Raw genomic sequence first — 57671 nt, 5'->3', positions numbered from 1 at the left:
CGGCGACGAACGGGCCGATGTGGTTGTCCAGCACCTGGATCCGGTCGCCGCGGTCGACGCCGCCGGAATTGCCGTGGCAGGCCCAGTTCGAGTTGGCCGAGCCGAGGTAGACGCCTTCGCCGTAGCCCGGCTGCACCAGGCCCGTGTAGGTGATCGTGGAATTCTTCAGCACGCTGTCGGCCGACGAGCGGCGGAAGTGCACCGCCTCCTCGTCGATGTGGTGGACCGTGACGCCGTCGATCGTGGTGTGCGGTGAATTGTCCGCGACGATGCCCTTTTTGGACTCCTGCACGGTGAACCCGCTCAGCGTCCAGTAGGGCGCGCCGAAGAGCCACAGGCCGTAGCCGGAGTCCCAGCCGGCCGTCGGCACCGGGCAGTCCGGGGCGTCGCCGGCCGGGCCGTCGTTGATCAGCACGGCGTTCGCCGGGCCGGACAGGCGGATCGGCCGGGCCGCCGTGCCGGCCTTCGTCGTGACGAACGAGCCGCGGTAGGTGCCGGCCGCCAGCCGGATCGCCTGCCCCGGTGCCGCGTTCGCCAGCGCGGCCTGCAGCTGGGCCGCCGTCGAGACGTCGACGACGTCACCGGCGGGCGGGGGTGTGGAGGTGGTCGTCGGGGGCGCCGGTGTCGTCGTCACCTGGCCGCTGCCGTCACACGGGACGCCGTTGACCGTGCACACGGCCGGCAGGCTGGTGCCGGAAACGTTGAAGCCGAAGGTCGCGGTGCCGCCGGGGGCGATCGTGCTGTTGAAGCCCGCGCCGGTGAACCGGTAGTGCTGCCCGGCCTGCGTCCGCACCGAGCTCCACGAGCTGCTCACCGCCGAGCCGGCGGGCAGGTCGAACTCGACGGCCCAGCCGGTCGCGGCCGCGTCGCCGCGGTTGGTGATCGTGTAGCCGCCGCCGTAGCCACCGGTCCAGACCGACGAGCGGGCGAACGCGGCGGAGAGGTCCGCCGCGGCGGCCCGCGCGGTGCCGGGTCCGCCCAGGGCGAGGACGGCAGCAACGGCGGAAATGGTTGTGACACCGAGGAAAGCGGATTTTCGCAGGGACACCGACGGCCTCCGGGAACGGGAACTGCGGAGGTGCGCGGCGGACACCCGGACGTTTTCCTTTATAGGTGACCACCCCCGAAACCGTCAACAGGATGAACGTCGATCACGTACGTGAACAGTGAGCGACCGTGACACTTTACGGTGACCCCGCGCTGGGCGCCGGCCGGACGGGGAATTCTTCCCGGTGAACCCCTTGACAGCAGGGGAAAGCTTGCGGAAGGAGAGCACGATGAAGACCCGAATCGCTTCCTTGGCGGCGGCCGCGGCGCTCACGGTTTCCGCGGTGGCCGTCACGGCGGCGCCGGCGTCGGCGGACATGGTCCCGGGCAGCACGACGCAGTTCTACGCCTACTGCTCGGTCGACATCCTCGGCGTGCCGGTCGCCTGCACGCAGACCGACCTGGCGCATTCGTCGCACGTCTGCCAGTACGTCGTCACCTCGCTGGGCGTGGGCCTGGCCTGCGTCCAGCGGTCGACGTGACCGGTTCCGGGACACAACCGGGACATTTCTGAACCAGACCTGTCGAACAACCCCGACGGGCCGGCGATCTTCTCCGGACACAGTGACCGGTGTGCGCTTCCCCGAGCGCACCCGGCACCCGGAGGAGACCGATGGCCCGAACCCGCATCCCACCCGTCGCCGGCGGCCTCGCCGCCGCCGTGGCCGTGGTGCTCGCCGCCGCCTGCTGGGTCGTGTTCCCGCCCGAAACCGCGGGCCACGCGATCGCCGCCCGCCCGGCCGTCGACCTGCCGCTGCCGTGGCCCGCGGAGGGCCAGGCGAGCGCCGAGGTGCAGAACCTGGGTTCGCTCGGCAGCCGTGGTGAGCAGGGGCCGGTGCCGATCGCCAGCGTCACGAAGGTGATGACCGCGCACGTCGTGCTGAAGGACCACCCGCTCCGCCCGGGCGAAGCCGGCCCGCAGATCACCGTGGACGAGCAGGCCGCGGCCGAGGCGAACTCGGCCGAGGAGTCGAGCGCGCCGGTCCGGGCCGGCCGTGGGATCGGCGAGCGGGACCTGCTCGCCCTGATGCTCGTCCCGTCCGGCAACAACGTCGCCCGCCTGCTGGCCCGCTGGGACGCGGGCAGCCAGGAGGCGTTCGTCGCGAAGATGAACCGCGAGGCCGCGGTGCTCGGCATGACCAGCACCACCTACACCGGCGCGAGCGGTGTCGAGGACTCGACCACGAGCACCGCCACCGACCAGCTGCGGCTGGCGCGCGAGGTGATGCGGAACCCGGTGATCCGGGAGATCGTCGCGACCGCGGACCTGCGGGTCGACGGCGTGCCGGGGCCGATCGCCAACACGAACACCCTGCTCGGTCGCGACGGCGTGATCGGGCTGAAGACCGGCTCGTCGACCGCCGCCGGCGGCGCCCTGATGTGGGCGGCGCGGGCGCGCGACGGCGCGTTGATCCTCGGCGTGGTCCTGCACCAGAACCCGGGCGGGACCCCGGCGGCCGGGCTGCGGGCCGCGCTGGACAACAGCGGCAAGCTCATCGCCGCGATCCAGCGGGAACTGCCGGCGGCCACCCGGTGACCGCCACCGCCGGACTACCGGTGGCCCCTCCGGTGCGCCGCAAGCGGTGGACGTGGCGCCGGGGCCGCGTCATCGCCGCCTTCGCCGTCCTGACCGCGGTGCTGCTGCTCGCGCACCCGCTGGTGCCCAACGCGGTGGGCAACGCCGGCAGCCTGCTGGAGACGTTCCTGCCGTGGACCGGCCTGCTCGTCGTGCCGTTGCTCGTCGCGGCGCTGGTCCGCCGCTCGGCGCTCGCGCTCGTGGCCCTCCTGCTTCCGGCGCTGGCCTGGGGTGGCTGCTTCGGCGGCCGGCTGACGGACAAGCGGGAGCCCGGCGGCGACTTCACGATCGTGTCGCACAACGTCAACGACGAGAACCCGGACCCGGCGGGCACCGCGCGGGCCCTGGCCGCCACCGGCGCCCGGGTCATCGCGCTCGAGGAGCTGAAGAAGTCCGAGGTCCCGAAGTACGAAGACGCCTTGGCCGCGGCATACCCGTACCACTCCGTCCAGGGCACCGTCGGGGTCTGGAGCACTTTCCCGCTGCGCGACACGCAGCCGGTGGCGATCATGCCGTGGACCCGCGCGCTGCGGACCACAGTGGACACTCCGAAGGGACCGGTCGCGGTGTTCGTGGCGCACCTGCCGTCGGTGCGGGTGCGCCTCGAAGCGGGCTTCACCGCGGGCGGCCGGGACGCCGCGATGGGCCTGCTGGCCGACGCGATCGCCCAGGAATCCGCGGCCCGGACCGTGCTCGTCGGCGACTTCAACGGCACGGCCGACGACCGCGCGCTCGCGCCGATCACCCGCCGGATGCGGGCCGCGCAGGACGAGGCGGGCGACGGCTTCGGCTTCACCTGGCCCGCCGCGCTGCCGCTGGCCCGGATCGACCAGATCTTCGTCGCCGGGGTGCGGCCGGTCGCGGCCTGGACGCTGCCCGCGACCGCCAGCGACCACCGGCCCGTCGCCGCCACCCTGGCGTTCTGACCCAGCGGCCTCGCGTACCTGGAGGGACGACTCGCGTACCTGGACGGACGACACGGCGGGGCGTTGTGTCGTCCCTCCGGGTGCGCGAGTCGTCCGTTGTGGTAGGGGCGAACATGCGCTTGAACACCGGGCCGTGCTGACGGGCGGTGAATTTCAAACGACGCTCCGCGCAGGTCGGGCCGTCGAACGCCGGGTCAGGGGCGTGTGAAGGCCACGTGACTAGACCGTTACGCGACCCGGTCTTGACCGCGTGGGTGTTATCGCTAACACTAACTCCTCGTCGTCACCGGAACAGGTGACGCAGACCATGTCGGAGCGGACAGGAAGGGGACGCCGGTGGCCGAACGACCCCGCTCCGGCGGTCCCCTGAAGGCGACCGCGGCCGGGACGCGGCAGCCGAGCCTGACCGACGTCGCGGGGGTCGCGGGCGTGTCCCACATGACCGTGTCCCGGGTGATCAACGGGACCGGCCCGGTGCGCCCCGAGACCCGGGCCCGGGTGCTCGCAGCCATCGAAGAACTGGGCTACCGGCCCAATTCCGCGGCTCGCGCGCTGGTCACCGGGCGGACCGGCACGCTCGGTGTCGTCGCGCTCGAGTCCAATCTGTACGGTCCGGCCAGCACGCTGTACGGCATCGAGAACGCCGCCCGGGAAGCCGGGTACGCGATCACGATCTCGAGTGTCAGCCGGCCGGGGCGGTCGTCGATCGCCGACGCGGTGGAAAACCTCCGCCGCCAGGCGGTCGAGGGCATCATCGTGATCGCCCCGCACGTCACCGCGGGCCGGGCCCTGGAGGCCGCGCCCGCGGACTTCCCGGTCGTCGCGGTCGGCGGCGGGGAGGCGGCACCGGTGCCGGTCATCTCGGTCGACCAGCGCGACGGCGCCCGCCGGGCCACCGAACACCTCCTGGCGCTGGGTCACCGGACCGTGTGGCACATCGCCGGTCCGGAGGACTGGCTGGAGGCCCGCGACCGCGAACTCGGCTGGCGGGAAACCCTGGAACGCCACGGGGTCGGCGTGCCACGGGTGATCCGCGGCGACTGGAGCTCGCGGTCGGGGTACGAGGCGGGGCGATCCCTCGCCGGGGAAAAGGATCTGGACGCCGTCTTCGCCGGCAACGACCAGATGGCACTCGGTCTGCTGCGCGCGTTCGCCGAAGCGGGCATCTCGGTGCCGCGGGACGTGCGCGTGGCGGGCTTCGACGACGTCCCCGAGGCGGCGTACTTCACGCCGCCGCTGACGACGGTGCGCCAGGACTTCATCGAAGTCGGACGGCGTACGTTCGGCCTGCTGGCCGGGCGGATGGACGGAGGCGACCGGCACGCGCGCGCCCTGGTCGTCCCCGAGCTGATCGTGCGCGAGAGCACCGGACCGCGGTAGCGCGGCGGCCGGGCGGACCGGTGGTTCCGCAGGGATTGTTAGCGCTAACACGCAAGTGTGCCACAGAGTTCCACCCAGGTTTTCCCCACTGATCATCGTCGATCGAGGAGTGAACGTGCTGAAGAAGCGATGGGCCGCCGCGGCGGCCGCGGCGGCCGGACTCGTGCTGCTCACCGCCTGCGGGAGTGGCGGTTCGTCCGGTGGTTCGGGCGGGGCCGTCACGCTCGGCTTCGCCCAGGTGGGCGCCGAGAGCGGCTGGCGGACGGCGAACACGAAGTCGATCCAGGAGTCGGCCAAGACCGCCGGGATCGAGCTGAAGTTCTCCGACGCGCAGCAGAAGCAGGAGAACCAGATCTCCGCGATCCGCTCGTACATCCAGCAGAAGGTCAAGGTCATCGCCTTCTCGCCGGTCGTCGAGTCCGGCTGGGACACCGTGCTCAAGGAGGCGAAGAACGCCAACATCCCGGTCATCCTGACCGACCGCGCGATCGACTCGCCGGACAAGTCGCTCTACAAGACCTTCCTGGGCTCGGACTTCGTCGCCGAGGGCAAGAAGGCGGGGGAGTGGCTGACCAAGGAGTTCGGCAGCGCCACCGGCCAGGTGAACATCGTCGAGCTGCAGGGCACCACCGGCTCGGCCCCGGCGAACGACCGCAAGAAGGGCTTCGGCGACGTCATCGCGGCGGACCCGAAGTACAAGATCGTCGCCTCGCAGACCGGTGAGTTCACCCGCGCCAAGGGCAAGGAGGTCATGGAGGCCTTCCTGAAGTCCCAGCCCAAGATCGACGTCCTCTACGCCCACAACGACGACATGGCCCTCGGCGCCATCGAGGCCATCGAAGCCGCGGGCAAGGTCCCGGGCAAGGACATCAAGATCGTCTCGGTGGACGCGGTCAAGGACGGCATGCAGGCGCTGGCCGACGGCAAGATCAACCACATCGTCGAGTGCAACCCGCTGCTCGGCCCGCAGCTGATGGACCTGGTCAAGAAGGTCGCCGCCGGCGAGCAGGTGCCCGCCCGCATCGAGACCCAGGAGACCGAGTTCGACTCGGCCGCCGCCAAGGCCGCCCTCCCGCAGCGCCAGTACTGACACTCGCCCGCCGGTCGTGAGTGGTAAGGCGGGTTAGAACCCTCCTTACCACTCACGACCCCCGCCTCCTCCCCGGAGCACACCAATGCCTGAACCGCAGCCCATGGTGCGGATGAGCGGTATCCGCAAGGAGTTCCCCGGCGTCCTCGCCCTGGACGGGGTCGCCTTCCGGATGTACCCCGGCGAAGTCCACGCCCTGATGGGCGAGAACGGCGCCGGCAAGTCCACCCTCATCAAGGTGCTGACCGGGGTGTACGGGGTGGACGCGGGCACGATCGAGCTGAACGGCGGCGAAGTCGCCTTCAGCGGGCCCGGCGAGGCCCAGCAGGCCGGCATCAGCACGGTCTACCAGGAGGTCAACCTCTGCCCGAACCTGTCGGTGGCGGAAAACGTCTGCCTCGGCCGGGAACCCCGCCGCTTCGGCCGCATCCAGTGGGGCGCGATGCGGCGGCGGGCCGAGGAACTCCTGGCCCGGCTGGACGTCCACGTCGACGTCTCGGCCGAGCTCTCCACCTGCTCCATCGCGGTGCAGCAGCTCGTGGCGATCGCCCGCGCGCTCGACGTCGACGCGCGGGTGCTCGTCCTCGACGAGCCGACGTCCAGTTTGGACGCCGGCGAGGTCGACCAGCTGCTGAAGGTCGTCCGGTCCCTGCGCGAGCAGGGACTGGCGATCCTGTTCGTGTCCCACTTCATCGACCAGGTCTTCGCCATCGCCGACCGGATGACCGTGCTGCGCAACGGAAAACTCATCGGCGAGTACAAGACCGCGGACATCACGCCGGTCGAGCTGGTCACCCGGATGATCGGCAAGGAACTCCAGGTCCTCGAGGACCTGGAGGACTCCGGCCCCAGCCGCGCCGAGGTCGCCGGCGCGCCGGTGCTGCTGGCCGCCGAGGGCCTCGGCCGCAAGGGCGGCGTCGCCCCCTTCGACCTCACCATCCACGCCGGCGAGGTCGTCGGGCTGGCCGGCCTGCTCGGCTCCGGCCGCACCGAGCTGGCCCGGCTGCTCTTCGGCGCCGACCACGCCGACAGCGGCACCGTGCGGGTCGACGGCGAACCCACCGCGCTGCGCACCCCGCGCGCCGGGCTCGACCACAAGATCGCGTTCCTCTCCGAGAACCGCAAGGCCGAGGGCCTGGTGGAGGAACTGACGGTCCGCGAGAACATCGTGCTGGCGCTGCAGGCCTCCCGCGGCTGGGCGCGGCCGCTGTCGCGCCGCCGCCAGGACGAAATCGCCGAGAAGTACGTCAAGGCGCTCGACATCCGGCCCGCCAACCCCGAAGCGCTGGTGGGCAACCTTTCCGGCGGCAACCAGCAGAAGGTCCTGCTGGCCCGCTGGCTCATCACCGAACCGCGGCTGCTGATCCTCGACGAGCCCACGCGCGGCATCGACATCGGCGCCAAGACGGAGATCCAGCGGCTGGTCACCCAGCTCTCGGGCGACGGCATGGCCGTCGTCTACATCTCCGCCGAACTCGAAGAGGTCCTGCGGCTGAGCCACCGGGTCGTGGTGCTGCGGGACCGCAAGGTCGTGGCGGAGCGGGAAAACCAGGCGCTCACCGCGGACGACGTCATGGCCACGATGGCCGAGGGGGTGCAGGCGTGACTGCCTTGAAAGGCTTGACGAAACAGCGGCTCTTCTGGCCCGTGGTGGCGCTGCTGGTGCTGCTGCTGGGCGACTTGATCGCCAGCCCGTCGTTCTTCAAGATCGAGCTGCGCGACGGGCACCTCTACGGGAACCTCGTCGACATCCTCAAGAACGGCGCCCCGCTGATCCTCATCGCGATCGGCATGACGCTGGTCATCGCCACCCGCGGCATCGACCTCTCGGTCGGCGCGGTGGTGGCGATCAGCGGCTCGCTCGCCTGCCTGTGGATCAGCGACAACCCGGACGGCGTGGGCACGACGCTGGTCGCGTTCGGCCTGGCGCTCGGCCTCTCGCTGGTGCTCGGGGTGTGGAACGGCTGGCTCGTCGCGGCGCTGGGGATCCAGCCGATCATCGCCACCCTGATCCTCATGGTCGCCGGCCGGGGCATCGCCCAGCTGATCAGCGGCGGGCAGATCATCACCGTCAACTCCCACTCGTTCGAGTGGATCGGCAGCGGGTTCCTGTTCACCCTGCCCAGCGCCATCCTCGTCGCGCTCGCCGTGTTCGTGCTGGCGTCGGTGCTCGTCCGCCGCTCCGCGCTCGGCCTGCTCGTCGAGGCCGTCGGCGGCAACCCCGAAGCCAGCCGGCTGGCCGGCCTGCGCTCGGCGCGGCTGACCTGGCTCGTCTACGTCTTCTGCGCGCTGTGCGCGGGCATCGCCGGGCTGATGATCAGCGCGAACGTGCACAGCGCCGACGCCAACCACGCGGGGCTGTTCATCGAGCTCGACGCGATCCTCGCCGTCGTCGTCGGCGGCACCCAGCTGACCGGCGGCCGGTTCTCCCTCGGCGGTGCGGTGATCGGCGCGCTGCTCATCCAGACGCTCACCACCACCGTCTACGCCCTGGGCATCCCGCCGGAGTCGATCATGCTGTTCAAGGCCATCGTCGTGCTGGTGGTGTGCCTCCTGCAGTCGCCCGCGTTCCGCCGCAGGTTCCGCCGGCGGGGAGCTCGCCCGGTCGCCCCGGCGCCCACACCCGCTCCGGAGAAGGTGGAGGTCACCGCATGACCACCCTCGCCCGTGTCAAGGGCTACCGGCCGCAGCAGCGGCACGTGCCGATCCTGGCGACGCTGGCGCTGCTGATCGCCGCGTACGTGTTCGGCGCGGTCCAGTACGAGGCGTTCGGCTCCGGGCAGGTCGTCCTCGACCTGTTCATCAACAATGCCTTCCTGCTCGTGGTCGCCGTCGGCATGACGTTCGTGATCCTCACCGGCGGCATCGACCTGTCCGTCGGCTCGGTCGTCGCACTGTCCACAGTGGTCTCCGGCGACCTGCTGCAGAAGCACGGCTGGCCGGCGTACGCCGCGATCGCGGTGGTGCTGGTGATCGGGGCCCTGCTCGGCGCCGGGATGGGCGCGCTGATCCACTTCTTCGAGATCCAGCCGTTCATCGCCACGCTGATCGGCATGTTCTTCGCCCGCGGCCTCTGCTACACGATCACCACCGAGGCGTACTCGATCGACAACGCCACCATCGCCACCCTGGCCCAGACGCAGATCCCGCTCGGCGGCGAACTGCACATCTCGATCAGCGTGGTGGTCGCGCTGGTGGTCGTCGCCGCCGCGGCCTACGTCCTGGCCTTCACCCGGTTCGGGCGCACGGTCTACTCGATCGGCGGCAACGCGCAGTCGGCGATGCTAATGGGCCTCAAGACCGGCCGCACCAAGATCGCGGTGTACACGATCAGCGGCGTCTGCTCGGCCCTCGGCGGGCTGCTGCTGGTGCTCTACAAGTCCTCGGGCGACCCGCTCAACGGCGTCGGCCTGGAGCTGACCGCGATCGCCGCGGTCGTCATCGGCGGCACCATCCTCACCGGCGGCTCCGGCTACGTGCTCGGGACCGTCCTCGGGATCATGGTGCTGGGCATCATCCAGACCCTGATCACCTTCGACGGCACCCTCAACTCCTGGTGGACCTCGATCATCACCGGGGCGCTCCTGTTCGTCTTCATCGTCCTGCAACGCCTCGTCACCCGACGCACCCGCTGAGTGTGAGCGTGAACGCTCAAAGGAGAGCCATGCCCCGCAGATTCCGGCGCCCCCTGGCCGTGCTCGCGGCCCTGACGCTGTTCTCCGCGCTGCCCGTGACGGCGGCCGCGGCGGACCCCGAGCCGGGTCTGTCCGGGCACTGGACGTTCGACGACGGCAGCGGGACGACCGCCGCCGACACCGCGGGGTCCCACCCGGCCACGCTGACCGGCGGCGCGGGCTGGGGGCCGGGCATCCGCGGCGGCGCCCTCACGACCGACGGGGCCAACGGGTTCGCCGACGCCGGCGCGCCGGTGCTCGACACGACCAAGAGCTTCTCGGTGAGCAGCTGGGTGAAGCTGGACAAGACGTCCGGCTACCAGACGTTCGTCAGCGTCGACGGCGCCCAGGTCAGCAACTTCTTCCTGCAGTTCCGCGACGACTCCCGCCGGTTCGCCTTCACCCGGCTGGCCGGCGACGCCCCGACCGACGGCGTCGTGGCGGGCGCGAACTTCGACCCGGTCGCCGGCCAGTGGTACCAGCTGACCGGCGTGTACGACTCGGCCGCGTCGACGCTGTCGCTGTACGTCGACGGCACCCGCCAGGCCACCGTCGCCGCGCCCACCGCGTGGGCGGGCACCGGCCACCTGGTGATCGGCCGCGGCAAGTACGGCGGCAACCCGGTGGACTTCGTCGACGGCACGATCGACGACGTCCGCGCCTACTCGGGCGCGCTGACCGCCGCCGACGCCGCGCGCCTGGCCATCGCCGGGCACTGGGGCCTCGACGAGGGCACCGGCACGACGACGGCGGACGACTCCCTCGACGCGCGTACCGCCACCCTGACCGGCGGCGCGGCTTGGGGCGACGGCGTCGTCGGCCCGCACGGCGTCGCGCTGAACGGCACCGACGCCGCGGTCGACGTCCCGGCCCCGGTCGTGGACACCGCGCAGAGCTTCTCGGTGTCGGCTTGGGTCAAGCCCACCGCGGCGGGCGGGTTCCGCACCGCGGTGAGCGTGGACGGCAGCACCATCAGCGGCTTCTACCTCCAGCGCGCCGCCGACGGCCGGTTCGCCTTCACCCGGCGCGCGAGCGACGGCGATTCGGCTTCCTCCTCGGCCGTGTCGACGCTGCCCGCACAGGCCGGCCAGTGGCAGCACGTCGTCGGCGTCTACAACCGGGCCGCGGGCACGCTTTCCCTGTACGTCAACGGCACGCTGCAGCAGAGCGTCCCGTTCACCACGCCGTGGACCGCGGCCGGGCACCTGGAGATCGGCCGCGGCAAGTGGGCGGGCAGCCCCGCCGACTGGTTCGACGGCGGCGTCGACGACGTCCGCGCGTACCCGACGCCGCTGACCGCGTCGGCCGTCGCCGCGCTGGCCGCCAGCGGCTCGTGGCACTTCGACGAAGGCACCGGCACGATCGCCCATGACTCCTCGGCCAACGCGGCCGACGGCACCCTTCGCGGAGCGACGTGGACCGCGGGGGCGGCCGGCAAGGCCGTCCAGTTCGACGGCAAGTCCACTGTGGACATGGGCAGCTCGCCCGCGTTCGACACCGGCACCGGCTCGCTCTCGCTGGCCGCGTGGTTCCGCACCACCGCGTCCGGCACGCTGGTCGGCCACGGCGACGGCTACGCGCTCGGCGTCACCGGCGGCAAGCTAACCGCCCGCGTCGGCACCATCCAGGTGACCACGAACGGCGGCGGCCTCGCCGACGGCACCTGGCACCACGCCGCCCTCGTCCTCGACCGCGCCGCCCAGCGGCTCACCGTCTACGCCGACGGCGACGCCTCCGCGGTCACCAGCACCTGCGGGACGCCCACCGGCACGACCCTGGACGTCTCCGTGTGCCCGGCCTCGGGCACCGCGGCGGCGCCCTTCACCGTCGGCTCCGGCTTCACCGGCGCCGTCGACGAAGTCGAGCTGCGCCGCTTCCCGCTCACCGCGGCCCAGATCGGCACCCTCGCCGGGGCCAACCAGCTCGCGGTGGACGCCAACGTCGTCCGGGCCAACACCCGGCCGACCACCTACGGCTCGATCCTCGAAGACATCAGCCACTCGGTCGAAGGCGGCCTCTACGCCGAGCTCGTCCGCAACCGCACGTTCAAGGAGGGCCACCAGCCCGGCAGCGGCGCGGGCAACACGCCGGTGCCGTACTGGTCGCTGCTCACCTCGGCGGGCGCGACCGGCGCCTACTCGGTCGACACCGCCAGCCCGCTCAACACCGCGCTCGACCGCTCGCTCAAGCTGCACGCGGACACCGTCCCGGCCGCGGGCCGGGTGGCCGCCGCGAACGTCGGCTTCTACGGCGTCGCCGCCAAGCCGTCGACCAAGTACACCGGCAGCTTCTTCGCCAAGGGCAGCTGGACCGGCGCGGTCCGGGTCAGCCTGGAGAAGCCGGACGGCACGGTCCTGGCGAGCAAGGACGTCCAGCCGGTCGGGGCGAGCTGGGCGCAGCAGACCTTCAGCTTCACCACGCCGTCGACGGTCGCCGCGTCCACCGACAACCGGATCGTCGTCTCCCTGGTCAACAAGGGGAAGAAGGCCCTGAGCGGGGACGCCTGGTTCCAGCAGGTGTCGCTGTTCCCGCCGACCTTCAAGAACCGGCCCAACGGCGTCCGCGCCGACCTCGGGCAGAAGCTCGCCGCGATGAAGCTCGGCCTGTTCCGCGTCCCCGGCGGCAACTACCTCGAAGGCAACACCCTCGACACCCGGTTCGCGTGGAAGAACACGATCGGCCCGCTGGAGCAGCGGCCCGGCCACCAGAACACCGCGTGGGGCTACTGGTCCACCGACGGCTTCGGCATCCTCGACTACCTGAAGCTCGCCGAGGACATCGGCGCCCAGCCGCTGCTCGCGCTGTTCGCCGGGTACACGCTCAACGGCCAGCACGTCGACCAGGCCGACTACCCGGCCTACGTCCAGGAAGCCCTCGACGAGATCGAGTACGCCATCGGCGACAGCACCACGACGTGGGGCGCCAAGCGGATCGTCGACGGGCACCCGGCGCCGTTCGACCTGCACTACGTCGAGGTCGGCAACGAGGACTGGTTCGACGGCTCGGGCAGCTACGCCTGGCGCTACACGGACATGTACAACGCCATCAAGGCGAAGTACCCGCAGCTGACGGTCGTCGCCACCACCGGCGGCCTGCAGGGCGGGGCCGCGTCGACCACGCCGGGCATCCGCCCGGACGCCGCGGACGACCACTACTACCAGTCGCCGCAGTGGTTCACCGACAACTCCACCCGCTACGACACCGCCGACCGCTCCGGCCCGGACATCCTGGTCGGCGAGTACGGCGCCCAGGACGGCCGGCCCACCGGCACCCTGGCCGCCGCCATCGGCGAAGCCGCGTTCCTCACCGGCCTCGAACGCAACAGCGACGTCGTCATCGGCTCGATGTACGCGCCGGTGCTGGTGCAGGAGAACCAGTCCAACTGGCCGGTCAACCTGATCGGCTTCGACGCCGGGACGAGCTACGCCTCGCCGTCGTACTGGGTGCAGCAGATGTTCTCCAGCACCCTCGGCAAGCAGATCGTCACCAGCCGCCTCAACCAGGGCAGCCCCCTGCGCCAGGTGGTCAACGTGACCACGAAGAGCGGAAGGAAGACCTTCACGGTCAAACTCGTCAACCCGACCCAGCAGGTGCAGACCGCCCGGCTGTCGCTGACCGGCGTCACCGCCGTCGACGGCACCGGCACGCTCACCACGCTCACCGGCGACCCGGCGGGGCGCAACAGCCTCGCCGCGCCGTCCGCCATCGTGCCGCAGACCAGGGAGATCACCGGGCTCGCCGCGACGTCGAAGCTGACGCTGCCGGCCAACTCCGTGACGACGCTGGTCCTCACCGGCCGCTAAGACCCCGGGACGCGGCGCGTTCACCGCCGCCCGCGCCGCGTCCCGGTCACCAATCCAGGAGGGAGGACACGTGGGAGAACCACTCACCGTCGGCGTGGACTTCGGCACGTTGTCGGGCCGCGCGGTGGTCGTGCGGGTCCGTGACGGAGCGGAGCTCGGCTCCGCCGTCTTCGAGTACCCGCACGGGGTGCTCGACGAGACGCTGCCCGCCACGGGCCGCGCGCTGCCACCGGAATGGGCGCTGCAGGTGCCCGGGGACTACGTCGGAGTGCTCCGCAACGCCGTACCGGCGGCGCTGCGGGACGCCGGCGTCGACGCGGGCGACGTCGTCGGCATCGCCACCGACTTCACCGCGTGCACGATGGTGCCGGCAACCGCGGACGGCACCCCGCTGTGCGAACTGCCCGAGTTCGAGAGCAACCCGCACGCGTACGTGAAGCTCTGGAAGCACCACTCGGCGCAGCCGCAGGCCGTGCGGATCAACGAGCTGGCCCGCGCCCGCGGCGAGAAGTGGCTCCCGCGCTACGGCGGGCTGATCTCCTCGGAGTGGGAGTTCGCCAAGGGCCTCGAGGTCTTCGAAGAGGCACCCGAGGTCTACGCCGCCATGCGGCACTGGGTGGAGGCGGCCGACTGGATCGTCTGGCAGCTCACCGGCAGCTACGTCCGCAACGCCTGCACCGCCGGCTACAAGGGCATCCTGCAGGACGGCCAGTACCCGAGCCGCGACTTCCTCCGCGAGCTCGCCCCCGGCTTCGAGTCCTTCGTGGCCGAAAAGCTGGAGCACCCCCTGGGCGAACTGGGCTCCCGGGCCGGTTCGCTGTCGGCCGAAGCCGCGTCGTGGACCGGGCTGCCCGAAGGCATCGCCGTGGCCGTTGGCAACGTTGACGCCCACGTCACCGCGCCCGCCGCCCAGGCCGTCGAACCGGGGCAGATGGTGGCGATCATGGGCACCTCGACGTGCCACGTGATGAACGGTGCCGAACTGCACGAGGTCCCCGGCATGTGCGGGGTCGTCGAAGGCGGGATCGTGCCCGGGCTGTGGGGGTACGAGGCCGGTCAGAGCGGCGTCGGCGACATCTTCGGGTGGTTCGTCGAGCACTTCGCCGGTGCCTCGCACGAGGAGCTGACCCGCCTCGCCGCCCGGCAGGAGATCGGCGAGCACGGCCTGATCGCCCTGGACTGGCACAGCGGCAACCGGTCGGTGCTGGTCGACCACGAGCTGTCCGGTGTGATCGTCGGGCAGACGCTGGCCACCCGCGCCGAGGACGTCTACCGCGCGCTGCTGGAGGCGACCGCCTTCGGCACCCGGAAGATCATCGAGACGTTCAGCGCCGCCGGCGTCCCGGTCACCGAGCTGATCATCGCGGGCGGCCTGGCGAAGAACGCGCTGCTCATGCAGATCTACGCCGACGTCACCAACCTCCCGCTGTCGGTGATCGGCTCGGCGCAGGGGCCCGCGCTCGGGTCGGCCATCCACGCGGCCGTCGCCGCCGGGGCGCACGCGGACATCCGGGTGGCCGCCGCCGCGATGGGCTCGGTCGAGCGCGCGGTGTACCGGCCGGTGCCCGCGCACGTCACCGCCTACGACGAGCTGTACGCCGAATACACCGAGCTCCACGACTACTTCGGCCGTGGCGGCAACGATGTCATGCACCGGCTGGCCGCCCGCAAGCGCGCCGTCGCGAAAGGACAGTCCTGATGTCGCTGACCGGTGAAGTGCTCGACACCGTCGCCGAACTGCGGGACACGGTGGCGAAGCTGCACGGCGAGCTGACCCGCAACGAGCTGGTCATCTGGACCGCGGGCAACGTCTCGGCGCGGGTCCCCGGCCGGGACCTGCTGGTCATCAAGCCCTCGGGCGTGTCCTACGACAACCTGTCCGCGGACACGATGGTGGTCACCGACCTGCACGGCGAACTCGTCGAAGGCGAGCTGGCGCCGTCGTCGGACACCGCCGCGCACGCCTACGTTTACCGGCACATGCCGGAGATCGGCGGGGTGGTGCACACGCACTCGACCTACGCCACGGCGTGGGCGGCCCGCGGCGAGCCGATCCCGTGCGTGCTGACGATGATCGCCGACGAGTTCGGCGGGGAGATCCCGGTCGGGCCGTTCGCCCTGATCGGCGACGACTCCATCGGCCGCGGCATCGTCGAAACGCTTCGCGCCAGCCGCTCGCCCGCGGTGCTGATGCGCAACCACGGCCCGTTCACCGTCGGCCGCACCGCGCGCGACGCGGTCAAGGCCGCGGTGATGGTCGAGGACGTGGCCCGCACCGTCCACAAGGCCTTCGAGCTCGGCACGCCCGAACCCCTCCCGCCCGAGGACGTCGACCGGCTCTACGCCCGGTACCAGAACGTCTACGGCCAGCACTGACTTCCCAAGGAGAACGATGACTTCGGCATCGAAACCCCAGCTCTGGTTCCTCACCGGGAGCCAGGCCCTCTACGGCGAGGAGACCCTCGAGCAGGTCGCCGGCCAGTCGCTGCGCATCCAGCAGCTGCTCACCGCCTCCGGCGCGCTCTCGGCCGAGATCGTCGGCAAGCCGGTGCTGACCGAGGCCGCGTCGATCCGCCGGGTGCTGCAGGAGGCCAACGCCGACGCCGCCTGCGTCGGCGTGATCGCGTGGATGCACACCTTCTCGCCCGCGAAGATGTGGATCACCGGGCTCGACGCGCTGCGCAAGCCGCTGCTGCACCTGCACACGCAGCTCAACGAAGCCCTGCCGTGGTCGACCATCGACATGGACTTCATGAACCTCAACCAGGCCGCGCACGGCGACCGCGAGTTCGGGTTCATCCAGACCCGCCTCGGCGTGCCGCGCAAGACCGTCGCCGGGCACGTGTCCGACCCCGCCGTCGTCGCGCGGATCGACGCGTGGGCGCGGGCCGCGATCGGCGCCGACCACCTGCGCAACCTGCGGCTGGCCCGGTTCGGCGACAACATGCGCGACGTCGCGGTGACCGAAGGCGACAAGGTCGAGGCCGAGCTGCGGTTCGGCGTCTCGGTCAACACCTACGGCGTCAACGACCTGGTCGAGCTGGTCGACGCGGTGTCCGATGTGGACGAACTGGTCGCGGCCTACGCGGCGGACTACGACGTGGTCCCGGATCTGGCGGCCGGGGGAGCGCGGCACGAGTCGCTGCGCTACGCCGCACGCATCGAGGCCGGGCTGCGGAAGTTCCTCACCGACGGCGGCTTCGGCGCGTTCACCACGAACTTCGAGGACCTCGGCGGGCTGCGGCAGCTGCCCGGCCTCGCGGTGCAGCGGCTGATGGCCGACGGCTACGGCTTCGGCGGCGAGGGCGACTGGAAGACCTCGGCGCTGCTCGCCGCGGTCAAGGCGATGGGTGTCGGCAAGACCCGCGGCACGTCGTTCATGGAGGACTACACCTACCACTTCGGGCCGGGCAAGCCGAAGATCCTCGGCGCGCACATGCTCGAGGTTTGCCCGAGCATCGCCGCCGCCAAGCCATCGTGCGAGATCCACGCGCTGGGCATCGGCAACCGCGAAGACCCGGTCCGGCTCGTGTTCGACGCCGCCCCCGGACCCGGTGTCGTCCTCGGCCTGGTCGACCTGGGCGACCGCTTCCGGCTGGTGGCCAACGAGATCGACGTCGTCGCGCCGGACGAGCCGCTGCCGAACCTGCCGGTCGCCCGGGCGGTCTGGGAGCCGGCGCCGTCCCTGTCGACGTCCGCGGAGTCCTGGATCACCGCGGGCGGCCCGCACCACACCGTGCTCACCCAGGCCGTGGGCACGGAAACCCTTCGCGACTTCGCGAACCTGCTCGGCGTCGAACTGCTGGTGATCGACTCCGGCACCACCCCGCACGACTTCGCCGACCGCATCCGCTGGAACCAGGCGTACCACCGGCTCGCTCAGGGCTTCTGAGAAAGGAAGAAGGAACGATGAAGTTCACCAGAGGAATCGCGGCCCTCGCCGCCGCGGGGCTCGCGCTCACGCTGTCGGCGTGCGGTTCGAGCCAGAAGACCGCGGACCAGACGGCGGCGCCCGGCGCCGGTGCCGAGGGCAGCCTCGTCGGCGTCACCATGCCGACGAAGTCGTCGGAACGCTGGATCCACGACGGCGACAACATCAAGGCCGCCCTGGAGAAGCTCGGCTACAAGGTCGACCTGCAGTACGCCGAGAACGACATCCCCACCCAGGTCAACCAGATCGAGAACCAGATCACCAAGGGCGCCAAGCTCCTGGTCATCGCCTCGATCGACGGCACCGCCATCACCACCCAGCTGCAGGAGGCGGCCGACAAGAAGATCCCGGTCATCGCCTACGACCGGCTGATCCGCAACTCGCCGAACGTCGACTACTACGCCACCTTCGACAACTTCAAGGTCGGCGTCGAGCAGGCGAACTCGCTGGTCAAGGGCCTGGGCACGGGCGCGGGGCCGTTCAATGTCGAGCTGTTCGCCGGTTCGCCGGACGACAACAACGCGACCTTCTTCTTCAACGGCGCGATGTCGGTCCTCAAGCCCCTGATGGACAGCGGCAAGCTGGTCGTCAAGAGCGGCCAGACCGACTTCGCCCGCGCGGCCATCCTGCGCTGGGACCCGGCCACCGCGCAGCGCCGCATGGAGGACCTGCTCACCAAGACCTACACCGGTGGCGCGAAGGTCCAGGGCGTGCTCTCGCCGTACGACGGCCTGTCCATCGGCATCCTCTCGGCCCTGAAGAGCAACGGCTACGGCACCGCCGGCCAGCCGTACCCGGTCGTCACCGGCCAGGACGCCGAGGTCGCCTCGGTCAAGTCCATCATCGCCGGTGAGCAGTACTCGACGATCTTCAAGGACACCCGCAAGCTCGCCGACACCACCGTCAAGATGGCCGACGCGGTGCTCAAGGGCGGCAAGCCCGAGGTCAACAACACCAAGGACTACGACAACGGCAAGAAGGTCGTCCCGTCCTACCTGCTGCAGCCGGTCACCGTGGACAAGGCCAACTACGAGAAGGAACTCGTCGAGTCGGGCTACTACACGGCAGGTCAGCTGAAATGACCGAACTGCTCGGCATGCGCGGGATCACCAAGACCTTCCCCGGGGTCAAGGCGCTGTCGGACGTCACCCTTTCCGTGCGCCGCGGGGAAATCCACGCGATCTGCGGGGAGAACGGCGCCGGGAAGTCCACCCTGATGAAGGTGCTCTCGGGTGTCTACCCGCACGGGAGCTACGACGGCGAGATCACCTTCGACGGGCAGCGGTGCGAGTTCGGGTCGGTGCGCGACAGCGAACGGCGCGGGATCGTGATCATCCACCAGGAACTCGCGCTGTGCGGCCAGTTGTCGATCGCGGAGAACATCTTCCTCGGCAACGAACAGCAGAAGCGGGGCTGGATCGACTGGAACCGCACCAACCACGAGGCCGGCGCGCTGCTCAAGCGCGTCGGCCTCGCCGAAAACGCCACGCGGGCGGTGCAGGAACTCGGTGTCGGCAAGCAGCAGCTGGTCGAGATCGCCAAGGCACTGTCCAAAGAGGTCAAGCTGCTGATCCTCGACGAGCCCACCGCGGCGCTCAACGACGACGACTCGGCCCACCTGCTCGAGCTGCTGCGCGGGCTGCGGGACGAGGGCGTCACGTGCGTGATCATCTCGCACAAGCTCGGCGAGGTGACGGCGATCGCCGACACCGTCACGATCCTGCGTGACGGCAGGACGATCGAAACGCTCGACGCGGCGGGGCTGACGGAAGAGCGGATCATCACCGGGATGGTCGGCCGCGACCTCGAGCACCGGTTCCCGCCCCGGGAGCCGGAGATCGGCGAAGAGGTGCTGCGGATCGAGGACTGGACGGTCCACAGCCCCACCCAGGCCGGGCGGGTCGTCGTCGACCGCGCGTCGCTTTCACTGCGGCGCGGGGAGATCGTCGGCCTGGCCGGGCTGATGGGAGCCGGCCGCACCGAGCTCGCGATGAGCGTGTTCGGCCGGTCGTGGGGCAAGGACATCTCCGGGAAGATCTTCAAGCACGGCGAGGAGATCGAGGTCCGCTCGGTGCAGGAGGCCGTCCGCCACGGCATCGCCTACGCCACCGAGGACCGGAAGCGCTACGGGCTCAACCTGATCGAGGACATCCAGCGCAACGTGTCCGCGGCCGGGCTGGGCAAGCTGGCCCGGCGTGGCTGGGTCAACGAGCACGCCGAGCACGACACCGCCAACTCCTACCGCCGCGATCTGCGGATCAAGGCACCGAGCGTGCAGAGCGTGACCGGGAAGCTCTCCGGCGGCAACCAGCAGAAGGTCGTGCTGGCCAAGTGGATCTTCACCGATCCGGACGTGCTGATCCTGGACGAGCCGACCCGCGGCATCGACGTGGGCGCCAAGTTCGAGATCTACACGATCATCAACGAGCTGGCCGCCCAGGGGAAGGCCGTCCTGGTCATCTCCTCCGAGCTGCCGGAGCTGCTCGGGCTCTGCGACCGGATCTACGCGCTGTCGGCGGGGCGGATCACCGGCGAGGCGCAGCGCGAAGAAGCCACCCAGGAACTGCTGATGCAGTACATGACTAAGGAACGGGAATGACCACGACCGAAGCGCGGCCCGCCGTGCCCCCGGTTGAGCGCTCCAAGCGGAGGATCTCGATCAACCCGCGCCAGAGCGGCATCTACGTCGCGTTCGCGCTGATCGTGGTGCTGTTCGAGGTGCTCACCGGCGGCGCGCTGCTGGAACCGCAGAACATCTCCAACATCATCGTGCAGAACAGCTACGTGCTGATCCTCGCGATCGGGATGATCCTGGTGATCATCTCCGGGCACATCGACCTGTCCGCCGGGTCGGTGGTCGCGATGACCGGCGCGGTGTCGGCGGTGCTGATGGTGAACTCGCACGTGCCGTGGTTCCTCGCGGTGCTGATCACCCTCGTCGTCGGCGCGGCGATCGGCGCGTGGCAGGGCTACTGGGTCGCCTACTTCGGCATCCCGGCGTTCATCGTGACGCTGGCCGGCATGCTGGCGTTCCGGGCGCTGACCCTGACGGTGCTGGGCAACCAGGGCATCGGCCCGTTCCCGGACGCGATCCGCACGCTGTCCAACGGCTTCACCGACGGCTACCTGGGCAACATCGGCCTCGGCCCGCTGGGCGGCGCCGACCTGGTGTCGCTGCTGGCCGGCGTCGCCGCGGTGGCGGGGATCGTGTTCACGCAGTGGCGCAAGCGGATGGGCCGGCTGGGCTACGGCCAGGACGTCGACCCGTTCGGGGTGTTCGTGCTCAAGCTCGCCGGGATCGCGGTGCTGGTGCTGGCGCTGGTCGTGCAGCTGGCCCGGTTCAAGAACCTGCCGTGGGTGCTGATCCTGCTGGCGGCGCTGGTGCTCGGCTACTCGCTGGTGGCCGGGAAGTCGGTGTTCGGCAGGCACATCTACGCCGTGGGCGGCAACCTGCAGGCCGCGACGCTCTCGGGCGTCAAGGTCAAGCAGGTGACGTTCTGGATCTTCGTCAACATGGGCGTGCTGGCCGCGCTGGCCGGGATCATCTTCGCCGGCCGCCTGAACCAGGCGGGCCCGACGGCGGGCGTCAACTTCGAGCTGGACGCGATCGCGGCGGCCTTCATCGGCGGCGCGGCGGTCCAGGGCGGCGTCGGCAAGGTGGTCGGCGCGATCACGGGCGGCCTGATCATGGCGGTGATCAACAACGGCATGTCCCTGATCGGCGCCCCGAGCGAGCGCGTGATGCTGGTCAAGGGCGTGGTCCTGCTGGCGGCGGTGGCCTACGACATCTGGACAAAACGCCGCGCGGCCTCCTGACCCAGGGTCTGCCGCGGCTGGGTCGTGAGTGGTAAGGAGGGTTAGAACCCGCCTTACCACTCACGACCGCCGGGCTACTGGCTGCAGCGCTTGCCGGTGTTGATGCAGTTGACGACCTGGTTCATCAGGCGCTGGCCCATGACGTTCGCGAAGTCGTCGTGGTCCGAACGCGGGTTGTGCTTCTCCTGGGCGAAGGCGTCCACTTTGTACTGGCCCTTGACCTGGATGTCGTGCGGGATGTTGTAGACCAGCTTGATCACCAGCTGCGGCACGTTCTTGAAGCCCTGCGGGCACTTGCCCTGCTGGTCGGCGAACACGATGTGCGTGCGGTGGTTGGTGCTGTCGATGTTCTTGCCGTCCCAGCAGTTCGGGAAGGCGTGGATGCGCTCGACCTTGCTGTTCGGTGGGCAGATCGGGTAGTGGTCGGTGAGCCGGTCCTCGAAGCCGGTGCACGTCCAGCTCGGCCGGGCGTTGGCCGGCCCGTTGGTGCTCTGCTTGGCGTCGCCGTAGAGGATGCGGAGGAACTGCGGCATCGCGACGACCTTCTGCGCGCCGCCGCTGGTGAAGGTGATCGTCGCCGACTGGACGCGCTGGATCTCGCCGTCGTTGTCGCCGACCTCGTTCTTGTCGTTGACCCCGGGCAGTTCCGCCGGCTGGCCATTGCTGTTCTGGCCGCCGTTGTCGAGGCCGCCCTGGCCGTTCTGCTTGAGCACGCACTGCGCGAGCCCGCCGAGGTTCGTCGGCTTCGCGGCGCGGCGGCCGATCGCGATGGCGATCCGGTCGATGGTGGCCGCGCGCTTGTCCTTGAGCGGGCCGACGACGGCGTTCTGGATGTCCTGCGGGGTCTTGAGGTCGCCGTTCGCGATCCGCTTGTTGGCCTCGTCGATCTGCTTGTCGAGCAGGTCGAGGTTGCGGTTGACCTCGTCCATCGCCTGGTCCGGCACGTCGGGCAGCTTGCTCGCGACGTCCGGGCAGTCGACCTGCGCGCTCGCCTTGTCCTTGGCGCTGCCGGCGCGGTCGGGCTGCGTGGCGGGCGGGTTCTTCTCGGCGTCGCCGGTGTCGATGCGGACGACGGGCCAGAAGTAGGCGGACTTGTCGCCGTTCTTGCAGGTCGTGCCGGCCTTCACCAGGCTCTTGTTGTTGGAGTCGGCGTTGGTCGAGAGGTTGCCGACGTAGTCGTGCAGGTGCTGGGCACCGTTCTTGATCCCCGGCTGGGCGATGAAGTTGTCCGGGTTGAAGTGCTGGTTCTCGTTGCGGCCGCAGTCCACGGTGAACGTGCCGCGGGCGCCCTTCCGCTGCAGCGCCTTGTTCACGTTCACACCGGACGGCACCTTCGCGATGTCGATGAAGAACGACTTGTCGGCGGGATCGGCACTGGCCTCGCCGGTGCGCCCGGCGGTGGTCGCGACGACGATGCCGCCGACCGCGAGCGCGAGGGCCAGACCACCGGTCGCGATCTTCGTGCGGCGGGTGATGCGATGTCTGCCCGTGGCGGGGGTGCGGGTGGTATTCCGGGCCATGGTCACCTCGTTCGGTTTTCCGGGCACGCCGAAGAAAGCCTGCGTGCCCGGGCTGGAGACGCGCGGAACCCGGGGAGCGGCACCGGGTCGCGGGTATCGGGGGACGCGCCCGGTGTCACTGGTTCCGGCATTGGGGGGAACGGATGCGGGCGGAGACCGGTTCAGGCCGTTATCTGTTCGTTATTTATGGAAGGTGAAGAAAGTTCACGTCCCACTCTGTGATCGCTAACATCGACGCATGTCCGTGGACGACGCAGGTCCGGCCGGTCCGCTCGGTGCGCGGATGCGCGGGCGGGGCACGCTCGGCGTGATCGCGACCGGGGCGTCGGCGTCGGGACCGGTCCTGCACGGCCTCCGCGCGGCCGCGCGCGAGCAGGACTACGCGCTGAGTGTGTTCAGCGTGTCCGGCCAAAGCGGCCCGGCGGTGCTGGCGGCGGTCGCCGGCCTCCGGCTGCAGGGGGTGACGGGCATCGTGATGCTCGACGGGCACCTCCTGGCGGAACTCGCGCCGGTGACGGGGATCCCGCTCGTGCCCGCGGCGTCGACCGACCAGTACGCGGGTGCGCGCCGGGCCACCGAGCACCTCCTGGAGCTCGGCCACCCGACGGTCTGGCACCTCGGCGGCCCGGAGGACGGCCCGGCGGCCCGCACCCGCGAGCGCGGCTGGCGCGAGACCCTGGAGCGCCACGGAGCCGAGGTCCCCCCGGTGGTCCGCGGCGACTGGTCGGCCCGCTCCGGCTACCGCGCCGGCCAGTCACTGGCGGTCGAATCCGGTGTGGGCGCGGTGTTCTCGGCCAATGACCACATGGCTTTGGGTCTCCTGGCGGCGTTCGCGGAAGCGGGCATGCGGGTCCCGCGCGACGCGCACGTGGTGGGCTTCGACGACGTCCCGGAGGCGGCCTACTTCGCGCCCCCGTTGACGACGGTCCGCCAGGACTTCGTGGCGGCGGGCCGCCAGACCCTGGCCACCCTGGCGGCGCGCATCGACGGGATTCCGGCACCGGCGCGTGACACGGCGGAGGTCGAGCTCGTGGTCCGGGAGAGCAGCCGCTGCCTCAGGGGCTCGTAGCGGCGGCGGCTCACCGGGTCAGCGGCAGGGCCGCCATCCCGCGCAGCGCCGGGTTGGCGCGCCGCTCCACCTCGCCGCCGGCCTGCAGCGACGGAAACCGCTTTCCCACCTGCTCGAGCAGCACAGTCATTTCGAGCCGCGCCAGCGCCGCACCGAGGCACAGGTGCAGGCCGTGCCCGAAGAACAGCCCACGGCCGCCGTCGCGGGTGATGTCGAAGCGGTCCGGGTCCGCGAAGCGCGCGGGGTCGCGGTTCGCCGCTCCGGCGAGGATCACGACCACGTCGTCCGCGGCGATCTCCCGGCCGTCGAGCACGGCCGGGCGGGCGGCCGCGCGCTGGCTCATCTGTGCGGCCCCGTCCCACCGCAGGATCTCCTCGGTCGCGCCGGCCGCCAGCCCCGGGTCGCCGGTGAGCAGGGCGAACTGGTCCGGGTGGGTCAGCAGCGCGTGGATCCCGTTGCCCAGCGCGCCCGCGGTGGTCTCGTAGCCGCCGCCGAACAGCACGAGGAGCGAGTTGAGCACCTCCTCTTCGGACATCGGTTCCTCGCCGGTGGCGGGCCGGGCCAGCAGCGCGGACGTCAGGTCGCCGGCCGGTTCCGCCCGCCGCAGCGCGATCAGGTCCGTGAAGTAGTCGCGGTATTCGACGGCGGCCGCGTCGACTTCGGCACGCAGGTCCGGTGACATCGCGGGGTCGACCTGCTTGCCGATCAGGTCGGTGACGCGGCGAAGCCGGTCGTGGTCGGTGTGGGGCACGCCGACCAGGTCGCCGATCACGGCCATCCCGAGCGGGTAGAGGACCGTGCCGACGAACTCCGCCGCGGTCCCGTCCGCCGTGGCGTCGGCGAAGCGGTCCAGCACCAGGTCGACGGCCTGGCGGACGGCGGGCTCCAATGCCTGGACGCGCCGGACGGTGAAGTCGCGGACGAGCAGGCGGCGCTCGCGCGTGTGTTCCGGCGGGTTCTTCCACGGCAGGAGGTTGGTGAGCATCGCCATCGCGGGGTTGTCACGCCAGCCTGGCCGGTGCCGGTCGCGCCACTCGGCGTCGAGGACCCGGAAGGTGTCGCCGTCGGCGAGCACCTGCTGGCAGTCCGCGAACCGGCTGAGCACCCACCCGCCGTAGACTTCGCTGCGGAAGATCGGCGTCTCTTCGCGGAGCTTGGCGAAGACGGGGTATGGATCGGCGAGCCCGGCCGGGCTGGACAGGGACAGCAAGGCTTCGTCGGCGGCTGCGGACACGAGTGCTCCCTCCGTTGGCGAGAAACGGTGCCCGCAGTCTTCTCCCCGGCGCCGCGGCCGGGGCAGGGGTCCGGACCCGGCTTCACCCGGATGGCCGGGCGGTCGCGCCGGACGGGGCCAGCGCGAGCAGGGCCAGACCGGCCACCGGGGCGAGCGCGAAGGCTGCGGAAGCGCCCGCTGCGTCGGCGAGGTGCCCGGCGAGGAACGCGGCGAGCGCGGACCCGGCCGCACTGGCGGAGTTGTTCCAGGTGAACGCCTGCGTGCGGACCGCCGGGTCGACGGCCTGCTCGGTGCGGACGTTCAGCAGGACCAGGGTGGGCGGGATGGCCGCCTCGGTCACCACCACCGCGACGCCGAGCCAGAACGGGGACGGCGCAAGCGGAAGCAGCACCGCCGTGCCCGTCAGGTAGGCGGCGACGGGCCGGAGATGCGCCGGGGCGCGGTGCAGGCCGCAGAGCCAGCCGGAAACCAGCCCGCCGAGGCTCGCGGCGGCGACGATCGGTGCGGCCGCGCCGGGCACGCCGTGCTCCGTGGCGAACGCGCTCACCGAGACGCCCATGGTCCCGAAGTACAGCCCGACAGCCAGGTTGAGCAGCGCGAGGCGAACGAATCGCGCCCGGAAAAGGGTGCGTTCCGGGCGGCCCGGTGGCGGCGCGGTCCGGCGCTGGAAGGCCAAGGCCGTACCGCCGCCGACGACCAGGGCCGCGGCGAGGGCGCTGGCGAGCGGTGCGTGTCCGGCCGCCCCGAGCGCGGTGACCAGGACCGGTCCGAGGAGGAACGCCGTGGCATTGGCCAACGACTCCAGCGAGAAGGCGGTCGGCAGGTTCCCGGTCCGCCGCAGCAGGTGCGCCCAGCGGGCCGCGGAGAGGGCGCCGAGCTGCGGGACGGCCGCGCCGGCGCAAGCCGCGAAGGCGATCATCGCCGGAGCGGGCGCAGTGAGCACGCCGGCGATGGCGATGCCGTGCGCGGCAACGGAAAACGGCAGGACGCGCGGCTGGCCGTATCGGTCGATCAGGCGGGCCAGTTGCGGGCCGAGCGCGGCCTCGGCGAGGGCGAACCCGGCCGTGGCGAGACCCGCCGTGCCGTAGGCGCCGGTGCGGGCGTGGACCAGCCAGAGCAGGCCGAGGCCGGTCATGGCGATGCCGACGCGTCCCACGGCGGCGGTGAAGAAGAAGGCGGCGGCGCCGGGACGGCGCAACACCGGACGATAGCCGGACGACATGGGGGAGTCCTCGTGGCCGCCGGGAAAGTCCGGGCGGCGGGACACGGCCCGGCCAAGGCGGGTCCGGACGACTGAAGCCACCCTGACCCACCGGACGCCGGTGGGGCAAGGGCTTTTCCGCGCTAGAGCTTCAGGCGGTCGCCGAGGCCGCGGATGTGGCCCACGCCGCCGCAGCCGAGGTCGAGCTGGCGGCGGCGTTCCGCGACGAACGCGCGGCCCAGTCCGGTCCGGTCCGAAGTGGACATCGTCCGGCGCAGGTCGTTCAGTAGCCCGCGTTCCTCGCCGCGGACGTGGGCGTCCACGACGTTTTCCAGCCGCAGCAACGCCTTTTCGAAGTCGTCGCCGTCGAGGACGGCCAGCAGGTCGTCGGCGAACGGCTCGGCCGCCGCCTCCGGGCGGACGATCCGCTCGGTCGCCGTCGCGTGGGCGACCAGCAACGCCGCCAGCTCCGCCACCAGGGCCGGGCGGTCGGCTTCGGCGTTGCGCAGGTCGCGCAGGAGCTGCTCGAACCGGCGGTGGTCGGCCAGCAGCACCTCCACCAGGTCCGAGCCGGGGGCCGCGGCGGCCGGGGCCGGGCGCATCCAGCCGAACGTCAGCTCGACCGCCTGGCGCCAGTGCGCGTACTCGGTGTCGCGGCGGGCCGGGTCCATCGCCGGCAGCCACTGGCCGGCCCGGTGCCAGTTGCGCCGCAGCCCCTCCAGGTCCGGCCAGTACCCGACGGACAGCCCGGCCGCGTAAGCCGCGCCGAGCGACACCGTCTCCGCCACCATCGGGCGCACCACCGGCACGTCCAGCACGTCGGCGACGAACTGCATCAGCAGGTTGTCCGCGGTCATCCCGCCGTCGACCTTCAACGTCGACAGCGCCAGCCCGGAGTCGGCGTTCATCGCGTCGACGACCTCGCGGGTCTGCCAGCCGGTCGCCTCCAGCACCGCCCGCGCCAGGTGGCCCTTCGTGATGTACGACGTCAGCCCGGCGATCACGCCGCGGGCCTCGCTGTGCCAGTGCGGCGCGAACAGGCCCGAGAACGCGGGCACGATGTAGCAGCCGCCGTTGTCCTCGACCGTGCGCGCCAGGGTCTCGATCTCCGGCGCGCTGCCGATCAGCTCCAGGCCGTCGCGGAACCACTGCACCAGCGACCCGGTGACGGCGATCGAGCCTTCCAGGGCGTACACCGCGGGCTCGTCGCCGATCTTGAAGCCGACCGTGGTGAGCATCCCGTGGGTGGACAGCACCGGCGTCGGGCCGGTGTTGAGCAGCAGGAAGCTGCCGGTGCCGTAGGTGCACTTCGCCTCGCCGGGCGCGAAGCAGGTCTGGCCGAACAGCGCGGCCTGCTGGTCGCCCAGCGCGGCCGCGATCCGGATGCCGGGCACGACGCGGCTGGTGGTGCCGTAAACCTCCGTCGACGACCGGATCTCCGGCAGCATCGCGCGCGGCACGTCGAAGAAGTCCAGGAGCTCGTCGTCCCAGTTCAGGGTGCGCAGGTTCATCAGCATCGTGCGTGAGGCGTTGGTGACGTCGGTGACGTGCACGCCGCCCTCGGCGCCGCCGGTGAGGTTCCAGATCAGCCAGCTCTCGATGGTCCCGAACAGGACGTCCCCGCGTTCGGCGCGCTCGCGCAGGCCCGGCGTGCGTTCGAGCAGCCAGCGGATCCGGGGCGCGGAGAAGTAGGTCGCCAGCGGCAGGCCGCAGAGCTGCCGCACGCGGTCGGCACCCGGTTCGCGGGCGAGCTGTTCGAGCATGGCGTCGGTCCGGGTGTCCTGCCAGACGATCGCCCGCCCGACCGGGTTGCCGGTGCGCCGGTCCCACAGGACGGTCGTCTCCCGCTGGTTGGCGATGCCCAGCCCGACGACCTGGTCCGCGGTCGCCCCGGCGTCGGCCAGCGCCTGGGGGACGATCCGGGAGAGGTTCCGCCAGATCTCGGTCGCGTCGTGCTCGACCCAGCCGGGCCGCGGGAAGTGCTGCTGGTGTTCGCGCTGCACGACGGAGACGAGCCGCCCGCGCGCGTCGAACAGGATGCACCGGGTGGAGGTGGTGCCCTGGTCGATGGACATCACGTACCGCTGGACCATCGTCCTCCCTTCACCATGGGGACGCACCCGTTCGGATGTCGCGAATGACTCATTCGGGACCTCCGGTGTCCCGAATGAGTCATTCGCGACATCGGCGCGGCGCCGGGCGGGGTGGCCGGGCAGCGGCGAGAGGGGGGCACCGGCATCTCCTTCACCATCGGGACGCGCCGAGGTCGCGGGACACCGCACGCGCCGCGTCGCGGACCTGGGTCAGCAGCCGCGGGCTCGGGGCGCCGTCGGGCTCGCAGATCCGCTCGGCCGCGCCCGACACCCCGATCGCGCCGACCACGATGCCGCCGTGGCCGCGGATCGGCGCGGCGATGCCGGCCTCGCCCGAGATCATCTCGCCGTTCTCGGCCGCCCAGCCCGCCTCCCGTACCTTCGCACACGCCCGCTTGATCGCCGTCTGGGTGACCAGGGTGCGGCGCGTGTACGGCTCCGGGGTCGCCTTCAGCGTCGTGTCGTAGGCCAGCAGGACCTTCCCCAGCGCGGTCGCGTGCAGGGGCAGCAGCGTGCCGACGTCGAGGGTCTGCAGGCTGTCGTCGGGGCGGAAGACGTGGTGCACGACGAGCACCCGGCCCTCCAGGGGCGCGCCGATCCGGACCGCCTCGCCGCTGCGGGCGGCCAGCGCGTCCGCCCAGTTGATCGCCCGGGACCGCAGCTCGTTGACGTCGAGGTAGCTCGTGCCCAGGTGCAGCAGGGCGGCGCCGAGCTGGTACTTGCCCGTGTCGCGGTCCTGTTCGACGAACCCGACGCCCTGCAGCGTGCGCAGGATCCCGTGCGCGGTGCCCTTGGCCAGCTCCAGCGATTCGGCGATCTCGCCGACACCGAGGCGCCCCGAACCGCGCGCCAGCAACCGCAGGATCGCGGCGGCGCGCTCGATGGACTGGATCGGACCCGGCACGCCGCGACCCTAACCCGACCGGCCCCGATTCGACAATGTCGAACATCCACTCGGGGCGTTCGACAATGCCGACCGGCGTCCGTTGACCGGCCTGACACGCGAACTTAACTTTCATCCACCAATAGGGGGACAAGGTCCTTTGTGGAGGAAAGCAATGGTGCGAAGCCTCAAGGCCCGTGGACTCGCCGGCGAAATGGCCGCCGAGTTCGTGGGGACGATGATCCTCATCCTGTTCGGGTGTGGCGTGGTGGCGCAGGTCGTCGCCGCGGGCATCGGGGACCACGACAGCATCGCCTGGGCCTGGGGCCTCGGCGTCACCCTGGGTGTCTACGTCGCTTCGCGGATCAGCGGCGCGCACCTGAACCCGGCCGTGACCATCGCGCTCGCGGTGTTCAAGGGCTTCGAATGGCGCAAGGTCGCCCCCTACGCACTGGCCCAGACCGCCGGCGCGTTCCTCGCCGCGCTGCTGGTGCGCTGGAACTACACCGAGGTGCTCAACGCCAAGGACCCCGGCCTGACGATCAAGACCCAGGGCGTGTTCTCCACCCTTCCGGGTAACGGCACGCTGCCCGTGGGTGACTGGGGTGCCTTCCGCGACCAGATCATCGGCACCGCGATCCTGCTGATCGTCCTGTTCGCCATCACCGACCTCCGCAACACCTCGCCGGGCGCGAACCTGGCCCCGGTCGTCGTCGGCTTCCTGGTCGTGGCCATCGGCATGGCCTGGGGCACCGACGCCGGCTACGCGATCAACCCCGCCCGCGACTTCGGCCCGCGCCTGGCCTCCTGGCTGACCGGCTACGACACGGCGTTCACCGACCAGTACGGCTTCCCCTACTGGTGGATCCCGATCGTGGCCCCGGTGCTCGGCGCGCTGATCGGCGGCGCGATCTACAAGTACCTGATCGAACGGTTCCTGCCCGCGGGCGAACCGCTGGACGCCATGCCCGCCAAGGACCTCGAGCCCGCCAACTGAGTAGGAGCCAGACCATGCCGGACTTCGTCGGTGCCGTGGACCAGGGCACGACCAGCACCCGCTTCATGATCTTCGACCACGGCGGCAACGAGATCGCCCGACACCAGCTCGAGCACGAGCAGATCCTGCCCAAGCCGGGCTGGGTCGAGCACGACGCCACCGAGATCTGGGAACGCACCCGCTCGGTCATCGCGACCGCGCTCAACAAGGCCAACCTGACGGTGACCGACCTCGCCGCGCTCGGCATCACCAACCAGCGCGAGACCACGGTCGTCTGGAACCGCCGCACCGGCCGCCCGTACGGCAACGCGATCGTCTGGCAGGACACCCGCACCGACCGGATCGCCTCCGCGCTCGAGCGCGAGGGCAAGGGCGACATCATCCGCCGCAAGGCCGGCCTGCCGCCCGCCACCTACTTCTCCGGCGGCAAGCTGCAGTGGATCCTGGAGAACATCCCGGGCGTACGCGAGGACGCCGAGAAGGGTGACGCCCTCTTCGGCACCACCGACTCGTGGCTCATCTGGAACCTCACCGGCGGCCCGGACGGCGGCGTGCACGTCACCGACCCGACCAACGCCTCCCGCACCATGCTGATGGACCTCGAAACCCTCGACTGGGACGACGAGCTGCTGTCGTTCTTCAACGTCCCGCGGCAGATGCTCCCGGCGATCCGGCCGTCGTCGAACCCGGGCTTCGGCACCACCCGCGCGGACGGCCCGCTCGGCGGCGAGGTCGCCATCACCGGCGTCCTCGGCGACCAGCAGGCCGCCACCGTCGGCCAGGTCTGCTTCCGGCCCGGCGAGGCCAAGAACACCTACGGCACCGGCAACTTCCTGCTCCTCAACACCGGCCAGGAGCTGGTGCGCTCCCAGCACGGCCTGCTGACGACGCTGTGCTACCAGTTCGGCGACGACAAGCCGGTCTACGCGCTCGAAGGCTCGATCGCCGTCACCGGCTCGGCGGTGCAGTGGCTGCGCGACCAGCTGGGCATCATCAGCGGCGCGGCGCAGAGCGAGAGCCTGGCCCGCCAGGTCGAGGACAACGGCGGCGTCTACTTCGTCCCGGCGTTCTCCGGCCTGTTCGCCCCCTACTGGCGCTCCGACGCCCGCGGCGCGATCGTCGGCCTCACCCGCGCCACGACGAACGCCCACATCGCGCGGGCCACCCTCGAAGCGATCTGCTACCAGACCCGCGACGTCGTCGAGGCGATGCAGAACGACTCCGGCGTGACCCTCGACGTGCTGCGGGTGGACGGTGGCGTCACCGCCAACGAGCTGTGCATGCAGCTGCAGGCGGACATCCTCGGCGTGCCGGTGTCGAAGCCGGTCGTCGCCGAGACCACCGCGCTGGGTGCGGCCTACGCGGCCGGGCTCGCGGTCGGGTTCTGGAAGTCGACCGACGAGCTCGAGCAGAACTGGAACGAGGACAAGCGCTGGACGCCGTCGTGGAGCGACGAGCAGCGCGCGGAGGGCTACGCGGGCTGGCAGAAGGCCGTCGGCCGCACGCTCGACTGGGTCGACGTGCAGTGAGTACAAGGAGGAACACCGTGACCCCGCTTTCCCCGCAGTACCGGGCGGAGACACTGCGGAAGCTGGTCGATGAAGAGGTCGACGTGCTCGTCGTCGGCGGGGGAGTGACCGGGGCCGGCGTCGCGCTCGACGCCGCCTCCCGGGGGCTGTCGACCGCGCTGGTCGAGGCCCGCGACTTCGCCGCCGGCACGTCCAGCCGGTCGTCCAAGCTGATCCACGGCGGCCTGCGCTACCTGGAGCAGCTGGACTTCAAGCTGGTGCGCGAAGCCCTCAAGGAACGCGGCCTGCTGCTGCAGAAGCTGGCCCCGCACCTGGTGCGGCCGGTGAAGTTCCTGGTCCCGCTGCAGCACCGGGTGTGGGAGCGCGGCTACATCGGCGCCGGCGTCACGCTGTACGACACCCTCGGCGGCGCCCGCGCGCTGCCGCGGCACCGGCACCTGTCCAAGCGGGGCGCGGCCAAGGTGGCCCCGGGCCTGGCGGACGACGCGCTGATCGGGGCGATCCAGTACTACGACGCCCAGGTCGACGACGCCCGCCACACGATGACCATCGCGCGGACCGCCGCCGAGCAGGGCGCTTCGGTGCTCACGCGGACTCGCGTCACGTCGCTGCTTCGCGAGGGTGAGCGGGTCGTCGGGGCCAAGGCGATCGACCGCGAGAGCGGGATCGAGTTCGAGATCCGTGCCCGCACGGTCGTCGCGGCCACGGGTGTCTGGAGCGACGACATGGCGGAAGCGGCCGGGATCCCCGCGCCGTTCACCGTCCGCGCGTCGAAGGGCATCCACCTCGTGGTGCCGCGGGAGAAGATCGACCTCGACACCGGGCTGATCCTGCGCACCGAGAAGAGCGTGCTGTTCGTCATCCCGTGGGGACGGCACTGGATCGTCGGCACCACCGACACCGAGTGGGACCTCGACCGCGAACACCCGGCGGCCAGCCGGGCGGACGTCGACTACGTGCTCGAGCACCTCAACGCCGTCCTGCGTACCCCCGTGACGCACGACGACATCGAGGGCGTCTACGCGGGCCTGCGCCCGCTGCTGGCGGCGAAGGCGACCGCGACCACGAAGCTGTCGCGGGAGCACGCGGTGGCGCGCCCGGTGCCGGGCCTGGTCATCGTGGCCGGCGGCAAGTACACGACGTACCGGGTGATGGCCGCGGACGCGGTCGACGCCGCCGTCGAGGAGGTCGGCCGCCCGGCCCCGCCGTCGTGGACCGACCGGCTGCCGATCGTCGGCGCCGAGGGCTACCACGAGCTGTGGGAGGACCGGTTCGGCGTGGCCGCGAAGTCGGGGCTGCCGCTGACCCGCGTGGAGCACCTGCTGCAGCGGTACGGCACGCGGATCTGGAACCTCGTCGCGCTGATCGAGGAGGACCCATCGCTGCGGGAACCGATCACGGAGACCTCGGAGTACCTCCGCGTGGAGGCCGTCTACGCGGTGTCCCACGAAGGTGCGCTGCACCTCGAGGACGTGCTTACCCGGCGGACGCGGATCTCCATCGAGGAACGCGACCGCGGGGTGGCGGCGGCGCCGGTCGTCGCCGCGCTGATGGCGCCGCTGCTGGGCTGGGACGCCCACCGCACGGACCGTGAGGTGGCGAACTACCTGGCCCGCGTCGAAGCGGAGCGCTCGGCACAGGAAGCACCGGACGACGCGGCGGCGAACGCCACCCGCCTCGCGGCGCCGGCGCTCCTGCCGAGCTGATCCGGCGTGCTCACGGAGCTGGGACGCACTCCAGCTCCGTGAGCACGTAACGGGCGTTGGCCGAGATGACCGGGTTCGTGTGCCGGTGGTACGGCAGCTGGATGACGGCCATCGACAGCGCCCAGCCACGCGCGCGGGCCCAGGTCGCGTCGTCGGCGGCCACGAGCTCGCGGAAGTCTTGCCGGGTCTTCGCGGTGAGCAGGTTCCACGCGGGGATCAGGTCGGCCGCCGGGTCGCCCAGCCCCGCGGTCGCCCAATCGAGGACCCCGGTCAGGCGGCCGTCGCGCAGCAGCAGGTTGCTCGGCATCAGGTCCGAGTGCAGCCAGCACGGCGGCCCGGTCCACTGTGGAGCATCGAGCGCTTCGGCCCAGGCCGCTCGTGCTTTGCCTGCGTCGAACGGCTCGTCGGTGCCGCTCAGCTCCTCGATCGCCTGCAGGGTCGCGCCGTCGACCGTGGACAGCGCCTTCCCGCGGTAGGCCCGGGGACCGTCCACAGTGTTCGCCCGCAGTGCGAGGACGAATTCCGCCAGCTCGCGAGCCGCCGGTCCGGCACGGCCTTCGACCGCCGGGGAGCCGTCGAGCCAGCCGTGCACCGCCCACGGCCACGGATACCCCTCACCCGGCTCGCCCAGCGCCACGACGGCGGGGACCGCCACCGGCAGCCCGTCGAGCGCCCCCAGGATCCGCGCCTCTCCGGCGACGTCCTCGGCGGTGCGGGGCAGCCGGACCGTCAGGTCGTCCCCGAGGCGGAACACGGCGTTGACCGTGCCGCCGGAAGCCAGGGGAGTGACCGGCAGGTCCGCCCACCGCGGGAACTGCGCGCGCAGCAGGCGCCGGACGAGCGCGGGGTCGACGGCGGGCACGTGATCACCGAACCACGCACGTCAACGGGGTTTCGGTGACCCACCACACCCCGGATTGCACGACGATGCATAGCCGTGCATAATCATTCGCATGTCCAAGGTGCTCACTTCCCTGCCCGTCGGCGAGCGTGTCGGTATCGCCTTCTCCGGTGGCCTCGACACTTCCGTAGCGGTCGCGTGGATGCGCGACAAAGGCGCGGTCCCCTGCACCTACACCGCCGACATCGGCCAGTACGACGAGCCCGACATCGAGTCGGTGCCCGGCCGGGCCGGGCAGTACGGCGCCGAGATCGCGCGGCTGGTCGACTGCCGGGAAGCCCTGGTCGAAGAGGGGCTCGCGGCGCTGACGTGCGGCGCGTTCCACATCCGCACCGGCGGCCGCAGCTACTTCAACACCACCCCGCTCGGCCGCGCGGTCACCGGCACCCTGCTGGTGCGCGCCATGCTCGAGGACGACGTCCAGATCTGGGGCGACGGCTCCACCTACAAGGGCAACGACATCGAGCGGTTCTACCGCTACGGCCTGCTGGCCAACCCCTCCCTGCGGATCTACAAGCCGTGGCTCGACGCCGACTTCGTCACCGAGCTCGGCGGCCGCAAGGAGATGTCGGAGTGGCTGGCCGCCCACGACCTGCCCTACCGCGACAGCACCGAGAAGGCGTACTCGACCGACGCCAACATCTGGGGCGCCACCCACGAGGCGAAGTCCCTGGAGCACCTGGACACCGGCATCGAGCTCGTCAAGCCGATCATGGGCGTGGCGTTCTGGGACCCCGAGGTCGAGATCCCGGCCGAGGACGTCACCGTCGGCTTCGAGCAGGGCCGGCCGGTGACGATCAACGGCAAGGAGTTCGCCTCCGCCGTCGACCTGGTCCTCGAAGCCAACGCGATCGGCGGCCGGCACGGCCTCGGCATGTCCGACCAGATCGAGAACCGGATCATCGAGGCCAAGAGCCGCGGCATCTACGAAGCTCCCGGCATGGCGCTGCTGCACGCCGCCTACGAGCGGCTCGTCAACGCCATCCACAACGAGGACACCCTGGCCAGCTACCACAACGAGGGCCGCCGCCTCGGCCGCCTGATGTACGAGGGCCGCTGGCTGGACCCGCAGGCGATGATGCTGCGCGAGTCGCTGCAGCGCTGGGTCGGCACCGCGGTCACCGGCGAGGTGACGCTGCGGCTGCGCCGCGGCGAGGACTACTCGATCCTCGACACCACCGGCCCGGCGTTCAGCTACCACCCGGACAAGCTGTCGATGGAACGCACCGAGGACTCGGCGTTCGGCCCGGTCGACCGGATCGGCCAGCTCACCATGCGCAACCTCGACATCGCGGACTCGCGGGCGAAGCTGGAGCAGTACGCGAGCCTCGGCATGGTCGGCGGCCAGCACCCGAAGCTGATCGGGGCCGCCCAGGCCGCGGCGACCGGCCTGATCGGCGCGATGCCCGAGGGCGGCGCCGAGGTGATCGCCTCGCGCGGCAAGACCGACGACGTCGAGCTGCTCGACAGCGCCGCGATGGAGTTCGGCACGGACTGACCTCGAAGGCCACCACGGTGCCCGTGGTGGCCTTCCGCGCGGTCAGGGGACGAGCACGACCTTGCCGGTGACCGTGCCGGATTCCGCCAGCGCCAACGCCTTTCCGGCTTCGGCCAGCGGGATCCGGGCCGCCACCTGCGGCGTCAGCGTGCCGACGGCGGCCAGCTCGAAGACGGCCGTCAGGTCGTCGGCGAGGCGCGCCCGGAACCGCGCGAGGTTCCGCTTGCCGCCCCAGACGTTGTAGAAGTGCGTCCGGCGCCGGTTCGGCAGGGCGTTCCACCACAGCAGCCGCGCGAACAGCTTGAGCACCGGCAGCCGGGAGTTGCCCGGGTTGTCCTTTGTGGACGCACTGCCGTAGGCGACCAGCGTGCCGCCGGGAGCCAGCAGCCGGAAGGAATCGGCGATGCCGGGCCCGCCGACGTGGTCGAACACCGCGTCGACGCCGCCGGGCGCCAGCCTGCGGACCGCGGCCGGCACGTCGCCGCGGTAGTCGACGGCGGTCGCGCCGAGCGCGGTGACGACGCCGGCGTTGCGGGCCGAGGCGGTCCCGATGACCTCGATCCCGGCCGCGCGGGCCAGCTGCACCAGCGTCGTGCCGACGCCGCCGCTCGCGCCGTGCACCAGGATCTTCGCCCCGGTCCGGACGCGGGCGATCCGGTGCAGCATCTGCCAGGCGGTGATCCCGTTGACCACGAACGTCTCGGCTTCGGCGGCGTCGAGCCCGTCCGGCACTCCGACCAGGTCGGCGGCGGGGAGGACGACGTGGCTGCGCCACCCGCCGGTCTTCGTCAGCGCGGCCACGCGGCGGCCGACCAGGGCCGGGTCGGCGGCTTCGAGGACCGTGCCGACCACGTCGTAGCCGGGCACGAAGGGGAAGGGCGGCTGGTCGTAGTACTTGCCCCGCCGCATCTGCTGCTCGGCGAAGGACACGCCGGTCGCTTCGACGCGGACCAGCGCCTCGCCGGCGCCGGGGCGGGGCAGCTCGCGGTGTTCCACGCGCAGGCCGTCCGGCTCGACGAGGCCGGGGAGGACGATCTCGGTGACGTTCATGGCTTTCCTTTCGGTGTGAGTGACTGGTCAATCACTCGACGGTCGAGAAAAGGCCCCGCGGCGGGGCCGGTTTTCAGTGCTTGCCGGGATGGCGGATGCCGGCGGCGAGCACGGCGGCCCAGTCGCCGGTGTGCTCGTCGAGGTCGAGCGTGGCGATCAGGTGGCAGAGCTGGCCGTAGGCGATGAACCGCTGCACCTGGCCGTCCTCGGCGCCGGAGCGGTCCCGGGCGAGCTCGGTCACCTTGGCCAGCCCGCGGCGGACGGCGTCGGCGATCTCCGGCGTGTCCGCGGCCGACTGGGCGTGCACCTGCAGCATCAGCAGGTCCCGGTCGGCGATCAGGTCCGCGTACGCGCCACCCATCTCGTACAGGACCTTCTCCGGGTCGGCGTCCCCGGCCCGCGCGGCGCCGTTCGAGAGGGCGTGCGCGACGAGTTCGTAGCAGCGGTCGAGGGCGGCGACGAACAGGGAAACCTTGCCGGGGAACAACTTGAAGACGTAGGCGGGGGAGATGTCGGCCCGGGCGGCCACGGCGCTGATCGGCGTGCTGTGGTACCCGCCGCGGGCGAACTCGGCGATGGCCGCGTCGACGACGACGTCCCGCCGGGCGTCGGAGGTGGAGAGGGTGGCACCGCGCTTCGTCATGTGAGTGACTGTACACTCACTCTTGCTCCGAGGGCAACCGCGGGTGCGGCAAACGAGTGACATGCCCGCCCGCACTGTCTCGGATGTGGGCGATTTCCCCACGGGCCGCGTCGCCGTCCGGTTACAGTCCGGCTGCCGGGTTCCGCCTGGGGGCGGCCGCCGGGGAACGGGGTGCACGATGGGGCCGGAAGTGCGGTTTCACCTGCTCGGACCGCTGACCGTGACGGCCGGCGGCCGCCCGCTGGCCCTCGGCGGGGCGAAGCAGCGGGTGCTGCTGGCGCACCTGCTGCTCAACGCGAACCGGCTGGTCACACCCGGGCAGCTGGTCGAGGTCATCTGGCCGGGCGGACCGCCGACGTCGGCCACCGCGAACCTGCAGACCTACGTGTGGCGCCTGCGCCGGCTGCTGCCGGACGGCGCCGAGCTGCGCACCCGCGGCCCGGGGTACTCGCTGGCCGTCGACCCGGGCGAGGTGGACGCGCACCGGTTCACCCGGCTCGTCGCCGAGGCCGCCCGCGCGGCGAAGGACGGCGCGCCCGAGGCGGCCCTGACGCTGCTGGCCGAGGCCGAAGGGCTGTGGCGCGGCGACCCCCTGGAGGATCTGCCCGCCGCGCCGGCCTGGGACGCCGAGCTCGGCCGGCTCGGGGAGAACCGGCTCGCCGCCGTCGAGGAGCGGCTGGCGCTGCAGGTGCGGCTGGGGCGGCACGACCCGGCGATCGCCGAACTCACCGTCCTGCTGGCCGAACACCCGTACCGGGAACGGCTCTGGCAGCAGTACCTGCTCGCGCTGGCCGGCGCCGGCCGCCGGGCGGAGGCGCTGCAGGCGTACGCGACCGCGCGGGAGCGGCTGGTCACCGAACTCGGCGTCGAACCCGGGCCGCAGCTGCGGGCCCTGCAGACCGCGATCCTGGCCGGCGAGCCGCTGCCCGGGCCGTCGAGGACGGCCGTCCCGGTGCGGCAGCTCCCCGCCGACCTGCCCGACTTCACCGGGCGCGAGGACTACGTCGAGGAGCTCTCCGCGGCGCTCGGCCCGGCGCCGGTCGTGCTGACCGGCGCGCCCGGCACCGGCAAGACGGCACTCGCCATGCACGTCGCCCACCGCCTGGCCGGCCGCTTCCCGGACGGCCAGCTCTACGTCGACCTCGCGGGCACCGGCGCGCCGTGCGACCCGGCCGAGGTGCTCGCCGACTTCCTGCACGCACTCGGCGTCACCGGCAACACCGTCCCGGCCGGGCTCGGGAGGAGGGCCGCGCTGTTCCGGTCCCGCCTGGCCGGCCGCCGGATGCTGCTGGTGCTCGACGACGCGGCGACCGCCGCCCAGGTCCGGCCGCTGCTGCCGGCCGACGCCGGGTGCGCGGTGCTCGTGACGACCCGCGGGCGGCTGCCCGAGCTGGCCGGCGCGAAGCACGTCGAGCTGCCGGTGTTCGGCGAGCGGGAGGCCACGCGGCTGCTGTCCGAACTGGCGGGCGCGGACCGGATCGCCGCCGAACCGGCCGAAGCCGCGGCGATCGTCCGGTGCTGCGGCTACCTGCCGCTGGCGATCCGCATCGCCGGCGCACGGCTGGCCGGACGGCAGGCGTGGAGCCTGCGCACGGTGCACGACCGGCTGGCCGACGAGTCGAGCCGGCTGAGCGAGCTGCGCGTCGGCGACCTCGGCGTCCGGCCGAGCTTCGAACTCAGCCTGCGCCAGCTGCCGCCGTCCGCGCGCACGGCGTTCGGCCGGACCGCGGTGCTGGGCGCGCAGGACTTCCCGAGCTGGGTGGTGGACGCGCTGCTGGACCGCGAGGGCAGCCACGAGGTCCTCGACGTGCTCGTCGACGCGAACCTGGTTTCACTGGCCGGGCGCGATTCCGGCGGCCACCCGCGGTACCGGCTGCACGACCTGCTGCGGTGCTACGCGGCGGAACTCCTGGCGGCCGAACCGGCCGCGGTGCGGCGGGAGACCCTGTCCCGGGTGCTGTCGGTGCTGCTGGCACTGGCGAAAACGGCGGCGGCGGGCCTGCCACCGGCGTTCGGCGCGATGACCGGCCGCGCGCTGGCGGCGTCACCGGTGCCGGTGCGGCTGGTGGCGGACCCGCTGTCCTGGTTCACGGCGGAGCGCAAGCTGCTGGCGGCCGCGGTCCAGCTGGCGGCCGACGCGGGCCTGGACGAGCCGGCCTGGCAGCTGACGGCGGCGGCCGTCCCGTTCTACGACCTGCGCGGCGCCTACGACGACTGGCGCCGCAGCCACCTGACGGCCCTGGCGGCCGCCGAGGCCGCGGGCAACCTGACGGGGGCGGCGGTGCTGAGCCGCGGTCTCGGCCAGGTCCGCCTGTACCACGACGAGTACGAAGCGGCGGCCCGCGACATGAAGCGATCGGCGGCCCTGTTCGCGGAGCTGGGCGACGTCCGCGGCGAGGCACTGGCGGTGGCGGGCCTGGGCACGGTGGCCCGCGTCCGCGACCGGCCCCGCGAGGCGCTGGACTGCTACCGCCGGGCGCTGGCGGGCCTGGAGCGCGCGGAGGACACCAGCGGCGTCGCGCAGATGCGGAACTCGATCGGCTCGACGTACGCGTTGCTGGGGGAGTTCGCGGAGGCGGAGGAGTGGTTGCGCCGGGCCCGTTCGCTGGCCCGGGAGATCGAGGACCCGCACCGCGAGGCGAAGGTCCTGACGGAGCTGGGCACGCTGCACCGGGAGACGGGCCGGCTGCCGGAGTCGCTGACGTGCCTGCGGCTGGCGTTGAGCATCCTGGAGGAGCTGGACGACGAGAGGTGCAGCGCGTACGCGTTGCTGGGCATCGGCCAGAGCTTGCTGGCGGCGGGCGAGCCGGCACAGGCGCGCGGGGTGGGCGAGCGGGCGCTGCGCGTGTTCCGCGAGACGGGCAACCACCAGGGCGAGACGACGAGCCTGGCGTTGCTGGAGCAGGCCCAGCGCCGCCGGGCGCCCTCGGTGGCCCGGAGCTGAGGCCGCCCGGCGGAGTGCTTGCCGGCGAGCATGAGGCTGGCCCGCTAGCTTGCGTGACCGGCCGCCTGGCTCGCAGGTGCGGTCGAGCACCACTGCTCTGCATCGCGCCGCCACCCGCGCCGCGCCCGCCGCCCGCGCGGCCGATCTCTCCGGCGGCGGCCGCACGCATCGCCGAGGCCGCGTGATCGAACCCGTAACTCGCGTGATCCGCCGCGCATCTCGCGTGATTGGGTGCGCATCTCGCGTGATTGGGCGGGCATCTCGCGTGATTGGCGGGGCATCACGGCGGGTGGGCCACCCGCGGTGGGCGGCCCACCCGCGGGCGGTCAGTTGCTGTTGCCCGGCTTCCAGCCGAGGTAGTTCGCGAAGTAACCCTGGCGGGCGTGGCCGATCGCGCCGTTGACGCTGGTGGCCCAGACTCCGCCGCTGCCGTCCGCGATGCCGACGTGGCCGTACGCCGAGATGTTCCAGAACACGAACGCGCCGCGGGGTGGGGTGCCCGTCGTGTGGCGGACGCCGTCCGAGGAGCGCCAGTGGTCGATCGCGCTCGCGTGGTGGGTCGCGCGGTCCCACGCCAGGCGGACCGCCTTCTCGCAGTAGCCCTGGTAGGCGGTGCTGCCGTTGCGGCTGGAGAACCAGGCGATCGCCTGGCTCGCCGTGCGGGCCGCGGCCAGGTCGGCGGCCGAGTCGGTGATCACCGCGCCCGGGTCGGCGATGTCGGCCGCCGTCACCTCCGAGTACACCTCCGCGGGCGCGGCGGTGGCGGCCGAAGCGCCGCCGAAGAGCAGGGCGGCCGACAGAGCCGCCGCCTGGCAGATGGTCCTGGTGCGCATGGGTCTCCCTCGAGCGGCCGGGACCCCGCGTCCCGGCGACGGGGCGGAACCCTGCCCACCCCCGCTACACCGCCACTACACCCGCGCTCCGAATACGCCCGGCGACCCCGCCGGAATCCGTCCGGCGGCCCCGAGCCGATGCCGGAATCCGGCACCCCGGAACTGCCGGAATCCGCCGAGAACGGTTTCCCGCGACGCGATCCTCCCTTAGTAGGTACCGGAAAACCGGGGCAGGCGCGGAGTATTCCGTGCCACCACGTCGAATCGTCACCGGCTGGAGGAACACCTCGTGAAAACCACATCAGGAGTCCTTCGTGGACTCGCGGCGTTTTCGGCCGCCGCGGCCGCGGTCGTCGCCCTGCAGGCGCCGGCCGCGGCCGCGGCGCGGACCGACCTCGGGATCACCATGCAGGCCCAGCAAAAGGACCAGTGGTGCTGGGACGCCAGCGGCAACACGGTCGCCGCCTACTGGGGCTACTCCCTGACCCAGACCCGGTTCTGCCAGATCGCGCACAACGAATCCGGCAGCGACTGCGCCAACAACCAGGGATACCTCTCCGACCAGCAGCGCGTGTTCCGCTACCTCGGCTTCGCCAGCGCCGGCACGTACAACTCCGGCGGCCAGACGCTTTCCTTCGCCGGCATCAAAACCCAGATCGACGCGGGCCGCCCGATCGGCACCCGGATCGGCTGGCGCTCCGGCGGCGGCCACATGCACGTGCTTTACGGCTACGACAATTCCGGCGGCGCCACGCGCGTGGAATACGGCGACCCGTGGCCGAACAACAGCCGCTACAACTCGATGAACTACGACACCTACCGCTCGAACACCCAGTTCCAGTGGACCCACACCGTGTACGGAATGGAGGGATGAGCATGCTGCGGAAAGCGATGGGCGCCGCCGTGCTGGCCGGCGCCGCGATGCTCGCCACGGCCGGTGCCGCGGGCGCCGCGAGCGGCCCGGCGGGCACCCCGACCGCCGCCGACACCGCCGCCATCGGCCGGCTCGCGAGCGGCCCGGCCACGCTCGGCCGGCTCGCGTCGACGAAGTTCCCGGGCGCCCGCGCGGCCGCCGTGCAGCAGGCGGCCGACCCGCGCACCCAGGTCCCCGTCTACCAGCCGACGGCGGCGTTCGTCGCCGGCCGGTCGGACGTCCCGGCCGCGCTCGCCTACGTCGCGGTCCCGGCGCGGACCGGTGACGGCACCGCCGCCACCGTGTGGGCCGAGCGCCAAGGCACCGCCTGGACCGTCGTGAACGTCGCGTCCGGCGACTTCGAGCGGCAGTACGCCCAGGCCGCGGCCGGCGGCTACCTGCTGCACGAGCCGCAGGTCAACGCCTGGTACGCGGTGCACGGCGACGCCGTGACCGTCCTCGACGGCTCGGTCACCGGCCTGGCCGCGGGCACGAAGCTGTCCCTGGCGGACTACCGCGCGGCGCTGCACGGGCGGTACGCGGACAAGCTGCCGGGCTCGGCCTACGACCGCGACGGCGCGGGCGGCGGCTACGGCGGCCGCGAACGCGCGGTCCCGGCCGCCGACCCGGCCGGCGTGCCGCTCCTGCCCTTCGTGCTCGGCGGTGCCCTCGTGCTGGTGGCCGGTGCGGTCGTCGTGCCGCGGTTGCGCCGGCAGTAGGACGGCGAGGGGCCGCCGGCGCGTCCGGCGGCCCCTTGGCAGCCGGTCATGATCAGGTCACAATGCGCCATGGCCGTTTCGCCGGGTGCGCCGCCGGAAGCGGCGGGGCGCCCGGCGCTGAGCGCGTCGGACCTCGCGCTGGTGGAGGCCCTCCAGCGGGACCCGCGGGCGCCGTGGACGCGCATCGCCGCCGCCGTAGGCACCGACGCCACGACGGCGGCCCGCCGCTGGGACCGCCTGCAGGCGGCCGGGCTGGCCTGGCTCACCGCCTACGCCACCGCGCCGACGACGACGGTCGGCTACGTCGACCTGGCCTGCCGCCCGGACGCGCTGGGCGGCCTGACCCGCGAGCTGTGCGGCTGGCCGCCGGTGTTCAGCGTCGAGCGCACGACGAGCCGGTTCGCGCTGTTCCTGTCACTGGCCGCGCGCGACCTCGACGCGCTGGACGCGCTGGTCACCGGCCGCATCGGCACCCTGCCCGGGGTGCGGGAGGTCCGCTTCGCCGTCGCGACCCGCGTCTACCGCGAGGGCAGCGGCTGGCTGGTCAACGCGCTCGCCCCGGAACAGCGGGCGGTGCTGGACGACACCGCGGTGCAGGCCCGGCTGGTCGTGCCGCAGCAGTGGAACGACCGGGACCTGCGCGCGCTGGTGGAGTCCCTCGGCGAAGACGGCCGCCGCAGCTACGCCGAGCTGGCCCGCGACTGCCGGATGAGCGAGTCGGCGGTGCGGCGCACGCTGGCGCGGATGCTGCGCAACCACGAACTGGACTTCCGGTGCGACCTCGCGCACGTCCCGGCGGGCTGGCCGGTGATCGCCGGCTACCGGCTCGACGTCGCGGCCGCGGACCTCGACCGGGCGGGCCCGGCGATCGCGCAGCTGCCGGAGACGCGCCTGTCGGCCGCGGTGGTGGGGGAGGGCAACCTAGTCGTCTCGGCGTGGCTGCGCGAGCCGGGTGACTGCACCGGCTACGAGCGGCGGCTGGCCGCGGCCGCCCCCGGCGCGCGTGTCCTCGACCGGGCGATCACGCTCCGGATGCCGAAGCGGATGGGCCGGCTGCTCAGCCCGCACGGCCTGGGCGGCACCCACCAGGCGATCATCCCGGCCCGCTGAACTAGGGTCGGGGCGACCCTGGGGAGGATCATGAGCCTGCGCGAGACCCTGCAAAGCCACGTCGACGACGGCACGCTGCCCGGTGCGGTGGCGATCGTGGACCGGGACGGCCGCCGGGAGGTCGTGGCCGTCGGTTCGGTCGACGTCGAGGGCAGCCGCCCGATGACCGAAGACACGCTGTTCCGCTTCGCGTCGATCACCAAGCCGATCACTGCCGCCGCGGTGCTGGTGCTGGTCGACGAGGGCCGGCTCGCCCTCGACGACCCGATCGGCCGCTGGCTGCCCGAGCTGGCCGAGCCGAAGGTCGTGCGCACCCCGGCGAGCCCGGTCGGCGACGTCGTCCCGGCGAAGCGGCCGATCACGGTGTTCGACGTGCTCACGAGCCAGGCCGGCTGGGGCTTCCCGTCGGACTTCTCGCTCCCGGCCGTGCAGGCGCTGTTCCCCGTGCAGGGCGACGGCCGGGAGGTGCAGAGCTTCCCCGAGCCCGACGTCTGGCTCGCGCGGCTCGCCGAGGTGCCCCTGGCGTACCAGCCGGGGGAAGCGTGGCTGTATGACACCTGTTCCGTGCTCCAGGGCGTGCTCGTCGCCCGCGCGTCCGGGCAGTCGTTCCCCGAGTTCCTCGCCGAACGGATCTTCGCCCCGCTGGGAATGGCCGACACCGCCTTCGTGGCCGCGCCCGAACGGGCCACCGCGTTCTACAAGCGGACCCCGGCCGGCCTGGTGCTCGCCGACCCGCCGGACGGCCAGTGGCGCACGATGCCCGCGCTGCCGCTCGGCAGCGGCGGCCTCGCCGGGACGGCGGGCGACTGGGTGGCCTTCGGCCGGATGCTGCTGGCCGGGGGCGCCGGCGTGCTCACGCCCGAGGCCGTCCGGCTGATGACCACCGACCACACCACCGCGGCGCACCGCGAGATCGGCGCGCTGTTCCTCGAAGGCCAGGGCTGGGGGATGGGCGGCGTGGTGGACATCGCCGCCACCGAGCCGTGGCGCGTGCCGGGCCGGTACGGGTGGGTCGGCGGCACCGGCACCACCGCGCACGTCGTGCCGGCCACCGGCACGGTGGCCATCCTGCTGACCCAGGTCGGCGAGGACAACCCGGTGCCGCCGGGCTGGCTGCGGGACTTCTGGCGCGCGGCCGCCGCGTAGGGTCGGAAGCGGATTTCGTACGGCGGAAGGACACAGCGGGTGGGCGAGTCGAACTGGGCCGGGAACCTCACGTACGGCGCAGACGCGGTCACGACCCCGCGGACGGTCGCCGAGGTCCAGGAAGCCGTCGTGGCGGCGGCGCACGTCAAGGCCCTCGGCAGCCGGCACTGCTTCAACGCCATCGCGGACTCCCCGGGCGGGGTGCTGCTGGACCTGCACGCGCTCGACGCCGGAGTCGAAATCGGCGACGGCACCGTGACCGTCGGCGGGTCCGCCCGCTACGGCGACTTCGCGCAGCAGCTGCACAACGCAGGCTTCGCGTTGCCGAACCTGGCGTCGCTGCCGCACATCACCGTGGCGGGCAGCGTCGCGACCGGCACCCACGGCTCCGGACGGCGGCAGCCGGGACTCGCCGCGGCCGTCTCCGGGATCGAGCTGGTCACCGCCGACGGCGAGCTGCGGACCTTCACCCGCGCCGACGCGGAGTTCCCCGGCCTGGTCGTCGGGCTCGGGGCCCTCGGCGTCGTCACCCGGCTCACCCTCGACGTGGTGCCCGCCTTCGACGTCCGCCAGGACGTCTTCGACGGCCTGCCGTGGGACGCCGTGGACCGGCACTTCGACGAGATCGAAGACGCCGGCTACAGCGTCAGCATGTTCACGAACTGGGCGAACGGCACGATCGACCAGGTGTGGCTCAAGAGCCGTGTCGACGACTTCACCGAGCGGGCCAGCCTGTTCGGCGCGGTCCCCGCGGACGGCCCGCGCCACCCGGCGCACGCCGCCGGGATCCCCGCCGGCAACTGCACGCCGCAGCAGGGCGTGCCGGGGCCGTGGCACGAGCGGCTCCCGCACTTCGCGCTGGCGTTCACCCCGAGCGTCGGGGACGAACTGCAGTCGGAGTACTTCGTGCCCTACGAGCACGCGGCGGCCGCGGTGCGGGCGGTCCGCGAGATCGGTGCCCTCGTCGCCCCGCTGCTGCTGGTCTCGGAAATCCGCGCGATCGCGGGCGACGAGCTGTGGCTGAGCCCCTGCCACGGCGGCGACCGGGTGGCCCTGCACTTCACCTGGCAACCGCGGCAGCCCGAGGTCGAGGCGGTGCTGCCGGTGCTCGAGGAGCGCCTGGCCCCGTTCGGCGCGCGCCCGCACTGGGGCAAGCTCTTCCACGGCGTCCCGTCGGGCTACCCGCGCCTGGCCGATTTCCGGGCGCTGGCGGAAACCCTCGACCCGCGGGGGAAGTTCCGGAACCCGTTCCTGCGCCGCCACGTCTTCGGCGGCTAACCCCGCGGCGGCGCCGTGGTGGCGCGGACGATGAGGTAGGTGTCCAGCACCTGCGCCGTGTGCTCGTCGGCCTCGCCGTCGAGCAGGTCCAGCAGGATCGTCACCGCCGCGCGGCCCGCCGCCTCCGTCGGCATCGCGATCGTCGTCAGCGGGGGCGCCGAGATCGCCGCGAAGACCAGGTCGTCGAAGCCCACCAGGCTGATCTCGTCCGGCACCGGCACCCCGCGGGCGTTCAGCCGCGCCAGTGCCCCGAAGGCCACGAGGTCGTTGTAGGCCACGATCGCCGTCACGTCCGCCGCGAGGGCGAGGTCCGCGCCCTGCAGGCCGCCCTCGAACACCGGCGGGAACGGCCCGAACTCGACGACGTCCGTGCCGTGCCGCGCCACCGCCTCCGCCAGGCCCTGCCGGCGGGCCCGGTTCGCCCACGACGCCCGGGGCCCGCCCAGGTAGGCGCAGCGGCGGTGGCCCAGCGCGGCCAGGTGCTGGATCGCCTGCCGCATGCCGTCCGCGGCGTCCAGCACGATCGACGGGATCCCGGGCACCTCCCGGTTGAGCAGCACCAGGGTCGTCTGCCCGGCCAGCGCGCGCAGCTGGTCGTCGGTCATGCTCGGGCTGCACAGCACCACGCCGTCGACCTGCTTGGCCATCCGGCGCACCAGGTTCTGCTCGGTCGCCGGGTCCTCGTCGCTGTTGGCGAACAGCACCGCGATGTCGTCCTGCCGGGCCCGGGCCTGGACGCCGTTGAGCACGCCGGTGAAGAACGGGTTGCCCAGGTCCGAGACCACGATCCCGATGTGCCCGGTGCGGACCGCGGGCACCGGCTGCGGCGCGCCTGCCGCGTGGTAGCCCAGTTCGTGCGCCGCGGCCAGCACCCGGGTCCGGGTCTGCTGCCGGACCAGGTCCGGGGACGTGAACGCCCGCGACACGGTCGAGATCGACACGTTGGCCCGGCGGGCGACGTCGTGAATGGTCACGGTCACGGCAACTCCTCGGCAGGCTCCGAGCCACATCATGGAAACTCCCTGCCTGCGTTGTCAACAAATCCTGCAAACCCTGCAACTCGATGCAGACGATTCCAGTAAGCGCTATCTGGAAACGGCCACCTCCGTTCGGAGTACCCGCAATTCGATGAATTCGACGGCGGTGTCCCGAATATTGACACCCTCGTCGCGAACGCCCTACGGTGACGAGCGGAAGATTTTCCCGAACTCCTGACCCATTCGTCAGTTCCGCGCGGCCCGCACCGGGTCCCGCCGATCGGAGACCCATGTCGGGGAGCCGGAGCCGCACCGTGGCGGACCCGCCGAGGCTGGCCGTCGTCGGCACGTCCGGCTACGCGTTCAGCTACCTGCACCGGGCGCGCATCCTGCACGACGAGGGCCTGGTCCGGTTCGCCGGGATGGCCGACGTCCGGCCGCCGTCCGCCGCCGCGACCGCGCTGCTGCCCGAGGGCGGCACCGCGCACCCCGGCGTCGAGGACCTGCTCCGCCACTGCCGCCCCGACATCACCGTGGTCGCGACGCCGCCGCACGCGCACGTCCGGGTCGGCGGCGCGGTGCTGCGCGCGGGCAGCGACCTGCTGCTGGAAACCCCGCCGGTGCTCGACCTCGACGGCTTCACGACGCTGACGCGGCTGGCCGCGGAGTCCGGGGTGGCCTGCCAGACCGGGTTCCAGAGCTTCGGCTCCCCGGCCCTGCCCGTCCTGAAGGCGGCGATCGACGGCGGGAAGCTCGGGGACGTCGTCGGCGTGGGCGCGGCCGGCGCGTGGATCCGCACCGACGCCTACTACCGCCGCAACCCGTGGGCCGGCCGCCGCTGGCTCGACGGCGAGGCCGTCGTCGACGGCGCGCTGACGAACCCGTTCTCCCACGCAGTCGCCACCGCGCTGCTGGTCGGCGGGGTCGCCGGCCGCGACCCGGCGGAGATCGCGCTGGAGCTCTACGGCACGCGCGACATCGAAGCCGACGACACCGCCTGCCTGCGGATCCGGTTCGGCGACGGCCCCGAGATCGTCGTCGCCGCCTCGCTGTGCGCCGAGCAGGACCACGAGCCCTACGTCGTGGTGCACGGCGTCGAGGGGCGCGCGAAGTTCTGGTACAAGAGCCACCGCCTGGAGGTCGACGACGAGCGGGTCCACCTGGGCCCGCCGGCCGACCTGCTGCGCAACCTGATCGCCCACCACCGCGACCCGGCCGGGGTGCCGCTGCTCGCGCCGCTGTCTCGGACACGCGCGTTCGCCTCGGTGGTCGAGGCGGTGCGGGACGCGCCGTCGCCGTCGCGGATCCCGGCGGGCTGGATCCGCACGGTCGGCGAAGGCGCGAGCCGGCACCCGGTGGTGCGCGGGATCGGCGAAGAGGTCGCCGTCGCGGCCGACCGGCTGGCGTTGTTCTCCGAAATCGGCGTGCCGTGGGCGAACGCCGCCCGCCCGGCGGCGCCCGCCGAACGCACCGGCTGACGCTGCCGGTGCTTTCCAGCGCTGCTCGCCCGGTCGCCGAACCGGTCGGAGTAAGCGCTTTCTGACGCTGCCCGCTGAATGCTGAAAGCATTGCTGCACAAGGGCTATTGCGACGGTTTGCCCGTTGACACACGTGTTGCGCACTGCCTACCGTGAGCGCGCTGACAGCGTTTTCAGAAAAGTGCTGACACGCTGAGGACGGAGAGTTCGATGGGGCGGACAACTGAGCGCAGGACCAGGGGACGGGGTGCCGCCGCGCTGGCCGTGGTGGTCCCGCTGCTGCTGACCGGGGTGGCCGCCTGCGGCTCGGACTCCGGCGGCGGCAGCGACGTGACCATCAATTTCGTCTGGTGGGGCAGCGAAGGGCGGGCGAACCTGACGAAGAAGGCGGTCGAGCTCTTCCAGCAGAAGAACCCGGACATCAAGGTGCAGACGTCGTTCTCGGCGTATGCGGCCTACTGGGAGAAGCTGGCGACGCAGACCGCCGGGGGCAAGCCGCCGGACGTGCTCAACGTCGACAGCCGCTACCTGGCCGAATACGGTGGCCGCAACGTCCTCGCCGACCTCAACTCCGGTGCGGGCAAGGCGATCTCGCTCGCCGACGTCAACCCGGAGCTGGCGGCCACCGGCGTCTACCAGGGCAAGCGGTACGCCGTGCCGTGGGCGCAGAACACCCCGGCGATGATCTACGACCCCGCCGCGTTCACCGCGGCCGGCGCCGACCCGGCGAAGGGGATGAGCTGGGACCAGTACGCCGAGGTGGCTCGCAAGGTCGGCACGGCGGGCACCGCACGCGGGGTGACCGACTTCGGCATCCTCGACACGACCCTGGAGATCTGGCTGCGCCAGCAGGGCAAGCAGTTCTACACCGCCGAGGGCAAGCTCGGCTTCACCGCCGACGACCTCCGGGGCTACTGGCAGCTGGCGAGCCGGTTCCGCGACACGAAGGCCGCCTCGCCCGCCGACGTCACGGCGTCCTACAACACCTCGCCCGAGCAGTCCCCGCTCGGCAAGAAGCTGACGAGCTCGGAGTTCGCCTACGACAACCTGCTGCCGGCGTACCAGAAGGCGAACGGCAAGCCGCTGAACGTGGCGCCGTACCCGAGCGGCACGAACGGCGACACCGGGCAGTACCGGCGCCCGGCGATGTTCCTGGCCGTGTCCGCGCGCAGCCCGCAGCAGGCGGCGGCGGCGAAGCTGGTCGACTTCCTGATCAACGACCCGGAGGTCGGCAAGATCGTCGGCACCGACCGGGGCCTCGCGCCCAACCTGAAGGTCCGCGCGCAGCTGGCGGCCACCGCGAGCGGCAACGACAAGACCCTCTACGACTACGAAGCCGCGCTCGAACCGAAGCTCGGGGCCGCACCGCCGGTGCCGCCGAAGGGTGCCGGGGCGATCCAGAAGCTCCTCCAGCGCACGTACGAAGAGGTCGCGTTCGGCCGGATGAGCCTCGACGACGCGGTGAACCGGTTCATGACCGAAGCGCAGAAGGGACTGTCCTAGCCGATGACGACCCCGCGCACGCCGGACCCGCCGGTCGCGCCCCCGGCGTCGGCCACGCGCGTCCGGCGCAAGGACCGACCGGCCGGGCGCCGCCGCAAGAGCCAGCCGGAGGCGTTCGCCTTCCTGACGCCGTGGCTGCTCGGCGCGGTGGCGCTGACCGTCGGCCCGATGGTGGTCTCGCTGTACCTGTCGTTCACCGACTACGACCTGTTCACCGCGCCGAAGTGGGTCGGCTTCGGCAACTTCGCGCACATGTTCACCGGCGACGACCGCTACCTGCAGTCGGTGAAGGTCACGCTGATCTACGTGCTGGTCTCGGTGCCGCTGAAGCTGACGGTGTCGCTGCTGGTGGCGATGCTGCTCAACGCCCGCCGCGGGGGAAGCGGCTTTTACCGGGCGGCGTTCTACGCGCCGTCGCTGCTGGGCGCGAGTGTCGCGGCGGCGCTGGTGTGGCGGGCGCTGTTCATGGGCGGCGGCCCGGTGAACGAGGTGCTGGCGTTCTTCGGCTGGCACACCCCGAGCTGGGTGGACGACCCGCAGTTCAGCCTCGCCTCCATCGTGCTGCTGGGCGTGTGGCAGTTCGGCGCGCCGATGGTGATCTTCCTGGCCGGGCTCAAGCAGATCCCGGCGGAGCTGCACGAGGCGGCCGCGATCGACGGCGCGGGCGCGTTCCGCCGGTTCCGGCACATCACGCTGCCGATGCTGTCGCCGGTGATCTTCTTCAACCTGGTGATGGAGGCGATCCACGCGTTCCAGGCGTTCACCCCGGCGTTCGTCATCGGCGGCGGCCGCGGCGGCCCGGCCGACGCGGACCTGTTCTACACGCTCTACCTGTTCGAAGTCGGCTTCCAGGACTTCCGGATGGGCTACGCGTCGGCGATGGCGTGGGTGCTGCTGGCGGTGATCGCGATCGTGACGGCGATCGTGTTCCGCACGGCCAAGCTCTGGGTGTTCTACGACGATGCGGAGGACCGGAAATGACGGTGCTGCCGCGAAGCGCGCGCTCGGCGGGGTGGCACGTGCTGTGCCTGGTGATCGTCGCCGTGGTGCTGTACCCGCTGGTGTGGCTGGCGTTCGCGTCGGTCAAGCCGCCGGACGAGATCCTGTCCCGGCTGGCGCTGCTGCCCACGCGGTTCGTCTTCGACGGTTACCCGAAGGGCTGGGAAGGAGCGGCGGACGTCGGGTTCGGCCGGTTCTTCCTCAACTCCTTCCTGGTGGCCGGCCTGTCGGTGGCGGCGAACGTGCTGTCGTGCTCGCTGGCCGCGTTCGCCTTCGCGCGGCTGAAGTTCCGGTTCCGGGGCGCGCTGTTCGCGTTCATGATCACGACGTTGATGCTGCCCTACCACGTCACGCTGATCCCGCAGTACGTGATCTTCCAGCAGGCGGGGCTGGTCAACACGTTCGTGCCGCTGATCCTGCCGAAGCTGCTGGCCACCGAGGCGTTCTTCGTGTTCCTGATCGTCCAGTTCATGCGCGGGATCCCGCGCGAGCTCGACGAAGCGGCGATCATCGACGGCTGCTCGGTGTACCGCACGTTCTGGCACGTGGTGCTGCCGCTGTCGAAACCGGCGCTGGTCACGACGTCGATCTTCACGTTCATCTGGACGTGGAACGACTTCTTCACGCAGATGGTGTACCTGAACGACACGGAGAAGTTCACCGTGCCGCTCGGGCTGCGGCTGTTCGTGGACACGAGCAGCGAGTCGAACTTCGGCGCGATGTTCGCGATGTCCGCGCTCGCGCTGGTCCCGATCGTGCTGTTCTTCCTGGCCTTCCAGCGGCTGCTGGTGGAAGGCGTCAGCACCAGCGGCCTGAAGGGGTGACGGCGATGCGGACCCAGTGGCGAACCGGGCTCGGCGACTTTTCGGACTGCCTGCTGGCGGGGCTGCTGGTGGCACTGGCATCGGTCCCGGTGGTGACGGCGGGCCCGGCGTTCGCGGCGGCCTGCCGCTTGCTCGACCGGACCCGGCGCGACCTCGGAAGTCCACTGTGGACGACCTTCTGGGCGGACTTCCGGGAGGCGGCGAGGGGCGGGGTGGTGTTCGGCCTCGGGTGCCTCGCGGCGGTGGTGGCGTTGGCGGTGGATCTCGAGGTGGTGGCCGAGCTGCCGGGCGCACCGGTGCTGCGCCCGGCGCTGTGGCTGCTGGCGGCGGCGGGGGTGGTGGTGGCGGTCCGGACGTGCGAGGTGGTGGCCACCAGCGGCCCGGCCCCTGCCTCGCGCACCCCCGTCTGGCGCCACGCCTTCGTGACCGCCGCCCGGGAAACCGCCGCGGACCCCAAGAACAGCCTGCTCCTCGCCGCCGCCGTCGGCATGGCCGTGCTGCTCGTCTGGATGCTGCCGATCCTCGCTCTCGTCGTGGCTGGGCCGCTCGCCCTGGCCGCGGTCGCGACCGGCGGCCGCCGATGACACCGACAGCCGTCGTCTTCGGCACGGCCGGGTACGCCGCCCACCACCTGCGCCGCGCCCGCGCCCTGCACGACCGTGGCGACCTGGTCCTCGCCGGTGCCTGCGACATCCGCGAGCCGCCCGACGAGGCCCGCGTGCTGCTGCCCGAAGGCGCCGTGCTCACCCAAGACGCGGCCGATCTCCTCGCGCGCACCACCCCGGAGATCGCCGTGGTCGCCACCCCGCCGCACACGCACCTGCCCCTCGCGAAACTCGCCCTGGCCGCCGGTTGCCACCTGCTCGTCGAAAAACCACCCGTCCTCGACCTCGCGGCCTTCGACGAACTCACCACCCTCGCCCGCGGCCGCGCCTGCCAGACCGGCTTCCAGAGCTTCGGCTCCGCCGCCGTCCCCGTCGTGCGAAGGGCCATCGCGGACGGTGAGATCGGCACGGTCACCGGGATCGCCGCCGCCGGGGCGTGGATCCGGCGGGACCGCTACTTCGCGCGCGCCGAGTGGGCGGGCCGCCGTCGCGTCGGCGGGCTGCCCGTCGTGGACGGGGCCCTGACCAACCCGTTCGCCCACGCCGTGGCCACCGCCCTGCTGGTCAACGGCACCGCCGAAGACCTGCCGGAACGCGTCTCCGTCGAGCTGTACCGGGCGCGGGACATCGAGTCCGACGACACGGCCTGCGCGCGGCTCGGGTTCACTGGCGCGCCGGACGTCGTCGTCGTCGCGACCCTCGACGCCGAAGCCGATCACGAGCCGTACGTGCTGGTCCACGGCACGAAAGGCCGGATCCGCTGGCACTACAAAACAGACCTGGTCACGGTCCGAAAGCGACAGATAACCGTCGGGCCGCCCCGCGACCTGCTCGCCAACCTCGCCGCCCACCTCCGCGACGGCGAGCCGCTGCTGGCCCCGCTGGCGGCGACCCGCGCGTTCACCGCGCTGGTGGCGGCGGTCCGTGACGCGCCGGAGCCGCGGCCGCTGCCCGCCGGGTGGGTCCGGGCCGTCGGCGCCGGGCCGGACCGGCACTTCGTCGTGCCGGGTGTCGACCGGGCCGTCGACACCGCGGCCGACCGGCTCGCACTCTTCTCCGAACTCGCCCTGCCCTGGACCGGCGCCGGTACGCGCGCCTGAAACGAGAGAGGTGATGGCGGTGCGTCGCCACGCGATCGTCGGCCTGGGCTCCCGCGCCCAGCTGTTCGCCCGGGCACTGGCCGCGTCGCCGCGGGCCGTGCTCGCGGCCTTCTGCGACTCCAGCGAAACCCGGATGCGGGTGCACAACGGCTGGCTCGGCACGGACATCCCCGCCTACCGGCCCGAGGACTTCACCGCGATGCTGGCGAAGGAGCGCATCGACGTCGTCGTGGTGTGCACACCCGATCACACGCACGCGGACTACGTCGTCGCCGCACTGGAGGCGGGCTGCGACGTCGTCACCGAGAAGCCGATGACGACCGACGTCGAAGGCGCGCGGCGCGTCCTCGCCGCCCGGCGCGAGACGGGCCGCTCGGTGCGGGTCGCCTTCAACTACCGGTACAACCCGGTGCACCGCCGGGTTCGCGAGCTGCTGGCCGGCGGCGTGATCGGGGAAATCGGCTCGGTCGAGTTCGGCTGGCTGCTCGACACCGCGCACGGCGCCGACTACTTCCGCCGCTGGCACCGGGACAAGGCCCACTCCGGCGGCCTGCTCGTGCACAAGTCCGGCCACCACTTCGACCTGGTCAACTGGTGGCTGGGCAGCGGCCCCGAGACGGTGTTCGCGCTGGGCCGCCTGTTCTTCTACGGCGACAAGACCGGCCACCGCAGCGACCGGTTCGCGCTGGACCTCGACGCCTCACCCCGGCTGCGCGCGCTCTACCGCGACGCCGAGCGGGAGGACGGTTACGTGCGCAACCAGGACGTGTTCGGGCCCGGTGTCAGCATCGAGGACGACCTGTCGGTGCTCGTGCGCTTCCGCGGCGGGGCGGTGCTGAACTACCACCTGCACGCGTATTCGCCGCGAGAGGGCTACCGCGTCGCGTTCTCGGGCAGCGAAGGGCGCCTGGAGCTGGACGTCCGGGAGAACGAGTACCCCGCCGGCGCCGAGCCGCGGCCGGAGCCGGGGCGCGCCCGGCTGACCGTGCAACGGCATTGGGAACCACCCGAGACCGTGCTCGAGGTGACCCTCGGCACCGGGCACGGCGGCGGGGACGAGCGGATGCTCGCCGAGCTGCTCGGCGACGCCGCACCGGACCCGCTCGGCTGCGCCGCCGACCACGACGCCGGCCTGCAGGCCCTGCTCACCGGGCTGGCCGCGAACCGGTCCCTGGAAACCGGCCGGCCCGTCGCGGTGACGGACCTGCTCGGCGAGATCGGGGAACCGGCGTGAGCCGGGCGGCCGTGGGCGGCCTGTCGCTGGACCCGGCGGACGACGCCCGGGTGCGGGTCCGCCTCGGCGACGTCGTCCTGGCCGAGTACGTGGTCGTGCCGCCGACCCCGGCCGGGGATTCGCCGAAGCCGTACCTGCACCCGCTGCGCACCACCGCGGGGGAGACCGTGACCGCGGTCCGGCCGCACGACCACACCTGGCACAACGGCCTGCAGTTCACCATGGCCCACCTCTCGGGCGAGAACTTCTGGGGCGGCCGCACCTACGTGCGCGGCCGCGGCTACACCCCGCTCGACAACAACGGCACCATCGGCCACGTCCGCTGGGAGCACCTCGACGGCGCGGGCGGCCACTGCGAGCTGCGGCACGAACTGGCCTGGCGCACCGCGGCCGGACGGCGCTGGCTCACCGAACACCGCACGCTGCGCTTCGGCGACGTCTCGGCCGACGGCGGCCACTGGACGCTGACCTGGTCCAGCCGGCTGCGCAACACCAGCGGCCACGAGCTGCGGTGGGGGAGCCCGGTCACCGAAGGCCGCGACACCGCCGGCTACGGCGGGCTGTTCTGGCGCGGGCCGCGCTCGTTCGTCGGCGGCACGGTCCGCACGCCGGACGGCCGGACCGCGGCCGACGCGATGGGGCACCGGGCGCCGTGGCTGGCCTTCACCGGACGGCACGACGAAAGCCTGCGGACCTCGACGCTGCTGTTCGCCGACAGCCCGGCGAACGCGGCCCACCCGACGGCCTGGTACGTCCGGGCCGAGCCGTTCCCGGTGGTCAGCTTCGCCGCCACCTACCACCGGCCGTGGCTGCTCGAGCCGGACGCGGAGCTGACGCTGACCCACCACGTCGTCGTCATCGACGGCGCCCCGGACACCGCCCGGCTGGCCGAGCTCGCGGCCCGGGCGGCCGACCGAAGGAGCTGCTGTGCCCATGGTTGCTGATCCGACCACAGCCACGGCCGAACGCCTTGCCGGCGACGGCTGCTTTCCGCGCGGGGGACGGCCTGCTTCCGGCCGGATCGGCACCGTGCGCTGGAAGGCCTTCGCGGGGTGCGCCGCCCTGCTCGGACTCACGCTCACCGCGGCACCGGCCCAGGCCCAGGCCCACGGCCGCGACCCCGGGCGGGTCGTGTTGGGTGCGCACGACGGCTGGGCCGCCGCGACCACCGGAACCACCGGCGGCGCGGCCGCGGCCCCCGGAGACGTCCGCACGGTGAGCAAGCGCTCCGAGCTCGCGGCCGCGCTGGCGGCGAACCCGGGCGCGCCGAAGATCGTCTACGTCCGCGGCACGGTCGAGGGCAACGTCGACGCCGCGGACCGCCCGGCGAGCTGTGAAAGTTTCGCCGACCCGGCGTACACCCTGCCGGCGTACCTGGCGGCCTACGACCCGGCAACGTGGGGGAGAGTGCCGCCGTCCGGGCCGCTGGAAGAAGCCCGCGCGCGGTCGCAGGCCAACCAGGCGAAGCAGGTCGTGCTCGACGTCGGATCGAACACGACGATCGTCGGGCTCGGCGACCACGCCACCCTGCACGGGCTGACCCTGCGCGTCACCGGCGACAACGTCATCCTGCGGAACCTGCACCTCGCCGACGCCCACGACTGCTTCCCGCAGTGGGATCCCCTCGACACCGCCGACGGCAACTGGAACTCCGAATACGACAACGTCGACCTGGTCGGCGCGACGCACGTCTGGGTGGACCACAACGAGTTCAGCGACGGCGGGAACGACGAGCAGCCCTCGTACTTCGGCCGCAAGTACGAGGTCCACGACGGGCTGCTCGACGTCGTGAACGGCTCGGACCTGGTCACGGTGTCGTACAACCGGCTGCACGACCACGACAAGACCATGCTGATCGGCAACACCGACAAGCCCACCTACGACGTCGGCAAGCTGCGGGTCACCCTGCACCACAACCTGTTCTCCGAGATCGGCCAGCGTGCGCCGCGGGTGCGGTACGGCCAGGTGCACGTGTACGACAACCTCTACCTGGTCGGGGATCCGGCCGCCTACACGTACTCCCTCGGCGTCGGCGTGGAGTCCCGGATCTACGCGCAGAACAACTTCTTCCGGATCCCGGCCGCGGTGCCGCTGGGGCAGCTGGTGCACTACTGGAAGGGCACCGTCCTGCACGCGACCGGCACGCTGGTGGCCCAGGGCGGCCGGTGGCCGCGTGCGGTCGACCTGCTGGCCGAATACAACGCGGCGAACGACCCCGATCTGGGTTCGGACGTGGGCTGGACGCCGTCTCTCGTCGAACGCCTCGATCCCGCGTGGGCCGTGCCCGCGCTGGTGCTCGCCGGGGCCGGGCCCGGCCGCTGAACCCTTCGACAGTTTCGGCGTTTTCTGAAAACCGCGGCCGGTGGCGACCATCCGGGCGACATGCGTGCCGCTGCGGCGAACGACATTGACACGCCCGCGCCGCGACCCGAAACTCGGGA

Annotated in this window: 46 protein-coding genes (1 of these 46 running past the window's edge); 35 read left to right on the top strand and 11 right to left on the bottom strand. The window is 72.1% G+C overall.

What is annotated here, in order from left to right; all coding sequences use genetic code 11:
* Window positions 1-1042, bottom strand: partial view of a cellulose binding domain-containing protein gene (locus OO60_RS04350; RefSeq protein ID WP_420835529.1) — the 5' portion only. Its footprint begins 392 nt before the window's first position; the window shows 1042 of its 1434 coding nt (coding positions 1-1042); the start codon lies at window positions 1040-1042; the stop codon falls past the left edge of the window.
* A 235-nt stretch (window positions 1043-1277) separates the two neighbouring features.
* On the opposite strand from OO60_RS04350, the gene OO60_RS04345 reads away from it, so the two are divergent.
* The 15 genes from OO60_RS04345 (at window position 1278) to mmsB (ending at window position 21243) form a co-directional block, all read left to right on the top strand.
* Window positions 1278-1529 (top strand): hypothetical protein, encoded by a 252-nt coding sequence (locus tag OO60_RS04345; RefSeq protein ID WP_003057159.1) that lies wholly within the window; start codon window positions 1278-1280, stop codon window positions 1527-1529.
* A 131-nt stretch (window positions 1530-1660) separates the two neighbouring features.
* Entirely contained in the window at window positions 1661-2584 is a 924-nt protein-coding gene (locus OO60_RS04340; RefSeq protein WP_003057162.1) for a D-alanyl-D-alanine carboxypeptidase family protein, read from the top strand.
* Between the two features lie 20 nt (window positions 2585-2604).
* Entirely contained in the window at window positions 2605-3549 is a 945-nt protein-coding gene (locus OO60_RS04335) for an endonuclease/exonuclease/phosphatase family protein (protein ID WP_063749382.1), read from the top strand.
* Between the two features lie 336 nt (window positions 3550-3885).
* Window positions 3886-4929: a LacI family DNA-binding transcriptional regulator gene (locus OO60_RS04330; protein WP_003057168.1), complete on the top strand. Its 1044-nt coding sequence runs from the start codon at window positions 3886-3888 to the stop codon at window positions 4927-4929.
* A 109-nt stretch (window positions 4930-5038) separates the two neighbouring features.
* Entirely contained in the window at window positions 5039-6019 is a 981-nt protein-coding gene (locus OO60_RS04325) for an ABC transporter substrate-binding protein (RefSeq protein ID WP_033260799.1), read from the top strand.
* A gap of 103 nt (window positions 6020-6122) precedes the next feature.
* Entirely contained in the window at window positions 6123-7625 is a 1503-nt protein-coding gene (locus OO60_RS04320; RefSeq protein WP_003057171.1) for a sugar ABC transporter ATP-binding protein, read from the top strand.
* Window positions 7622-8674: an ABC transporter permease gene (locus OO60_RS04315; RefSeq protein WP_420835527.1), complete on the top strand. Its 1053-nt coding sequence runs from the start codon at window positions 7622-7624 to the stop codon at window positions 8672-8674. Before OO60_RS04320 ends, OO60_RS04315 begins: the two co-directional genes overlap by 4 nt.
* The gene (gene yjfF, locus OO60_RS04310) at window positions 8671-9654 is read left to right on the top strand and encodes a galactofuranose ABC transporter, permease protein YjfF (RefSeq protein WP_003057175.1); all 984 of its coding nucleotides are present in this window, start codon (window positions 8671-8673) and stop codon (window positions 9652-9654) included. Before OO60_RS04315 ends, yjfF begins: the two co-directional genes overlap by 4 nt.
* A 29-nt stretch (window positions 9655-9683) precedes the next feature.
* Window positions 9684-13496 (top strand): LamG-like jellyroll fold domain-containing protein, encoded by a 3813-nt coding sequence (locus tag OO60_RS04305; protein WP_003057177.1) that lies wholly within the window; start codon window positions 9684-9686, stop codon window positions 13494-13496.
* A 70-nt stretch (window positions 13497-13566) separates the two neighbouring features.
* Window positions 13567-15195 (top strand): ribulokinase, encoded by a 1629-nt coding sequence (araB, locus tag OO60_RS04300; RefSeq protein ID WP_003057180.1) that lies wholly within the window; start codon window positions 13567-13569, stop codon window positions 15193-15195.
* On the top strand, window positions 15195-15872 hold the full coding sequence (locus tag OO60_RS04295; RefSeq protein ID WP_033260797.1) for an L-ribulose-5-phosphate 4-epimerase: 678 nt from the start codon (window positions 15195-15197) through the stop codon (window positions 15870-15872). Before araB ends, OO60_RS04295 begins: the two co-directional genes overlap by 1 nt.
* Before the next feature lie 16 nt (window positions 15873-15888).
* Window positions 15889-17388 (top strand): L-arabinose isomerase, encoded by a 1500-nt coding sequence (gene araA, locus OO60_RS04290; protein WP_003057183.1) that lies wholly within the window; start codon window positions 15889-15891, stop codon window positions 17386-17388.
* Window positions 17389-17405: 17 nt separating this feature from the next.
* On the top strand, window positions 17406-18509 hold the full coding sequence (gene chvE, locus OO60_RS04285) for a multiple monosaccharide ABC transporter substrate-binding protein (protein WP_003057186.1): 1104 nt from the start codon (window positions 17406-17408) through the stop codon (window positions 18507-18509).
* Window positions 18506-20026, top strand: coding sequence for a multiple monosaccharide ABC transporter ATP-binding protein (mmsA, locus tag OO60_RS04280; RefSeq protein WP_003057188.1), 1521 nt, complete (start codon window positions 18506-18508; stop codon window positions 20024-20026). The genes chvE and mmsA overlap by 4 nt, the downstream gene beginning before the upstream one ends.
* Window positions 20023-21243, top strand: coding sequence for a multiple monosaccharide ABC transporter permease (gene mmsB / locus OO60_RS04275; protein WP_003057192.1), 1221 nt, complete (start codon window positions 20023-20025; stop codon window positions 21241-21243). Before mmsA ends, mmsB begins: the two co-directional genes overlap by 4 nt.
* Before the next feature lie 74 nt (window positions 21244-21317).
* Here the strand turns inward: mmsB and OO60_RS04270 are convergent, their stop codons facing one another.
* Complete coding sequence (locus tag OO60_RS04270; protein WP_003057197.1) at window positions 21318-22763, bottom strand: DUF1996 domain-containing protein; 1446 nt, start codon at window positions 22761-22763, stop codon at window positions 21318-21320.
* Between the two features lie 238 nt (window positions 22764-23001).
* Between OO60_RS04270 and OO60_RS04265 the strand changes: the two genes are divergently transcribed.
* Entirely contained in the window at window positions 23002-23832 is an 831-nt protein-coding gene (locus OO60_RS04265) for a substrate-binding domain-containing protein (protein WP_003057199.1), read from the top strand.
* A gap of 10 nt (window positions 23833-23842) precedes the next feature.
* Here OO60_RS04265 and OO60_RS04260 read toward each other — a convergent pair whose 3' ends face one another.
* From OO60_RS04260 to OO60_RS04245, 4 genes are all read right to left on the bottom strand, one after another.
* A complete protein-coding gene (locus OO60_RS04260; protein ID WP_003057201.1) occupies window positions 23843-25066 on the bottom strand; it encodes a cytochrome P450 in 1224 nt (407 codons plus the stop codon).
* 82 nt (window positions 25067-25148) lie between these two features.
* Window positions 25149-26288 (bottom strand): MFS transporter, encoded by a 1140-nt coding sequence (locus OO60_RS04255; RefSeq protein WP_003057204.1) that lies wholly within the window; start codon window positions 26286-26288, stop codon window positions 25149-25151.
* Between the two features lie 122 nt (window positions 26289-26410).
* Window positions 26411-28360 carry a glycerol kinase GlpK gene (gene glpK, locus OO60_RS04250; protein ID WP_003057207.1) on the bottom strand — a complete coding sequence of 650 codons (1950 nt, stop codon included), beginning with the start codon at window positions 28358-28360 and terminating at the stop codon, window positions 26411-26413.
* Between the two features lie 151 nt (window positions 28361-28511).
* Window positions 28512-29264, bottom strand: coding sequence for an IclR family transcriptional regulator (locus OO60_RS04245; protein WP_003057213.1), 753 nt, complete (start codon window positions 29262-29264; stop codon window positions 28512-28514).
* A gap of 154 nt (window positions 29265-29418) precedes the next feature.
* Between OO60_RS04245 and OO60_RS04240 the strand changes: the two genes are divergently transcribed.
* From OO60_RS04240 to OO60_RS04230, 3 genes are read left to right on the top strand one after another with little or no spacing between them, the layout of a single operon-like run.
* Complete coding sequence (locus tag OO60_RS04240; RefSeq protein WP_003057216.1) at window positions 29419-30240, top strand: MIP/aquaporin family protein; 822 nt, start codon at window positions 29419-29421, stop codon at window positions 30238-30240.
* Between the two features lie 14 nt (window positions 30241-30254).
* A complete protein-coding gene (gene glpK / locus OO60_RS04235) occupies window positions 30255-31769 on the top strand; it encodes a glycerol kinase GlpK (RefSeq protein ID WP_003057219.1) in 1515 nt (504 codons plus the stop codon).
* Window positions 31770-31786: 17 nt separating this feature from the next.
* Window positions 31787-33475 carry a glycerol-3-phosphate dehydrogenase/oxidase gene (locus tag OO60_RS04230; RefSeq protein WP_003057222.1) on the top strand — a complete coding sequence of 563 codons (1689 nt, stop codon included), beginning with the start codon at window positions 31787-31789 and terminating at the stop codon, window positions 33473-33475.
* A gap of 10 nt (window positions 33476-33485) precedes the next feature.
* Here the strand turns inward: OO60_RS04230 and OO60_RS04225 are convergent, their stop codons facing one another.
* Window positions 33486-34337: an aminoglycoside phosphotransferase family protein gene (locus tag OO60_RS04225; protein ID WP_003057226.1), complete on the bottom strand. Its 852-nt coding sequence runs from the start codon at window positions 34335-34337 to the stop codon at window positions 33486-33488.
* Window positions 34338-34428: 91 nt separating this feature from the next.
* Between OO60_RS04225 and argG the strand changes: the two genes are divergently transcribed.
* Window positions 34429-35874 carry an argininosuccinate synthase gene (argG, locus tag OO60_RS04220; RefSeq protein ID WP_003057228.1) on the top strand — a complete coding sequence of 482 codons (1446 nt, stop codon included), beginning with the start codon at window positions 34429-34431 and terminating at the stop codon, window positions 35872-35874.
* Between the two features lie 42 nt (window positions 35875-35916).
* Here the strand turns inward: argG and OO60_RS04215 are convergent, their stop codons facing one another.
* Window positions 35917-36924: a medium chain dehydrogenase/reductase family protein gene (locus OO60_RS04215; RefSeq protein ID WP_033260796.1), complete on the bottom strand. Its 1008-nt coding sequence runs from the start codon at window positions 36922-36924 to the stop codon at window positions 35917-35919.
* Between the two features lie 73 nt (window positions 36925-36997).
* Window positions 36998-37567 carry a TetR/AcrR family transcriptional regulator gene (locus OO60_RS04210; protein WP_004561656.1) on the bottom strand — a complete coding sequence of 190 codons (570 nt, stop codon included), beginning with the start codon at window positions 37565-37567 and terminating at the stop codon, window positions 36998-37000.
* A gap of 190 nt (window positions 37568-37757) precedes the next feature.
* On the opposite strand from OO60_RS04210, the gene OO60_RS04205 reads away from it, so the two are divergent.
* Window positions 37758-40511: an AfsR/SARP family transcriptional regulator gene (locus OO60_RS04205; protein ID WP_033260938.1), complete on the top strand. Its 2754-nt coding sequence runs from the start codon at window positions 37758-37760 to the stop codon at window positions 40509-40511.
* 326 nt (window positions 40512-40837) lie between these two features.
* Here OO60_RS04205 and OO60_RS04200 read toward each other — a convergent pair whose 3' ends face one another.
* Window positions 40838-41344 (bottom strand): hypothetical protein, encoded by a 507-nt coding sequence (locus OO60_RS04200; RefSeq protein WP_004558963.1) that lies wholly within the window; start codon window positions 41342-41344, stop codon window positions 40838-40840.
* A 289-nt stretch (window positions 41345-41633) separates the two neighbouring features.
* Between OO60_RS04200 and OO60_RS04195 the strand changes: the two genes are divergently transcribed.
* The 5 genes from OO60_RS04195 (at window position 41634) to OO60_RS04175 (ending at window position 46510) form a co-directional block, all read left to right on the top strand.
* Window positions 41634-42218, top strand: a complete 585-nt coding sequence (locus OO60_RS04195; RefSeq protein WP_004558962.1) for a papain-like cysteine protease family protein — start codon at window positions 41634-41636, stop codon at window positions 42216-42218.
* 2 nt (window positions 42219-42220) lie between these two features.
* Window positions 42221-42976 (top strand): hypothetical protein, encoded by a 756-nt coding sequence (locus OO60_RS04190; protein ID WP_033260795.1) that lies wholly within the window; start codon window positions 42221-42223, stop codon window positions 42974-42976.
* 69 nt (window positions 42977-43045) lie between these two features.
* Entirely contained in the window at window positions 43046-44086 is a 1041-nt protein-coding gene (locus OO60_RS04185) for an Lrp/AsnC family transcriptional regulator (RefSeq protein ID WP_033260794.1), read from the top strand.
* Window positions 44087-44116: 30 nt separating this feature from the next.
* Window positions 44117-45232, top strand: a complete 1116-nt coding sequence (locus tag OO60_RS04180) for a serine hydrolase domain-containing protein (RefSeq protein WP_004562425.1) — start codon at window positions 44117-44119, stop codon at window positions 45230-45232.
* Between the two features lie 39 nt (window positions 45233-45271).
* Window positions 45272-46510, top strand: a complete 1239-nt coding sequence (locus OO60_RS04175) for an FAD-binding protein (protein ID WP_004562424.1) — start codon at window positions 45272-45274, stop codon at window positions 46508-46510.
* Here the strand turns inward: OO60_RS04175 and OO60_RS04170 are convergent.
* Complete coding sequence (locus OO60_RS04170; RefSeq protein ID WP_004562423.1) at window positions 46507-47490, bottom strand: LacI family DNA-binding transcriptional regulator; 984 nt, start codon at window positions 47488-47490, stop codon at window positions 46507-46509. The genes OO60_RS04175 and OO60_RS04170 overlap by 4 nt on opposite strands.
* Window positions 47491-47777: 287 nt before the next feature.
* On the opposite strand from OO60_RS04170, the gene OO60_RS04165 reads away from it, so the two are divergent.
* The 9 genes from OO60_RS04165 (at window position 47778) to OO60_RS04125 (ending at window position 57552) form a co-directional block, all read left to right on the top strand.
* Complete coding sequence (locus OO60_RS04165) at window positions 47778-48965, top strand: Gfo/Idh/MocA family protein (RefSeq protein ID WP_004562422.1); 1188 nt, start codon at window positions 47778-47780, stop codon at window positions 48963-48965.
* Window positions 48966-49175: 210 nt separating this feature from the next.
* On the top strand, window positions 49176-50468 hold the full coding sequence (locus tag OO60_RS04160) for an ABC transporter substrate-binding protein (RefSeq protein WP_244885483.1): 1293 nt from the start codon (window positions 49176-49178) through the stop codon (window positions 50466-50468).
* Between the two features lie 3 nt (window positions 50469-50471).
* Window positions 50472-51449: a carbohydrate ABC transporter permease gene (locus tag OO60_RS04155; RefSeq protein WP_033260791.1), complete on the top strand. Its 978-nt coding sequence runs from the start codon at window positions 50472-50474 to the stop codon at window positions 51447-51449.
* The gene (locus OO60_RS04150) at window positions 51446-52291 is read left to right on the top strand and encodes a carbohydrate ABC transporter permease (RefSeq protein ID WP_033260790.1); all 846 of its coding nucleotides are present in this window, start codon (window positions 51446-51448) and stop codon (window positions 52289-52291) included. The genes OO60_RS04155 and OO60_RS04150 overlap by 4 nt, the downstream gene beginning before the upstream one ends.
* Before the next feature lie 5 nt (window positions 52292-52296).
* Window positions 52297-52875 (top strand): DUF624 domain-containing protein, encoded by a 579-nt coding sequence (locus tag OO60_RS48150; protein ID WP_033260937.1) that lies wholly within the window; start codon window positions 52297-52299, stop codon window positions 52873-52875.
* The gene (locus OO60_RS04140) at window positions 52872-53996 is read left to right on the top strand and encodes a Gfo/Idh/MocA family protein (RefSeq protein WP_033260789.1); all 1125 of its coding nucleotides are present in this window, start codon (window positions 52872-52874) and stop codon (window positions 53994-53996) included. Before OO60_RS48150 ends, OO60_RS04140 begins: the two co-directional genes overlap by 4 nt.
* 13 nt (window positions 53997-54009) lie before the next feature.
* Window positions 54010-55230 carry a Gfo/Idh/MocA family protein gene (locus OO60_RS04135; RefSeq protein WP_004561334.1) on the top strand — a complete coding sequence of 407 codons (1221 nt, stop codon included), beginning with the start codon at window positions 54010-54012 and terminating at the stop codon, window positions 55228-55230.
* Window positions 55227-56174 carry a DUF6807 domain-containing protein gene (locus OO60_RS04130; RefSeq protein ID WP_004561333.1) on the top strand — a complete coding sequence of 316 codons (948 nt, stop codon included), beginning with the start codon at window positions 55227-55229 and terminating at the stop codon, window positions 56172-56174. Before OO60_RS04135 ends, OO60_RS04130 begins: the two co-directional genes overlap by 4 nt.
* Window positions 56164-57552 carry a pectate lyase family protein gene (locus tag OO60_RS04125; RefSeq protein WP_240490917.1) on the top strand — a complete coding sequence of 463 codons (1389 nt, stop codon included), beginning with the start codon at window positions 56164-56166 and terminating at the stop codon, window positions 57550-57552. The genes OO60_RS04130 and OO60_RS04125 overlap by 11 nt, the downstream gene beginning before the upstream one ends.
* The last annotated feature ends 119 nt before the right edge of the window (window positions 57553-57671 follow it).

Origin of the sequence: Amycolatopsis vancoresmycina (genome assembly GCF_000716785.1) — a bacterium.
GTDB lineage: Bacteria > Actinomycetota > Actinomycetes > Mycobacteriales > Pseudonocardiaceae > Amycolatopsis > Amycolatopsis vancoresmycina.
Note: the sequence above shows the minus strand (reverse complement) of the source record. Positions and strands in the feature narration are given on the sequence as shown.

Coding starts and splice junctions, on each gene's coding strand:
- OO60_RS04345 (WP_003057159.1), top strand. CDS start 1,278: ATGAAGACCCGAATCGCTTCCTTGGCGGCGGCCGCGGCGCTCACGGTT.
- OO60_RS04340 (WP_003057162.1), top strand. CDS start 1,661: ATGGCCCGAACCCGCATCCCACCCGTCGCCGGCGGCCTCGCCGCCGCC.
- OO60_RS04320 (WP_003057171.1), top strand. CDS start 6,123: ATGGTGCGGATGAGCGGTATCCGCAAGGAGTTCCCCGGCGTCCTCGCC.
- yjfF (WP_003057175.1), top strand. CDS start 8,671: ATGACCACCCTCGCCCGTGTCAAGGGCTACCGGCCGCAGCAGCGGCAC.
- OO60_RS04305 (WP_003057177.1), top strand. CDS start 9,684: ATGCCCCGCAGATTCCGGCGCCCCCTGGCCGTGCTCGCGGCCCTGACG.
- OO60_RS04295 (WP_033260797.1), top strand. CDS start 15,195: ATGTCGCTGACCGGTGAAGTGCTCGACACCGTCGCCGAACTGCGGGAC.
- araA (WP_003057183.1), top strand. CDS start 15,889: ATGACTTCGGCATCGAAACCCCAGCTCTGGTTCCTCACCGGGAGCCAG.
- chvE (WP_003057186.1), top strand. CDS start 17,406: ATGAAGTTCACCAGAGGAATCGCGGCCCTCGCCGCCGCGGGGCTCGCG.
- mmsA (WP_003057188.1), top strand. CDS start 18,506: ATGACCGAACTGCTCGGCATGCGCGGGATCACCAAGACCTTCCCCGGG.
- mmsB (WP_003057192.1), top strand. CDS start 20,023: ATGACCACGACCGAAGCGCGGCCCGCCGTGCCCCCGGTTGAGCGCTCC.
- OO60_RS04270 (WP_003057197.1), bottom strand. CDS start 22,763: ATGGCCCGGAATACCACCCGCACCCCCGCCACGGGCAGACATCGCATC.
- OO60_RS04265 (WP_003057199.1), top strand. CDS start 23,002: ATGTCCGTGGACGACGCAGGTCCGGCCGGTCCGCTCGGTGCGCGGATG.
- OO60_RS04255 (WP_003057204.1), bottom strand. CDS start 26,288: ATGTCGTCCGGCTATCGTCCGGTGTTGCGCCGTCCCGGCGCCGCCGCC.
- glpK (WP_003057207.1), bottom strand. CDS start 28,360: ATGGTCCAGCGGTACGTGATGTCCATCGACCAGGGCACCACCTCCACC.
- OO60_RS04240 (WP_003057216.1), top strand. CDS start 29,419: ATGGTGCGAAGCCTCAAGGCCCGTGGACTCGCCGGCGAAATGGCCGCC.
- glpK (WP_003057219.1), top strand. CDS start 30,255: ATGCCGGACTTCGTCGGTGCCGTGGACCAGGGCACGACCAGCACCCGC.
- argG (WP_003057228.1), top strand. CDS start 34,429: ATGTCCAAGGTGCTCACTTCCCTGCCCGTCGGCGAGCGTGTCGGTATC.
- OO60_RS04215 (WP_033260796.1), bottom strand. CDS start 36,924: ATGAACGTCACCGAGATCGTCCTCCCCGGCCTCGTCGAGCCGGACGGC.
- OO60_RS04210 (WP_004561656.1), bottom strand. CDS start 37,567: ATGACGAAGCGCGGTGCCACCCTCTCCACCTCCGACGCCCGGCGGGAC.
- OO60_RS04200 (WP_004558963.1), bottom strand. CDS start 41,344: ATGCGCACCAGGACCATCTGCCAGGCGGCGGCTCTGTCGGCCGCCCTG.
- OO60_RS04190 (WP_033260795.1), top strand. CDS start 42,221: ATGCTGCGGAAAGCGATGGGCGCCGCCGTGCTGGCCGGCGCCGCGATG.
- OO60_RS04185 (WP_033260794.1), top strand. CDS start 43,046: ATGGCCGTTTCGCCGGGTGCGCCGCCGGAAGCGGCGGGGCGCCCGGCG.
- OO60_RS04180 (WP_004562425.1), top strand. CDS start 44,117: ATGAGCCTGCGCGAGACCCTGCAAAGCCACGTCGACGACGGCACGCTG.
- OO60_RS04165 (WP_004562422.1), top strand. CDS start 47,778: ATGTCGGGGAGCCGGAGCCGCACCGTGGCGGACCCGCCGAGGCTGGCC.
- OO60_RS04160 (WP_244885483.1), top strand. CDS start 49,176: ATGGGGCGGACAACTGAGCGCAGGACCAGGGGACGGGGTGCCGCCGCG.
- OO60_RS04155 (WP_033260791.1), top strand. CDS start 50,472: ATGACGACCCCGCGCACGCCGGACCCGCCGGTCGCGCCCCCGGCGTCG.
- OO60_RS04150 (WP_033260790.1), top strand. CDS start 51,446: ATGACGGTGCTGCCGCGAAGCGCGCGCTCGGCGGGGTGGCACGTGCTG.
- OO60_RS48150 (WP_033260937.1), top strand. CDS start 52,297: ATGCGGACCCAGTGGCGAACCGGGCTCGGCGACTTTTCGGACTGCCTG.
- OO60_RS04140 (WP_033260789.1), top strand. CDS start 52,872: ATGACACCGACAGCCGTCGTCTTCGGCACGGCCGGGTACGCCGCCCAC.
- OO60_RS04135 (WP_004561334.1), top strand. CDS start 54,010: ATGGCGGTGCGTCGCCACGCGATCGTCGGCCTGGGCTCCCGCGCCCAG.
- OO60_RS04125 (WP_240490917.1), top strand. CDS start 56,164: ATGGTTGCTGATCCGACCACAGCCACGGCCGAACGCCTTGCCGGCGAC.